The organism is Streptomyces bikiniensis, assembly GCF_000716625.1.
Lineage (GTDB): Bacteria > Actinomycetota > Actinomycetes > Streptomycetales > Streptomycetaceae > Streptomyces > Streptomyces bikiniensis.
Map to the genome: position 1 here is coordinate 1 of NZ_JNXJ01000045.1, position 48,680 is coordinate 48,680.

Genomic DNA, 48,680 nt, shown 5'->3' on the forward strand with positions numbered 1-48,680 from the left:
ACGACCCCGCCACCGTGGGCGTGGACGGGATCACCCTGCGAATCGGTGAACTGGACGGCGTTGGTGACGGTGACGGCCGCCGCATGAGCGGTGCCCACGGCGCCGAACAGGGACAGGAGGACGGCGCAGAGTGCGGTGAGCACGGTGGCCGTCCCCGAGGTGGTGCGTCGCATGATCGCGTACCTCGTGGTCTGGGGGGAGGGGATGGGCTGATGTGGCGGGTGGGGCGAACGAAGGCGTGGCTTCCGCTGGGAAGCCGTGCACCGGGGAAACACGCTCTTAGCTCGCCGCCGACGTCGGGTGATGTCGGGGCCCGGGAACGCCGACGACACGTGACCGCCCCGTTACGGGGAGGTGTCGACTTGTTATGTTCGCGTTAACACGAGCGCTTGGGAGGAGAGTTTGGGAGGGGCGACAGTGGCTGTCAAGGATTCGGACACGATCCACCGCAGACTTACCGGCTGGTATGTTTGCGCCAACACGCCGCGGGCCCCGCGGACGCGCGGACACTCGCGACGGAAGGTCATCGATGGCGACGGACAACAGGACGAGGTCGCCCCGCTCACGCGCGACGCGCCAGTGGCCGTCCATGGCGGACGTGGCCGCCCTGGCCGGCGTCTCCTCCCAGACGGTGTCCCGAGTGGCGAACAACCGGCAGAACGTCGACTCCGTGACCCGCGAGAAGGTGCTCTCCGCCATGCAGACGCTCGGCTACCGCCCCAACACGGCGGCCCGCGCGCTGGTCACCGGCCGTTTCGGGGCCCTGGGCGTGGTCAGCTTCGACGTGAGCGCCCACGGCAACGCCCGCACGCTCGGCGCGATCGCCGACGCCGCCCGCGAGGCCGACTTCTCGGTGAACTTCATGGGAGTGCGGGCCCAGACCGAGGCCGCCGTACGCCATGCCTTCCAGCATCTGATGCTGCAGTCCGTCGACGGCATCGTGCTGGTCGAGTCGCAGATGCTCGACACCCCGTCGCTGCGCCTGCCGCCGTCCATGCCGGTGGTCGTCGCCGACGGCGACACCGGCCACGAGTACCCCCACGTCGACTTCGACCAGGCGCACGGCTCCCGCAGCGTGGTGTCCCACCTCCTCGGTCTCGGCCACCGCACGGTCTGGCACCTCGCGGGCCCGGCCGACTCGTTCGCCGCGCGACGCCGCGCCGAGTCCTGGCGGCGGACCCTCGTGGACGCGGGCGCGCCCGTACCGCCCGTGGTGCACGGGGACTGGTCGGCGCGGTCCGGCTACCGGGCCGGGCTCGACCTCGCCCGCCGGCCGGAGGTCACGGCCGTCTTCGCCGCGAACGACCAGATGGCGATGGGCCTGATGCGCGCCCTCCACGAAGCGGGCAGGAGCGTGCCCGGCCACGTCAGCGTGGCCGGTTTCGACGACATCGCCGAGGCCGCCTACCTCGTGCCGCCCCTGACGACCGTGCACCAGGACTTCGAAGTGGTCGGCAAGCACTGTGTGGCGCTGCTGCTCGACCAGGTCGAGGGCCGTACGGACGGGGCGCGGCGCCGGGCGGTGGAACCCGTCCTCGTGGTGCGCTCGAGCACGGCTCCGCCACGGCCGGGCGCCCTGGCCTGAGGTCGCCGCCCGGCGCCCCCACCCGAGATCGCGGCCGGACACCGCGGGCCCGGCCGCCCCCCGCACGGCCACGAGCGTGCGGGGTCAGCCCTTCCGTCCGCGCGCGGCGGGGGACGCCGTGCTGTGCCGTTCCACCAGGGTGGTCGGCACGAGGCGCACCCCCGTGACCGTCTCGCCCGCCAGCTCCCGCAGGACCGCCTCGACGCACCACTCGCCGACCTGCGCGAAGTCCTGGTGGACCGTGGTCAGGGGCGGGATGAAGGACGCCGCCTCGGGGATGTCGTCGAAGCCGACGACGCTGACGTCCTCGGGGACGCGCACGCCGCGGTCGTGAAAGGCCCGCAGCAGGCCCAGGGCCATCTGGTCGTTGGCCACGAAGACCGCCGTGCACCCCGGCTCACCGGCGAGCCCCAGACCGGCCTCGTATCCCGATTCGGGGGTCCAGTCCCCGCGCAGAGCGGGCGGCACCGCGCGCCCCTCGGCACGCAGCACCTCCTCCCACGCCTCGGCCCGGCGGCCGGCGGCGAAGGACTCCTCGGGTCCCGCGACGTGCCAGACCGTGTCGTGGCCGAGGTCGAGCAGATGCCGCACGGCGGCGCGGGCGCCCTGCCGCTGGTCCGTGTCCACCACGGGGAAGTCGGTGGCGTCGGAGTCGACCACGACCACCTTGACGTGCGGCGGCAGGGTGAGGGCGGCGGTGTCGAGCAGGTGCACCTCCATGATCAGCACGACGGCGTCGACCGCCAGTTCGTCGAGGCGGGTGAACGCCCCCTTGACGTTCTCCTGGGTGGGTGCGTCCAGGGGGATCAGCGTGACCGCGTAGCCCGCGCGGGACGCCGATCCCGCTATGGCGTCCAGGGTCCTGACGTTTCCCGTGCTGGTGAGCCCCATCGTGATGACGCCGATGGCCCGGAAGTCGCCCCGCTTGAGAGCGCGCGCCGCGCTGTTGGGACGGTATCCCAGCTCCTTCATCGCGTCGAGGACCCGCTTCCGGGTGGCCTCGACGACGGCCGCGTCACCGTTGGAGACGCGCGAAACCGTCTGTGAGGAGACGCCCGCCAGCCGGGCGACGTCCGCCATGGAAACCCTGCGCTGTCCGGTACGCACCCCCCGCCCGTCGCTCTTCGTGACCACCGCCGGCCGGCCGGTCGCGTTCTGCTCGGTCACCCGATTCCCTCTCATTCGCTGCCACTTCGTGCTTGACGCCCCCCGGTGGGAATGTCACCATCACGCTACCGATGATTACGTAAACATTTCTCGTCGGTCAGCCTTCCCGTAGGGCCGATTTCCGGCCATAGCCGCCCTGAACCTCAGGCGGCCCCCCGCTTCAGGCCCCATACCTTCGCTCCCGTCCTCCGGACCGACCGGACACCGACGCTAGGAACACGCCATGACGCTTCTGTCGACGCGCGCTACGGCAGCACCACCGCACCGCCCACGAGCCCGCTTCCGTCTCCGCAAGGAGGCACTCGTGGGCTGGGGGTTCGCCGGCCCGTTCGTCGCGGTCTTCGGCCTCGTCTTCCTCGCGCCGATCGGATACGCCGGGTACCTGAGCCTCTTCCAGGACCGACTCATCGGCGGGACCTCGTTCGTCGGGCTCGACAACTACGGCGAGGCACTGACGGACCCCCGCTTCTGGGACGGCCTGATGCGCGTCGGCCTCTTCCTGCTGGTCCAGGTGCCGGTCATGCTGGGCATCGCGCTCCTCGCGGCCCTGGCGATCGACAGCGGCCGGCTCTACGGCAAGACCTTCTTCCGCGTCTCGATCTTCCTCCCGTACGCCGTGCCCGCCGTCGTCGCCAGCCTCATCTGGGGCTTCATGTACGGCAATCAATTCGGCCTGGTCGGCAACATCAACGACGCGTTCGGCGTCACCCTCCCCGACCCGCTCTCCCCCTCCCTGGTCCTCGCCTCGATCGGCAACATCGTCACCTGGGAGTTCGTCGGATACAACATGCTGATCTTCTACTCCGCCCTCAAGGTCGTCCCCCGCTCGCTCTACGAGGCGGCGGCGATCGACGGCGCCGGAGAGTGGCGGATCGTCACCTCGGTCAAGCTGCCGGCCATCCGCAGCGCCCTGGTCATCGCCACGATCTTCTCCATCATCGGCAGCTTCCAGCTCTTCAACGAGCCGAGCATCCTGCAGAAGCTCGCCCCCAACGCCATCACCAACGACCTGACCCCCAACCTCTACACGTACTCGCTGTCCTTCTCGGGCCAGCAGCACAACTACGCGGCGACCGTGGCGATCGTGATGGGCGTGATCACCGCGATCATCGCCTACGCGGTCCAGCTGCGCGGCATGCGGAAGGGCTGAGCCATGACCACCTCCATGACCACCGCGGCCGCCGAGTCCACCCCGGACCCCCACGAGCCGCGAGCCGCAGGCACCCCGGCCGCCCCGCACCGCGCCCGCCCCGCCGCGACCCGCGACCGCAAGCGGCTCCCGCACACGCCGCTCAACCCCCGGCGCAGCGTCCCACTGACGCTCCTCACCGGCCTGGTCCTCGTCTACACCCTGCTCCCGCTCGCCTGGCTGGTCATCAACGCCACCAAGAGCCAGCGGGGACTGCTCGACTCCTTCGGGCTGTGGTTCGCCGACGACTTCAACCTGTGGGACAACATCACCCGCACGCTCACCTACGACGACGGGGTCTTCGTCCGCTGGCTGCTCAACACGCTGCTGTACGTCGCCGCCGGCGCGGGCGGCGCCACGGTCCTCGCCGTCCTCGGCGGCTACGCCCTCGCGAAGTACGACTTCCCCGGCCGCAAGGCGGTCTTCGCGGTCGTCATCGGAGCCGTGGCCGTCCCCGGCACCGCCCTCGCGGTGCCCACCTTCCTGATGTTCAGCAACATGGGCCTGACGAACACCCCCTGGGCCGTCATCATCCCCTCCCTGATCTCACCCTTCGGGCTCTACCTCATGTGGGTCTTCGCCGCCGAGGCCGTCCCCACCGAGCTGCTGGAGGCCGCGCGCATCGACGGCTCCGGCGAGCTGCGCACCTTCTTCACGATCGCGCTGCCGCTCCTCGTGCCGGGCACCGTCACCGTGCTGCTGTTCTCCATGGTCGCGACCTGGAACAACTACTTCCTGCCGCTGATCATGATCAAGGACCCCGACTGGTACCCGCTGACCCTCGGCCTCAACGCCTGGAACGCCCAGGCCCAGACGGCCGGCGGCGAGGCCGTCTTCGACCTGATCGTCACCGGTTCCCTGCTGACGATCGTCCCGATCGTGGCCGTCTTCCTGCTGCTCCAGCGGTACTGGCAGTCCGGCCTGGCCGCCGGAAGCGTCAAGGAATGACCGCCCGCCCCTCCGTTCCCCCCTCCGAACCGCCTCCCCCTCCGGAAGCCCCTCCCCGCCCGCACCACCGACCAGGAGCACCTCCCATGCGCACCCACTCCTCCCGCAGACTCCTCGGCGCCCTCGCCGTGCTCGCCACGCTCTCGCTGACCGCCACGGCCTGTGGCTCCGACGGGTCCAACGCCGGCACCGGCGGCGCCCCGAAGGACGTCGCCGCCGCGCTGGAGAAGGGCGGCAAGGTCACGGTGTGGGCCTGGGAGCCCACCCTGAAGAAGGTCGCCGCCGACTTCGAGAAGAAGTACCCCAACGTCGACGTCGAACTCGTCAACGCCGGCACCGGCGACAAGCAGTACACCGCCCTGCAGAACGCCATCGCCGCCGGCTCCGGCGCACCCGACGTCGCCCAGATCGAGTACTACGCCCTCGGCCAGTTCGCCATCGGCAAGACCGTCGAGGACCTCTCCCCCTACGGTGCCGCGAAGTACGGCACGAGCTTCACGCCCGGCCCGTGGAACGCGGTCACCGAGGGCGAGGCGATCTTCGCGCTGCCGATGGACTCGGGCCCGATGGCGTTCTTCTACAACAAGAAGGTCTTCGACAAGCACGGCGTCAAGGTCCCGACCACCTGGGACGAGTACGTCGAGGCGGCGCGGACCCTGCACAAGGCCGACCCGAAGATCTTCATCACCAACGACACCGGCGACGCCGGCGCCACCACCAGCCTCATCTGGCAGGCCGGAGGCCGCCCGTACAAGACCGACGGCACGAACGTCACCGTGGACTTCGGCGACGAGGGCACGAGGAAGTACACCGCGACCTGGCAGAAGCTCCTCGACGAGAAGCTCGTCGCACCCATCAGCTCCTGGAGCGACGCCTGGTACAAGGGACTGGCCGACGGCTCCCTCGCCACCCTCTCCATCGGTGCCTGGATGCCCGCCAACCTCTCCTCCGGCGTCGCCTCCGCCTCCGGCGACTGGCGCGTCGCCCCCCTCCCCCAGTGGACCAAGGGCGACAAGGCCAGCGCCGAGAACGGCGGCAGCTCCCTCGCCGTCCCCAAGGCAGCCAAGAACAAGGAACTCGCCTACGCCTTCACCGAGTTCGCCACCACCGGCACCGGCGCCACCAGCCGGGTCACCGAAGGCGCCTTCCCCGCCACCCGCGCCGACCTCGAATCCAAGGCCTTCCTCGACAAGCCCTTCCCCTACTTCGGCGGCCAGCAGGCCAACCGCGTCTTCGCCGAATCCGCCCGCAACGTCGGCGAGGACTGGTCCTACCTGCCCTTCCAGGTCTACGCCAACTCGATCTTCAACGACACCGTCGGCAAGGCGTACGTCTCCCCGACGAAGCTCGACGACGGGCTCAAGAACTGGCAGGACGCCAGCGTGAAGTACGGCAACGACCAGGGCTTCACCGTCAACGAGTAGGACCCGCCACTCCGGGGCGGAGCCCAGGCGCTCCGCCCCGCGAGCCCCCGGAGGGGCTTGCCACGCCCGCCATGTTTGCGTAAACATAACGGGTGCCGCCTCGACCTCAGCACGCCTTCACGTACAGGAGCAAGCAGCGCATGCCCGTTCTCCAGACCGACCAGACCGGATTCCTGCTCGACGGAAAGCCCTTCCGTTTCCTGTCCGGCGGGCTGCACTACTTCCGGGTCCACCCCGAGCAGTGGCAGGACCGGCTCCGCAAGGCCCGGCTCATGGGCCTCAACACCGTCGAGACCTACGTCCCCTGGAACCTCCACCAGCCGCGCCCCGACCGCTTCGTGCTCGACGGCGGGCTCGACCTCCCCCGCTTCCTCGACCTGGCCGCCGCCGAGGGACTGCACGTCCTGCTGCGCCCGGGCCCGTACATCTGCGCGGAGTGGGAGGGCGGCGGCCTGCCCTCGTGGCTGCTCACCGAACCCGACATGCGGCTGCGCTCCCGCGACCCCCGCTTCCTGGCGGCCGTGGACGACTTCTTCCGCCGGCTCCTCACCCCGCTCCAGCCGTACCTCGCTTCGCGGGGCGGACCCGTCCTGGCCGTACAGGTGGAGAACGAGTACGGAGCCTACGGCGACGACACCGCCTACATGGAGCACATCGCCGGCTCGCTGCGCGCCTGCGGCGTCGACGTCCCCCTCTTCACCTGCGACCAGCCGGTCGACCTGGAGCGCGGCGCCCTGCCCGGCGTCCTCGCCACCGCCAACTTCGGCAGCCGCTCGGCCCACCACCTGGCCGCCCTGCGCGCGCAGCGCCCCGAAGGACCGCTGATGACCACCGAGTTCTGGATCGGCTGGTTCGACCGCTGGGGCGCCCACCACGTGGTCCGTGACCCCGACGACGCCGCCCGCGAGCTCGACGAGGTCCTGGCCGCCGGCGCCTCGGTGAACTTCTACATGTTCCACGGCGGCACCAACTTCGGCTTCACCAACGGCGCCAACGACAAGCACACCTACCGCCCCACCGTCACCTCCTACGACTACGACGCCCCGCTCGACGAGGCCGGCGACCCGACGGAGAAGTACACGGCCTTCCGTGACGTGATCGCCAAGTACGCGCCTGTGCCGGACGCTCCCGTGCCCGCCCCGGGCGCCAAACTGGCCGTCCCCGCCGTCGCGTTGACCCAGAGCGCCGAGCTGCTGCCGAGCGCGGACGGGCTAGCCTCGCGGATCGACTCCCGCAGGCCGCTGACCATGGAGGAGCTGGAGCAGGACTTCGGCTTCGTCCTGTACGAGACCACCGTGCCCGTGCGCGGCCCCGCCCTGCTGGAGATCGAGCACGTCCGCGACCGCGCCCAGGTGTTCGTCGACGGACAGCCCGTGGGCGTCCTGGAGCGCGAGAACCACGAGCACTCCCTGGCCTTCACGGCCCCGCGGGCCGGCAGCGTGCTCTCGATCCTGGTGGAGAACCAGGGGCGGGTGAACTACGGCCAGGGCATCCACGACCGCAAGGGCCTGCTCGGCCCGGTCCTCCTCGACGGCGTCGAGCCGTCGGCGTGGACCAACCGCCCGCTGCCGCTCGCCACCCTGGAGGGCGTCCCCTTCGCGGTCGGCACGACCACCCCCGTGGGCCCGGCGTTCCACCGGGGCACCTTCGAGGTCACCGAGCCGGCCGACACCTATCTGCACCTCGACGGCTGGACCAAGGGCAACGCCTGGGTGAACGGCTTCCCGCTGGGCCGGTACTGGTCCCGCGGCCCGCAGAAGTCGCTGTACGTCCCCGCCCCCGTCCTGCGCGCCGGCACGAACGAGATCGTCGTCCTGGAGCTCCACGCCGGCCCCCGGGGCCGTACCGTCGACTTCCGCGCGACGCCCGACCTCGGCCCGACCGAGGAGTAGGACCATCCGGCGACGCCGGGCTCGGGCCCGTCCCCCGCGTGCCCGAGCCCGGCCCTCTCCGCCTCGGCCCTCCCGGCTTCCGGGAGGGCTTCGCCGTTCCCCCGGCGGGCGGGGACGCCGGCACCGGGCACACGCGTACGGCGGGCGGCCGCGCCTCGGTGTCCTGGAGGGGATGCTCCTCCGCCGAGGCGTCCCTCCGTGGCGGGGCGCGTCGACGGGACCGCGTCCGACGGCCTTCCGCGCTCCCGCCCCACCGGTGGGGGACGCCGACCGGACGAACCGGCGCACAGGGCACCGCCGTCGGCGTCCGCCCCTGGTCACCCCGGTACGCCACGAGGCCCGCCCCCTTCCGCGGGGGCGGGCTCACCCGTGTGGTGGTTCGTGCCGCTCAGTGCGGGAGTCCGACCGCCCGTTCTCCGTTGCGGCGCTGCTGGATGACCACGGCGGCCACGAGCAGGGCGCCCTGGGCGACGTTCTGCCAGAAGGTGTTGATGCCCTCGACCGTCAGGCCGTTCTCCAGGGCCCCCAGGAGGGCGACGGCGAGCAGGGTGCCGCCGACCCCTCCCTTGCCGCCCTTGAGCGCGCAGCCGCCGAGGGCGGCGGCGGTGATGGCCTTGAGTTCGAGGCCCTCGCTGCCGGAGACGGGCTGGCCGGAGCCGGTGCGAGCGGTGAGCAGGATGCCCGCGACGGCGGCGACGACGCCGATGAGGGCGTAGACGGCGACGAGGTACTTGTTGATGTTGATGCCGGCCAGACGCGCTGCGGTGTCGTTGCCGCCGATCGCGTAGAGGTTGCGGCCGATGTCGGTGTACTTGAGCATCACGTGCACGGCGATCGCCACGACGACGAGGATCCAGACCATGACGGGCAGTCCGGCGATCCTGCCGCGGCCGAGGAAGACGAAGACCGGGTCGTTGAGGACGTAGCCCTGGGCCCGGCCGTCGGACAGGAGCTGGGCGAGGCCCTTGTAGGCGGCGAGTCCGGCGAGGGTGGCGATGGTCGGGTTGACGCGGCCGTAGACGATGACGAGGCCGTTGAGGACGCCCACCAGGACGCCGACGCCGACCGCGGCGAGCATGCCGACGAACGCGCTGGAGCCGGTGCTGGTGAAGACCATGGCACTGACGACCGAGGCGACGCCGACCTGGGAGCCGACGGAGATGTCGAGGCCGCCGCAGATGATGACCACGGTCTGCACGATGGCGAGAAGGCCGGTGATGGTCGCGGCCTCGGCTATCACCTGGAGGTTGGAGAGGGCGAGGTAGTTCTCGTTGAGGGCCCCGAACAGGCCGAGGACGACGACGAGCGCACCGATCAGACTGAGGTTCTGCCCGCCGAGGGCGGCCGGCGCGTAGCGCTTGCGCGCCGTCGGCGTGGCTCCCTCGGTCTCGGTCGGGGAGGTGGTGGCGGTGGTCATCGGGGGCCTCCATGGGCGGAGTCGGTACGGGGCCGCGCGGCGGCCGGGGTGGGGGCTGTGTCGAGAGGTGCGAGGTCGTCGGCCATGGCGAGGTTGAGGATCGCTTCCTCGGTGGCCTCGGCCCGGCCGAGTTCGCCGGTCACGCGGCCGCCCTGCATCACCACGATCCGGTCGGCGAGTCCGAGTACCTCGGGGAGTTCGGAGGAGATCACGAGCAGGGCGACGCCGTCCTGGGCGAGGTCGGCGATGATCCGGTAGATCTCCGCCTTGGCGCCGATGTCGATGCCGCGGGTGGGCTCGTCGAGGATCAGGACCTTCGGCCGGCGCAGAAGCCACCGGGCGAGGACGACCTTCTGCTGGTTGCCGCCGGACAGTTTGCGCACCTCGTGCTCGATGGACGGGGCGCGCACCCTCAGCCGGTCGGAGAAGTCCTGGGCGACGGTCTTCTCCTGGCTGCGGCGGACGAAGCGCATCCGGCGCAGGCGTTCGAGGCTGACCAGGGAGGTGTTGTCGCGGATGGACCGGTGCAGGAAAAGGGCCTGGGCCTTGCGCTCCTCCGGAGCCAGGCCGATGCCGGCCCGGATGGCGTCCTTCGGGCTGCGCAGCCGCAGCGGCCGGCCGTTCAGGGTGATCCGGCCGGAACGCAGGGGGCGGTCGCCGGCGAGGGCGAGCCCCAGCTCCGAGCGGCCTGCGCCCATCAGACCGGCGAGGGCGACCACTTCGCCCGCCCTGACCTCGAGGCTGATGTCGGTGACGTCGTCGGTCGTGACGCCGTCCAGTCGCAGGACGACGTCGTCCCGTGCGACGTCCTGTCGTACGAAGAGGGAGGAGAGGTCGCGGCCGACCATCATCCGCACGACCTCGCCCTCGGTGGTCGCGGCGGCGTCGAGGACGCCGGCGGAGGCGCCGTCGCGGAGCACGGCGATGCGGTCGGCGAGCCGGAAGATCTCCTTCATGCGGTGGGAGACGTAGATGATCGCGATGCCCCGGGCGCGCAGCCGGCCGATGAGGGCGAACAGCGCCTCGGCCTCGTTCTCCGCGAGCGAGGAGGTCGGCTCGTCGAAGGCGATGACCTTGGCGTCGCCGGTGAGGGCGCGCAGGATCTCCACCAACTGCCTCTGCGCGGGTGTCAGTTCGGACCCGAGCTGTTCCGGGTCGATGACCTTCTCGAAGCCGAGCCGTGCCAGGTCCGAGGTGATCCTGCGGCTCAGCTCGGCGCGGTCGAGGCGTCGGCCGGCCTTGCGGGGCAGGGATCCGGCGTAGACGTTCTCCGCCACGGAGACGTGCGGGATGATCTCCGGTTCCTGCGGGATGATGCGGATCCCGGCCCGGCGGGCGTCGTGCGGCGAGGCGAAGGAGACCGGCGCGCCGGAGAGGAGGACGCGGCCTTCGGTGGGCTGGTGGTCGCCGGTGAGGATCTTCAGCAGCGTGGACTTGCCGGCGCCGTTCTCGCCCATGAGCGCGGTGACCTGCCCGGGCGGAAAGGTCAGGGTGACGCCGCTGAGGGCTTGGACGGCGCCGAAGCGCTTGGTGACGTTCTCGACGGCGACACCGACACCGGGGGTCGCCTGGGTGGGGGGTGGGGTGCCGGGTGTGGTCATGCTGGCCTCACGTGCTGGAGGGACGGGAAGGGGCGGGGCCGCGCGCCGGCGGAAGTGGGCCGGCGCGGCGGGCAAGGCCGGCGGTGGAGGGGAGGGCCGGTGCGGTGGGAGAACCGGGGGTTCGAGGAGGGGGCCGGTGCGGCGGACGGGGGGCGGTACGCCGCACCGGCGTCGAGGGGCGGCACTCAGCCGCAGGTGACTCCGGCCGACTTCCAGGTGCCGGCGTCGACCATGGTGGTCGGAGCGAAGGCCTCCTTCGGGAACGCCTTGCCGTTCTTGAGCTTGTCGTACATGGTCTGCACGGCCAGGGCCCCGACGTCCTCGCCGTTGATGAACAGCGCGGCCTTCATGCCGGACGGCTTGCCCGAGCTCCAGTTCTTGCAGGCGAGGTAGGCGCCGAGGCCCACGCCGATGACGTCGTCGGCCTTGAAGCCGGCGTTCTCCAGCGCGGTCACCCCGCCCTGGACGTTCTCGTCGTTGCAGCCCCAGACCACCCAGTGCTTGACGTCCGGGTTCGCCGTGACGGTGGCCGCGATCTTGTCCTGTGCGCCGGTGGGGCTGTTGTCCGTGGGGACGTCGATGTTCTGCACCTTGGCGCCGGCCGCGGCGGCGAAGGCGTCCTTGGCCGCCTCGACGCGGTCGGTGCAGACGGTCACGTCCTGCTTCCAGGCGGAGATGGTGCGGGTCTCCGCGGCGTTCCAGCCGGCCTTCTTGAACTCGGCGGCGGCGCGCTTGCCGACCTCACCGCCCATCTGGGCTCCGCTGAAGCCGATCCGGGGCACGAGAGCGTCGGGGGGACACGAGGACGGGTCCGGTCCGGTCGTGCAGATCTGGTCGTCGGAGGTGAGCAGGGCGACCTTGGCGTCCTTGGCGATCTGGGCGACCTGAGGGCCCACGGCCGGGTCGGGGACGACGACGATCAGGCCGTTGCTCTTCTGCGAGATCGCCGACTGCGCCTCGCTGATGGTCTTGTTGGCGTCGGTGCCGAGGTTGACGACCTTCAGGTCGATGCCGAGTTCGTCCGCCTTGGCCTTGGCGCCGGCCGCTTCCCCGACGAAGTACTCCTGGTCGCCCTGCTTCTGGAGGTACGTCAGGGAGATCTTGCCCTCGACCTTGGCGGCCTCCCCGCCGCCTTCCGGGCCCGCCGCCTGCTGGCCACTGGAGCAGGAGGCGAGTACGAGGACGGTGGCCAGTCCCAGTGCGGCCGCCGCCATCGGACGCCGGTGGTGTTCCGTGAACATGTCATTCCCCTTGCCTGGCGGCCGCGCGCGGCCGACCGATGCGGCGTGGATCAGGTGGTGTCGCGGAGGTCGCCGCGAGGAGAGGGGAACGACGGTTCCGGTCCGGGCGGACGACCATGCGAGGTGAGCGGCTGGGGCACTTCAGTAGCGTCGAAGTCACCGCAGCACACCATTAATCAACTAGACACACCACAGAAAAGCGCTGGCCCCACCAAAAGTCAACATCCGAGTCCAGGCCCCGAGGATCGATACTGCTCCGTTATCGGTGTCGACACGGGCGACAGCGGCCTCCTGCCGCCCGCTTGCTCACCAGCGGGGCATGCCGACCTTCACCGTCAAGATGTTGAACTTTGTTTGTTCTGCCCCGCGGTCCGGGGAACGCGGCCTCAGCGAGAGTGACCGGGAAGCCGCCTGTCATCGCGTCCCTCGGCACGAGCCCTGGCCGCACGGGTGCGGCTCACCGGGCCGAAGACCTCGCGGTCGTTGAGGAAACCCTCGAACGCCAGGGCGGCCGCGCCCCGGCTCACCGCGTCGTGCGGCAGCGAACTGAGCCTGAGCGTGACGGCGCGGAGGGGCGGGGCGAGGGTGTGGCCGGCCAGAGCCGCCCTCGTCTCGGCGAGGAGACGTTCGCCGAGGTGCGCGGCGACCTGGTCGCCGAGGACGAGCGTCTCGGGGTTGAGGATGTTCACCAGGTTGCCGAGCGCCGCCCCCAGATAGGCGGCGGTCCGCCCGATCACCGCGACGGCGACCGGATCGTCCTTCGCCGCCCGGGCGGCGAGGCCGGTGAGCAGCGACGCCGCGATGTCGTCGGCTTCGGCGAGCAAGGGGTCGTCAGGGGCGAGCGAGCGGAGGGTCTCGGCGATGCCGGCGGTCCCCACGTACGCCTCGACGCAGCCGAGGTTGCCGCAGCGGCACCGTCGGCCCTCGAAGACCAGGCAACTGTGCCCCCACTCCCCCGCACTGTTCGTGGCACCGCGGTAGAGCGTGCCGTCCAGGGCGAGACCGGCCCCGACGCCGGAGCGGAGCATCACGACGACGAGGTTGTCGACGTCCCGCCCGGCGCCGAACCACATCTCGGCGAGGGCACTGGCCTTGAGCGGGTTGTCCAGGTGGACCGGGAGCCCGAGGCGGTCGGCCAGGCGGTCCCGCATCGGCACGTCCCGCCAGGCCCAGTAGGGGGAGTAGGCCGAGACTCCCCGCTCCCGCTCGACGAGCCCGGGGAGGCTGATGCCGACCCCCAGGACACGGGAGCGGGGGGACTCCGCGGCGGCGAGGACGGCGTCCGCGCCCGCCCCGATCAGATCGGCGATCTGATCGGGGGTCACGTCCCCCGGGGTGACGGGCCTTTCGTCGACGGCCATCTTTCCGAGCGCCAGGTCGAACAGCTCGGTGCGGACGGAGGTCTCGCCGACGTCCACGCCGACGAGGGTGCCCCGGTCCGCGTTGAGGGCGAGCAACGCACGCGGGCGGCCACCGCCGGACTCCGCGTGTCCCGCCTCGACCAGTACGCCCTCGTCGATCAGTTCGGAGGTGAGATTGGAGACGGTCGCGAACGAGAGCGCCGTTTCGGAGGCGAGGTCCTGCCGCGTCCGGGGCCCGGCGGAGGCGTGGAACCGGCGCAGCACCTCGAACCGGTTGAGGCGCCTGATGTCCTGAGCACTGCGGTTCGCCACGGTCCGCCTCCCTGGGGCCCACGCCCTCGTGGGCTTCCTCCAACGGTTGAACAATGTACTCCATCCACTATTTACAACAGTTAGAGGAACCGTTAGCTTTCACCGCGGAAGGGACTCTCACATGCACCGAATAACAGCCCTGCCCTGCGCACCCGCCCCCGGAAGGCTTTCCGAGGGCCCGGTCTGGGATCACCGCTCACAAGAACTCCTCTGGGTCGACATCACCGCCGGGCTCGTCCACCGCGGGGTCCTCACGCAGCGGGGCGACGGCAGCGGTCTGCCCGACATCGCCGTGCGCGAGTCCCTCGACCTCGGCGTGACCGTAGGCGCCGTCCTTCCCGCCTGGAGCGGTGCGCTGCTCGCCGCGGCCGGCACCTCGATCCTGGGCCTGGGGCCGGAGAGGACCGCGACGATCGCCACGCTGCCGGAGCGCACCGACCACGTCCGGCGGCGGTTCAACGACGCCGCCTGCGACCCCTTCGGCCGGCTCTTCGCCGGAACCATGGCCCTGGGCGCCGACCCCGGCGCGGGGACGCTCTACCGCCTCGACCGGACCGGCCTCACTCCCGTCGTCGACCCGGTCACGATCTCCAACGGTCTGGGGTGGAGCCCCGACGGCCGGCTCCTCTACTACGCCGACAGCCCCACCCGCCGGGTGGACGTGTACGACTACGACCTCGTCACGGGTACCCCCTCGAACCGCCGGCCCTTCGTACGTCTCGACCGCGGTGTGCCCGACGGGCTGACCGTCGACGCCCGCGGAAACGTCTGGGTGGCGGTCTGGGGTGCCGGTGAGGTCCGCGCCTTCGCCCCGGACGGGGCCCTCCTCACGGTGGTCGAGGTCCCCACCTCGCACGTCTCCAGCTGCGCCTTCGCCGGACCCGCGCTGGACATCCTGGTGATCACCACCGCGCGGGAGGAACTCGCTCCGGACCGACTGCGCACGCAGCGGGACGCCGGACGCCTCTTCGTCTGCCGGCCCGGTGCCGTCGGCCAGACCCCGCACCTGTACGAAGACCTCACGACGGAGCACACCCCATGACCTCGCTCACGACCGCCCTCGCCACGACTCCCGTGGTGGCGATCCTCCGATCCGGTTCCGCCGCCCGCTTCCCTGAAGTCGCCGAAGTCCTGTGCGCACAAGGCGTGCGGGCCGTGGAGTTCACCCTCACGACCCCGGGCGTCCTGGACGTGTTGAGCGAGTTCTCCCAGGCCCTCCCCGATGGCCTCGCCCTGGGGGCGGGCACGGTCACCACGCCCCGGCAGGCCGAACAGGCCGTCGCCGCCGGCGCCCGCTACCTCATCACCCCCGCCGTCTCCGCCGACGTCATCAGGGAGGCCCGCCACCTCGGAGTACCGGTCCTCCCGGGGGCCGTCACCCCGACCGAGATCCTCAGCGCCTGGCAGGAAGGCGCCACGATGGTCAAGCTCTTCCCGGCCTCCTTCACCGGCGGTCCCGCGTACGTCCGCGCGCTGCGGGCTCCTCTGCCCCACGTGCCCCTCGTGCCCACCGGGGGCATATCGGTCGAGGAGGCGCCCGCCTACGTCGCGGCCGGCGCCCAGGCCGTCGGCATGGGCAGCCCCCTCGTGGGAGACGCGTGCGAGGGCGGCGACCTCGACGCCCTGCGTGAGCGCGCCGCTCGCCTCGTCTCGTCCCTCGCGGGAGCCCGGCGATGACCGACCTCGTGACTCTGGGAGAGGCGATGCTCGCCGTCTCCCTCAGCGAAGCGGGTCCCCTCTTTCCCGGAGCGACCGCTCGCCTGTCGTTCGCCGGGGCCGAGGCGACCGTGGCCATCGGAGTCTGCCGTCAGGGCCACCGCGCCACCTGGACCGGCGTCGTCGGCGCGGACGCGGCGGGGACGATGATCCTCACCGCCCTGCGCGCCGAAGGCGTCGACGCCACCCACGTGCGCGTCGACCCTTCCTTGCCCACCGGCCTGATGCTCCGCCAGCGCCGCACCTCCGACCGCATCCTGGCCTCCTACTACCGCAAGGGCCAGGCCGGAGCCGGCCTGAGCCCCGGGGACGTCGACCCGGACCTCGTCGCCGGCGCCCGCATCCTGCACGTCACCGGCATCACGCCGGCGTTGGGGCCCGGCCCGCTGGAAGCGGTCCGCCACGCCGTGGCCGCCGCCCGGACCGCGGGGACCACCGTCTCGCTGGACGTCAACTACCGCAGCATGCTGTGGTCTCCCGCAGAGGCCGCGGCGGTCCTCCGGCCGCTCGTGCGGGAGGCGGACATCGTCTTCGCCGGTCTCGACGAGGCGGGGCTGCTGGTGGAGGCGGCGGGCGCGGCCCCCGCCGCCCGGGCGCTCGCGGAGCTCGGCCCTCGGCAGTGCGTGATCAAGCTCGGTGCCGACGGCGCCCTCGCGCTCGTCGACGACGAGGTCTTCGTCCAGGCACCCGTCCCGGTCACAGCCGTCGACCCCCTCGGAGCGGGCGACTCCTTCGTCGCCGGCTACCTGTCGGGCCTCCTGGACGGCGCCGCCCCGGCCGAGAGGCTGCGTACCGCCGCGATCTGCGGCGCGTTCTCCGTATCCGTGCCGGGCGACTGGGAGGGACTTCCCCGCCGCGCGGAGGGCTCGCTCCTCACGGGAGACGACATCCGGCGCTGACGGTGCCACCCGTCCGCCCCGGTCCAGAACCAGAAGGGACCATCCCATGCAACGCTTCGCTGGCACCACCGCGGTCGTGACCGGCGCCGCCTCCGGCATCGGCGCGGCCAGCGCGCGCCGACTGGCCTCCGAGGGCGCCACGGTCGTCCTGGCCGACATCGCCGACGACGCCGGAGAAAGAGTCGCCGACGGCATCCGCCGGTCCGGCGGCTCCGCCCTCTACGTCCACTGCGACGTCTCCTCGGAGACGGACTGGCTCCGGCTGCGCGAGCGGACCCGGGCCGTCCCCGGCCCGGTCGGCATCCTGCACAGCAACGCCTTCATGCACCGTGACGCCGCCGCACAGGATCTGGACGGCTACGGGTGGGACCGCGAACTCGCCGTCAACCTGAAGGCGCTGTTCCTCGCCGCCCGCACCTTCCTGGAAGACCTGCGCGAGACGAACGGCGCGTTCGTCGCCACCTCCAGCGTGCACGCCCACTTCGGCCTGCCCGGGTACCCCGCGTACGCGGCGTCCAAGGGCGGGGCGTGCGCGCTGATGCGCCAGCTCGCCGTCGAGTACGGACCCGACGTGCGGTTCAACTCCGTCCTTCCCGGCCCGATCCTCACCGAGGTGTGGGACACCGTGTCCGAGGAGGACCGACGGCTCTCCGCGGACGCCACCGCACTGCGCCGTCTGGGCGCCGCGGACGAGGTCGCCTCCGCGGTGGCCTTCCTCGCGTCGCCGGACGCCGCCTACATCACCGGTACCGAACTCGTCGTCGACGGCGGCTGGTCGGTCAAGAAGGAGTCGAAGTGAAGATCACCTCTCTGCGCACCCATCTCGTCGCCCCCCGCTGGTGCTTCCTGAGGATCGACACCGACGAGGGGATCACCGGCTGGGGCGAGCCCGTCGTCGAGGGCCGCGCCCACACCGTCGCCGCCGCCGTCGACGAGCTGTCCGACTACCTGATCGGCCGGGACCCGATGCGGATCGAGGACCACTGGCAGGTCCTCACCAAAGGCGGCTTCTACCGGGGCGGCCCCGTCCTCTCGAGCGCCGTCGCCGGCATCGACCAGGCCCTGTGGGACATCAAGGGCAAGGCCCTCGGCGTCCCCGTATGGCAGCTCCTCGGCGGCAACGTCCGCGACCGCGTGCGCGTCTACAGCTGGATCGGCGGCGACCGGCCCGAGGACGTCGTGGAGCAGGCGCTCGCCAGGAGGTCGGAGGGCTTCACCGCCGTCAAGATGAACGCCTCGCCGCAACTGGAGTTCATCGACACCCCCGCGGCGGTGCACGGCATCGTCGAACGGGTCGCGAGCATCCGGGAGGCGGTGGGCGACTCCTTCGACATCGCGGTCGACTTCCACGGCCGGCTGACCATCCCCATGGCCCGTCGCGTGCTGCCGCTCCTGGAGCCCTACCTGCCCTTCTTCGTCGAGGAACCGCTGGTCCCCGAACTCAGCGAGCACATCGGCGAGATCGTCCGCTCCACCTCGATCCCCATCGCAACAGGCGAACGCCTGTATTCCCGCTGGGACTTCACCTCCGTACTGGCCTCGGGCATCGCGGTCGCACAGCCCGACCTCTCGCACGCCGGGGGCATCTCCGAGACCCGCAGGATCGCTGCCATGGCCGAGGCGTACGACGTGTCCCTCGCCCCGCACTGCCCGCTCGGACCCATCGCCCTCGCCTCCTGCCTCCAGGTCGGCTTCGCCACGCCCAACCTGCTCATCCAGGAGCAGAGCCTCGGCATCCACTACAACACCGGCTCCGACCTCCTCGACTACCTGGTGGACCCCTCGGTCTTCCGGTACGAGGACGGGCACGTCGCCCTCCTCTCCGCACCCGGTCTCGGCATCGAGGTCGACGAGAAGGCCGTGGAACGCGCCGCCGAGACCGGCCACCGCTGGCGCAACCCGGTCTGGCGCCACAAGGACGGCTCCTTCGCGGAGTGGTGACGGGGCACCGCGGACACCTCGGTCCGTCATCGACAGGACGTTCGCCTCCGGTGACCGCACCGGCGGCGAACGGCGCGGTCGGGACGCCTGTCGACTCGTCAGTGGAGTCGGCAAAAGGTCGGCGTCCAGCTGACCGGACCTGCTCGCACGGGAGCCCAAGCAGAAGCACGCCGCATCGGTTGCGCGACCGGGAGGAGTCGCGAGATCACCCCTCCCGGTGGCGCGCCGAATGCCGGAGCCATGGCCGGGCGAACCTCGTTCGAGGATCGGGCATGACACGAAAAGGCCCAGGTCAACGCAGCCTCCCCCGCGCCTGCAGCTGCGTCGGGGGCACCTCCGGGGCGTCGAGCCGGGCACCGTCGTACCCCTTCACCCCGCCGAAGCGGGAGCCGGTCGCCCAGTCCTCGCGCGCCTGGCGGATCTCCTCGTCGGTGCGGCCGACGGAGTTCCGCCACGGCCCGCGCGGGCATCGCATCACCGCAGGTCGATCCCGCTTGCTTCAGGCAGGGGTCAGCAAAAGGTCGGCATCGGCGCCCGGAGAGTCCGCAGACGTCCGGCCTGTGCGTGAGGGGGTGCGGTCATCCCTCGGTCCCGGCCGGGGAGTTCGGCTGGGCGCGTGTCGATCCGGGCTTGCCGCCGGAGGACGGCCCGGACCCGTAAGCGCTCCGTCCAGCGGGTCAGACACACCTCGGTAACATCGGGCCGGGCCCTGGCCGAGGACGCCCCTGCCGGTGTCGTCCGACGCTATATTGCGAGGGTGGATTCCGGATGGCCGCGGCCGAGCCGACGTACTGCCGAACTGATGCGGGACGTCGCCGAGTCCCTCCTGGCTTCGACGAGCGTGGCGGTCGACGGGGTCGTGGCCGCCGCCCACCGGGAGGCCGAGTACCGCGCCCTGCTGGACGACCCGCAGTTCGCGGCGGCCGACCGTCACATGGGCAGGGCGTATTTCAGGCATTGGCTGTCGGCCATCCTGCAGGACCCCGGCATGCGGGTCGGACCGTGTGTCGACCCCGAGGTTCTGCAGTTCGCACGCGACCTGGTGCGACGCGGCCTGGACACGCACGACCTCGGTTCGTGGCGGGGCGCCCAGCACGGGGCGTGGGAGCTGTGGGTCGACGCCTGCTTCGCCGCGACCACCGTCGTCGACGAGCTCCGTGACGTGATGAAGGTGTCCGAGCGGTCGATGGCGACGTTCGTCGACGACTCGATCGCGGCGCTCGACGAGTACGCCGAGAAGGAACGCGCGGACCTCGCGCGGGGCGCCAGCGCCGAGCGGCACTCCACCGTCCAGCTCTTGCTCGAAGGTGCGCCGATCGGCCGGGCGCTGGCCGAATCGCGGCTCGGGTACGCGCTGGCGGGCAGTCACCTCGCCGCGATCATCTGGAGCGACTCCAGCGACGAGGCCGCGGGGCTCGACGCGGCCGCCGAAGCCGTGATGAGGATGTGCGGAGCCTCGTGCCGGCTCACCCTGAACGCGAGCGCGACCGCGCTGTGGGTGTGGGTCCCGGCGGACACGGTCCCGCCGGCCGAGACGGCGGTGGCCGCCCTGGCCGGCCACCCGGGAACCCATGTCGCGTTCGGACGTTGCGGGCGGGACGTCGATGGTTTCCGCCGGAGTCACCTGGACGCCTCCGCCGCGCAACGGCTCCTGGCGCGCATGGGCTCGGCGCGCCCTGTCGTCCGGTACGAGGACGTCGCGCTGGTGTCGGTGCTCACGGCCGACATGGCGCAGGCCGATCAGTTCGTGGCCGACACGCTGGGCGACCTCGCGACCGCCGACCCGGTGCTGCGGCAGACCGTGCTGACCTATGTCCGGGAGCGGTTCAACGGCTCAGCCGCCGCGGAGCGGATGTTCACGCACCGCAACACCATCGAGCGGCGGCTGGCCCGCGCCGACCAGCTGCTGCCGGTGCCGCTGGCCGACAACGCCGCGAGCGTCGTCGCGGCGCTCATGCTCGTGGAGTTGCGGAACTGAACCCCTCACGTCCGGTGGCGCTCGTGAGGGGCTTGTTCTCCCTCCGGGCCTGTCACAGGGGCAGATCCGGCGAGTCGACCCCGACGACCCGGTCTCCGCAGAACACCCGCACCGACTCCGCGGGCCCGTGGCCGCCGATGCCGGACGGGCCCCAGAAGCTCTGGGCGGAGTCGTCGCCGAGATCGGCGAGCTTGGCGCCGTTGACCCGCACCTCGCCGGACACGATCCGGGCACCGATCGCGATCGCGCGGTCGGTGTCGGTGCCGAACACGTAGGCGTCCAGGCCCGACGGGTGCGCGTTGGCGGTGCGCAGCGCGTCCTCGTCCGAGTCCACACCGTGCAGGGAGACGACGGGCCCGAACAGCTCGGCGGTCGTGCGTTCCGGGTCGGAACCGGTGGCGAGCGTGGGGGACAGGAAGAAGCCCGCCAGGCCGGGCAGCTCCCCCGGCTGGTCGATCTCGGCACCGAGCCCGCGCAGGCCCTCGATGCGCTGGAGCAGGTTCCGGTGGTGCGGTTCGTTGGCGATGGGTCCGATGTCGGACTCCTCGTCGAGCGAGTGCCCGATCCGCAGCCGCGCGATGCGCTCCGCGAGGGCCTCCCGCAGGGGCTGCACCAGCCGGTGCGGTGCCAGGACCTTGCCCGGCCCCTCGCACCACTGGCCGTTCAGGTTGGTCATGCCGGTCAGGATGCCGTCGGCGGTCACGTCGAGGTCGGCGTCGTCGAGCACGAGCACGGGGTTGTTGCCGCCGAGTTCGAGCTGGAGGACCTTGAAGTCCTCGGCGGCGGCGCGGGCGATGGCCCGCCCGGCGCCCGGGCCGCCGGTGAAGGACACCACCTTCACCCGGTGGTCGGCCGTGAGTGCGGCGCCGATGTCGCCCGTGCCGTGGACGAGCTGCAGCGCGCCCTCGGGCAGGCCGGCGTCGACGAAGCACTCGACGATCACCTGCGCGCTGGCGGGGGCGTGCTCGGACGGCTTGAGCAGCACCGGGCAGCCCGAAGCCACCGCGCTGGCGACCTTCGCCGCCGGGATGAAGCCGGGTCCGTTCCACGGTGTGAGGATGGCGGCGGGTCCCCAGGGCACCCGGTGCAGCCGGACGTCGCGCCCGCCGGCGGCGAGCGCGGTGACGCGGGGGATGCCACGGGCCTCGCCGGCGGCCGCCCGGATCCGGGCCGGGAGGAACGCGGCGAGCTTGCGGGTGGCGGTGATCGCCGTGCCGCTCGTGATCGCGTCGGTGCGGGCGATGTCCTCGAGCCGCTCCTCGACGTTCGCCGCGGCCCGTTCGAGCGCCTCGGCCCGCATGAGCCGGAAGTCGTCACCGGCCCAGTCCAGCGCATCGTAGGCGCGCTGCGCGTGCCGCAGCGCCCGCTCCAGGTCGGCGGGCGACGTGGTCACCGTGCGGTGGACCGGCTCGCCCGTGTTCGGGTCGACGTTCCACGCGTCGAGCTCTTGGCATCGCACCCACTCACCGGCGATGTAGCTCACCGGCTGCGCGAGGGACGTTGTCGGTGTCGTGGTCCTCATCGGGTCTCCTCCGCGGCGGGGTTGCCGGAACGGATCGGCATGGCGACGACGATGCGGGTCACCTCGCCGGACTTCATCGCCTCGAAGCCCTCGTTGATCCGGTCGAAGTCGATGACCTCGGTGACCATCTCGTCGAGCAGCAGCCGGCCCTGCTGGTACAGCCGGGCGAACTGGGCGATGTCCTCCCGCGCCTGTCCCGACCCCATGTACGAGCCGATCAGGCGCTTCTCGCCGAAGAAGAAGTCGGACGCGGGCAGGGTGAGCTCGGTGCCTTCGGGAGCGATGCCGACGAGGCAGGCCGTGCCGGTGGCGCGCACCACGTCGAGGGCGGTTGCGGCGGTGCGTGCGGACCCGACGGCCTCGAAGGAGTAGTCGACGCCGTCGCCCAGCAGGGCGCGCACCGCGGCGGCCACGTCGTCGACGCCGCCGTTCAGGGTGTGGGTCGCGCCGTAGCCGCGGGCGGCTCGCAGCCGCTGCTCGTCGACGTCGATCGCGACGATCGCGGACGCGCCCGCGAGCCGCGCGCCCTGGATGACGGCCGAGCCGACGCCTCCGCAGCCGATCACGGCCACGGTGGAGCCGGGCCGCACCCGCGCCCCGCGGAACACCGCGCCGACGCCTGTGACGACGCAGCACGACAGCAGGCAGCCGACCCGGGTGGACACGCCGTCGGGCAGCTTCACGGCGGCGTTCGCGCGCAGCAGCATGTGCTCGGAGAACGCGCCCAGGTCGCCGAGTCGGGCGACCGCTGTCCCGTCGGGCAGGGTGTACGCGGGCCGCGGGCGGCGCCGGATCTCGTCGAGCCGCCGGCACTGTGTCGAACGGGCCGCGTTGCAGTTCGCGCACTGGCCGCACGACGGGGTGAGCGCGCCGGTGACGTGGTCGCCGGGACGCAGGTCCGTGACGGCCGAGCCGACGGATTCGACGACGCCGGCCACCTCGTGACCGACCACCACCGGCAGGTCGGTGGAGACGGTGCCGGTGACGTAGTGCAGGTCGCTGTGGCAGAGCCCGACGTGCGTGACGGCGATCCGCACTTCGTGCGGCTCGGGCTCGTCGACGTGGATGCCGGTCAGGCGCAGGGGTTCGCCCACCTTCGTGAGCACGGCCGCGCGGGTGGTGATCATTCGTTCTCTCCGGTCGTGGTGGCGGGCTTCTTCGCGTTCCAGAAGCCCGCGATGCCCGCGGTCAGCGCGCCGCTGTTCCACGACGCGTCGGCCGCGGCGTCCTCCAGTGCGAAGGCGCGTTCGATCTCCTCGGACGGGGGCCGCAGCAGTGCGAGGTGCAGGGCGGTGTTGTTGCCGCCCTCCGGTGTCCAGGCACGGACGAGGTCGATCGCGCGGTCCAGCAGGTCGTCCTGTCCGACGATCTGGTCGATGAGACCGATCCGCAGTGCTTCTTCGGCGCCGATGCGCTCCGAGCCCAGGACGATCCGCATCGCGTGATTGCGGACGATGCGGGTGAGGAGCACGCTCGACGCGTTGGAGATCGTGAGGCCGCGGGCATTCTCCGGCTGGAAGAACGTGGTCTGCGGGGTGCCCAGCCGCGCGTCGCAGCACAGCGTGATCTCCGAGGCGCCGCCCACCGCGATCCCGTTGATCGCCGCGACCACGGGGACCCGGGTCTCGATCACCGCCCGGGTGACGTCGTGGAAGGTCTCGAAGGTCTCGCGCATCTCGGCGAACGTGGTCGGCGGAGCGCTGAGGTCCTCGCCCGCGCTGAACGCGCGGCCCGTGCCCGTGATCACGATTCCCCGGGCCCGCTCACCGGTGCCGTGTTCGCGGATGAGCGCGGCGAGGCGCTGGCGCATTCCGACGGTGAGCGCGTTGAGCTTCGACGGGCGCCGCAGGGTGATCACGGCGACCTCGCGGATGACGTCGACGAGCACGTGTTCGGCCGCCGTGTCCGACAGGGCCGCGTCCGACGACGCCGCGGGGGTCGACGAGGTCCGGTCGCACAGGTCGAAGGTGGTGCCGGGGGCTTCGGCCGCCCGGGCCCTGAGCGCGGGCTTGGACACCCGCTCCGACGGGGTCCGGGGGAAGTCCGCGACGAATTCGACGTAGCGCGGCACTTTGAACCGCGCGAGCCGTTCCGCGACCCGGGCGATGATGGCCTCGGCCGTCGTCCGGTCGCCGGTGCAGCCCGCCGCGAGCTGGACGAAGACCTTGACCTCCTCCCCGAGCACCTCGTCGGGTTCGGCGACGACCGCGGCCGCGACGACGCGGTCGTCGGTTTCGAGCGCCGCCTCCACCTCGGCGCTGGCCACGTTCTCGCCGCCGCGCCGCACCATGTCCTTGATGCGGCCCACCAGGCGGATCTCGCCCCGGTCGTCGGCGACCGCGAGATCGCCGGTGTGCAGCCATCCGTCCCGTAGCGCCCGCGCGGTCTCCCCGGGCCGGTTCCAGTAGCCGAGCATCATCGGCTTTCCGGACACGGTCAGTTCGCCGGGTGTGCCGGTGGGGACCTCGGCGCCGTCGGCGTCCACGATCCTGACGCGCTTGGTGGGCACGGGCCGCCCGATGCCGCCGCTCCCGACGACCGCGGGATCGGCGAGCGGGCTGATCAGGTCGATCCCGCTCTCGGTCATGCCGTACAGCTCTCGCCACGGTGCGCCCCAGCGGTCCTCCAGCCGGGCGTGCAGCGCCACGGGGATCGCGGAACAGAACACCGCACGCAGGTGGTTGTCCCGGTCGTCGGCGGCGGGCGGCTGCTTGAACAGCAGGGTGGGCATCGCTCCGAGGACGTAGCAGAAGGTCACGCGGTGGCGCCGCACGTCGGCCATGAACCCCGACGCGGAGAACCGCGGCAGCACCACCAGGGGCGCGCCGGCGGTCAGGGCGAGCACCGTGTTCCACTGCGGGTCCATGTACGAGAAGGGCTGTGCCGTGAGCAGCACGTCGTCGTCGCCGAGGCCGGCGGCCGCGGCGCAGTCCCGGGCGATGCGGGTCCAGTAGTCGTGGGTCAGCATGCACGCCTTCGGGAATCCGGTGGTGCCCGAGGTGTACTGCAGGTTGGCCAGCGTGTCCGGGGTGATCGCGACGTCCGGCGCGGTGGCCGGGAGGCCCGTGTCGGGGATGTCGGCGACGTCGACGACGCGGATGCCCGCGAGGGCGTCGTCGTCGGACACCGCCCGGCGCACCAGCGGGAGGTGCTCGGTGTCGGTGACGATCGCTCGCGCGCCGGAGTCGCGGAGCACGAACGCCAGGTCGGCCGCTCGGTACGCCGCGTTGACGGGCACGGTGACGGCACCGGCCTTGAGCACCGCGAACCAGGTGAGCGGCCACTGCGGGACGTTCGGCAGCATGATCGCGACGCGGTCGCCCGGCGCCACGCCGTCGACCTCGACGAGGCGGTGCGCCAGCCGCGACGACGATGCGTCGGCCTGCTCGTAGGTCCACGAGGCGTCGCCGAACCGCAGCAGTTCGGCGCCGGGAGTGCGGGCGGCACCGTCCGCCAGCAGGCCGGTGACGGTACGCACCCGGGGCGTCTCCCCCGTCCGGTCGAGGGCGACGGCGGGACGCCCCGGTGTTCCGTCCCCGGGCGTGGTCGCGGTCATCGGGTCAGCCGGCATGCTCCGGCCTCCTGTCGTTGTCTCGATTCGTCGACGATCCAGGCCATGGCCGGGTCGTCCCGTTCCATCCACTCGGGGTGCCACTGCACCCCGAGGATCGGCGCGCCGGGCGCCTCCACGGCCTCCGCCACCCCGTCGGGCGTGCGGCCCGTGACGACGAGCCCCGCGCCGCACCGGTCGACGGCCTGGTGGTGCCACGAGTTGGTGACGGCGCTGTCGCCGAAGAGCCGCGCGGCCGTCGAGCCGGGCTCGAAGGTCACGACGTGCTCGGCGTCGCCGTCGGTGGGCGCGGCCAGCGGCGACAAGTGCGGCACGGGGCCGGGCGGCAGGTCCGCGACGAGCGTTCCGCCCAGCGCCACGTTGAGCAGCTGCATCCCGCGGCACACCCCCAGCACGGGGATGCCGCGGTCCACGGCGGCGCGGGTCAGGGTGAACTCGTAGTCGTCGCGTTCCGGATCGTGCGCATGGGGATCGAGCCGAGGGTCGACATCGCGGACCACGGAGGTGTCGCCGCCCCACCGGGCCGGGTGCACGTCCTGCCCGCCGGTGATCACCACCCCGGACACCCACGCGCAGACGTCCAGCGGATCGGCGTCGTAGGACAGGAGCACGGGCACCCCGCCGGCCTGCGCCACCCGCGTCGCGAACGCGGACATGTACGAGTCCACGCACGCCGTGGCGTAACGGTCGTCCGTTCCGGCGATCAGGCCCAGCCGGAACCGGCGGCCGGTGATACCGACCAGTGGCTTGCCGCTCACGGGAACTCGAAGTAGCGACGGGTCTCCCACGCGGAGAGCTCGGCGTACGGGTCACCGCCCTTGGTGTGGAACTCCATCCATTCCCACCGGCGCGACGCCACCCAGAAGTCGACGAACTCCTCGCCCAGGTACTCGCGGAGTATCTCGTCGCCTTCCAGCGCGGCGATGGCCTTCGTGATCGTGTCCGGGATCCGCTCGACCCCGCTGTCGTACGGCAGGCTCCACGCCATGTCGTCGACCTGCGGCGGTGCCTGCATCCGCCGTTCGATGCCGGCCACGACCCCGGCCAGCACGCCGGCCAGCGCGTAGTACGGGTTGACGTCCGAACCGGGTAGCCGGTACTCGAGCCGCGCGTACTTGGGGTGCCCGACGATGGCCCGCACCGCCGCGGTCTTGTTGTTGACGCCCCAGCTGATGGTGGTCGGTGGGCCGCTGATGTCGACCAGGCGCCGGTACGAGGTGATCTGCGGCAGCGCCAGAAGGGTGTTTCCCGCCATCGTGGCCATCAGCCCGCCGACGGCCTGCAGCATCACCTCGGACGGTCCTCCGGGTGCGAAGAACTGGTTCTCGCCGTCCCGGTGCAGCGAGAGGTTGATGTGCGCGCCCTGCCCGAATCCGGCGGTCGGCTTGGCCATGAAGGTCACCGACCGGTCCTGCTCGAACGCGACTTCGCGCATCACCTGCTTGGTGCGCACCCAGGAGTCCCCGAGCGACACCGGATCACTGGGCGCGAGGTTCAACTCGGTCTGGCCGGGGGCGGCCTCGTCGGTCCACGCCTCCCAGGTGATGCCGAGCTCGTCGAGCCGGTCGGTGACCGCGTCCATGTAGTCGACCCAGTCCTTCGACCTCGCCAGGTGGTAGGTGGCGCCGGTGTCTCCGCCGAGCGGGGTGAGATCGCGGTACCCGCGGGCCCGCGCCTCCTGGACGGACTCCGCGAACAGCGTCGTTTCGATCTCCACCGCGACCTTGGCGGTGTAGCCGAGGGCCTGGAGGCGCTCGACCAGTCTGCGCACCATGTTCCGCGGACAGATCGGCACCGGCCGCCCGTCCCGTAGCCAGTAGTCACCGATGACTGCTTCGAGGCCGGGCTTCCACTGCACCAGCGTGGCCATGTCGGGGATCATCGAGATGTCGTAGAGGTTGCCGCGCCAGTCCGGGAACGCGTCGCCGTACACGAACGCGTTGCCCAGGTCGATCGCGAACAGGATGTCGGCGAAGGCGAAGCCCGACTCCTTACCGGACGCGAACTTCGCCGGCGTGACGGTCTTCCCCAGGAAGCTCCCGTCGTGGCCGGTGGCCTCCAAGCGGACGGCTCTCGTGGGTGCTGTCCGAGCGGACCTGGTGGATGCCGGCCGGGTGAGTTCAGACATCGAAGCGAACCTTCCACGAGGCAGCCGTCATGACCGACAGCTGCGAGAGCGTCCCCTGGACCCGCAGGCCGGACTCCAGGGAGGTGAGCAGGTAGTCGGCGCCGGTGAACACGCCCGCCAGCGCCTCGGGCGTGCCGACCATGCGGTACGTGCTGGGGCCCGCACCGAATCTGGCCTCCTGGGGGCCCTCCGGCTCCCTCGCCACCGCGACGAGGACGTCGGGGACGCCGCGGATGCCGCGGGTCACGTCCCAGAAGTGCTCGGCGGCCTCGCGCCATGGAGGCAACGGGGGCCGGAGGGCGCGGAGCATCCCGCCGGCCAGTTCCGCGTCACCGTCCGGATCCCGCGTGGGCGCGAAACGGGATTCGAGGTCGACGACCAGCGTGGCGTCGGCCGGCGCGAAGACGCCGCCGGTCACGGTGACGGCGCCGCCGTGCAGCGTGACGGTGGCGGCCTGCGGGGTGACGTGCGAGCGGACGGCGACCGTCCCCGTGCCCCGGCCGAGCACCTCGGGGGCGTGACCGGTCCGGACCGCGTCGCGCAGGGTCCGGCCGAGCAGCCGGACGACGGGCGTGGCATCGTCGTCGATCTCTATCCGGACCGGCGCACGCTGAGCGACGGGACTCTTCGGAATCGCAGCGGTTTCTGTCACTCTCATGCCTTTCGATGGCGAATGTGGCGCTACTGGGCTGTGAGCGCGGCGGTCATTCCAGGGCGGCGTAGACGTCCGGTCGGCGCCGGCGCAGCAGCGCCGCCCACACGAGGCCGCCGGCGAACGCCGCGACGACGACCGCGAGGAAGACGTTCGCTCCGGTGCGCGACCCGATCAGGAGCTCGAAGTTGCCGATGACGAGCACGAGGATCGTTCCGAGCGCGCCGAGCGCCAGGCCGGGGGCGACGGTGCCCGTCCATGCGGCCGCCGTGCGGACCCTGCGGAAGTGCACGACGATCGCCGCGGACGTCAGAGCCAGCAGCACGATGAGCCCGAGGGTCCCGGCACCGCCGAACCAGGCGTAGACCTCGACGACCGGATCGAGGCCGGCGATCGCCGTGGCCGCGAGCAGGGGGCCGATCAGCCCGGAGGTCAGCAGCGAGGCCACGTGCGGCGACCGGTGCGCGGGGTGCACCGAGCCGAGCGAGACCGGGAGCACGCCCTGGCGGCCGAGGGCGAAGAGGTAGCGGGCCACCACGTTGTGCGCGGTGAGGACGCAGGCGAAGAAGCTGGTGACGAGGAGAACCTGCATGACGTCGTGGGCGGCTTGGGACAGATAGCGGGTGGCGAGTCCGGGCGCGAGTCCTTCGGGGTCATGCGCCGCGAGATCGACGGCACGCGCGATGCCGAGGCCGTTGATCATGGCCCAGGACGAGAAGGCGTAGATCACGGCGATCAGGACGACCGCGATGTAGGTGGCCCTCGGGACGGTCCGGTCGGGGTCCTCGGCCTCGGACCGGAAGACGGCCGTGGCCTCGAAACCGACGAACCCGAAGACGGCGAACATGATCCCGGTGCCGGTGGCGCCGCTGGTGAACGCGTCCCAGGTGAGCGGGGCCGCGGAGAGACCTTGGTCGCCGCCGCGCAGCACGATGGCGAGGTCGACGAGGGCGACGATCCCGACCTCCGCGATGAGCAGCGCGCCGAGTACTCGCGCGCTGACCTCGACGTTGCGGTGCCCCAGGTACCCGATGGCCGCGAGTCCGGCGCCCGCGAGGCCCCACCACGGCACCGGGACGCCGAAGAAGGTCTCGATCACGTTGCGCGCGGCGGCCCCGAGGTACGCCGAGACGGCGACGATGAGGAGTGCGTACGTGACCAGGGCGAGCGCGGCGGCGCCCAACCCGGCGCCGCTGCCGAGGCCGCGCTGGACGTAGGAGGAGAAGGCACCCGCGTTGCGCACCTCAGGGGTCATCGCCGAGTACCCGATCGTGAACAGTACGAGCACGACTCCGACGATCGCGAAGTCGACCGGCGTTCCGATCCCGTTCCCCGAACCGAGCATCAACGGGATGAGTCCGGCGAACACCGTCAGCGGCGCGGCCATCGCCACGACCATGAAGACGATCTGCGGGACGCCCAGGGTCCGGTCCAGGCCGGTGGTGAGCTCTTGCGTCCGCGCTTCGCGCTGCTGGCTCATGACGGCTGCTCCCTTCAGTGGTGCTCTCCGTGCCGGCGTCTCCGACGCGGCAGCTTCCGACGGCGAGATCTCGCGCCCTCGCGCCGAGGAGTCCCGGTGACACCGAGATCGTCGGTCGGCGCGGCGGTTGCGCCGCGCACTGGCGCACCCCCTACGGAACGGGGGGACGAGCAACGTTCGCGTCGCGAACCGGCGCGACCGACACCGATCGCGCTTTGGGCGCAGCGGCGGAATGAGGCCGCCGTACCGCTTCGAGCGGCCGCGCCGGTGGATAGGTCGGCTTGCCAGCGACGTGGGTCCCGAAGGTTCCGAGCGCGTCTAGAAGCGCGAGGACCCCGTCCTGGCCCGGTCCGACCCCCTGTCCGCCGCCTTCGGTGATCACGCCGTCGGCGACGTCAGGTCCATCGTGCGGCCGCCGACACGGTCACCGGCTTCGATCACCACGACCGGCCGGTCGGCCGGCCCGCGCCGGCCGTCGTGCCGCGGCCACCACGGAGAGGCCGGCGCCGATGACGACGTCCGTGGTGCGCGGCGCGGTCATCCCGATGCCTTTTCGAGGTGTCCGACGACGTGGTCGGCGACCAGGGGCGCGAGCGCGTCGGGCAGGTGGTGCCCCATTCCGGGAATCACCACGTGCCGCGCGTCCGGGATCGCGGCCGCGGTGGCGTCGCCCCCGGACGGCGCGACGATGAGGTCGCGATCGCCGTTGAGCACCAGGGTGGGGGCCGTGATGCGGGCGATCTCCGCCGTCCGGTCGCCCGAGGCATGGATGGCCTGGACCTGCCGGGCGGTCCCCGCCGCACCGTCGCCGGCCGTGCGGTTCCACGTCCGAACGGCGTGGCGTGTTTCTTCGGCCTCGTCGATCGGGAAGCCGGTGCCCGCGAGGTGCGCCGTCATGCGAAGGTGCGCACGCACGGCCTGCACCCGGTTCCGCGGCGGCGGGGCGGCGAGCAGCACCATGGTGGACGCGGCCGGCCGGCCGACCTTCGGATCACCCGTGGTGGAGTACAAAGAGGTCAGCGACCTGGTGAGTTCGGGGTACCGCGCCGCGACGGTCTGCGCGATCATCCCGCCCATCGAGCGCCCGACGAGGTGCACCGGCCCCAGACCGACGTGCTCGATCAGCTGCGCGGCATCGGCCGCCATGTCGGCCAGCGTGTACGCGTCGCGGCGGGGCCGGCCGAGTAGTTGCCGGAGCGTGCTGGGTGGTGGAGTGGTCGCGTAGGTGGAGCGCCCGCAGTCGCGGTTGTCCATGCGGATCACCCGACGACCGGTGTCGGCGAGCGCGGAGACGAACCGCTCGGACCACATCGTCAAGTCCTCGGCGAGGCCGGCGATGAGCAGGATCGGCGGGGTGCCGGACTCGCCGTCGATTCGGTAGCAGACCCGCGTGCCGCCCGGAAGGGTGACGAAGCGGTCCTCGGTGGAGTCAGGCACGGATCGCCTTCCGTGCTGTCGAGTTCGAGCTTTCGTCGGTGGTGGATCCGAACTGCAGCGTGTCGTCCAGCAGGGGACCGCGCAGCAACTTGGCGTCCTGCGGGTACGACATCGACATCTGCCACATGCCCGTGCCCTGCTTCGGGGTGGTCTCACGGGCCCGTTGCGCGTAACCCGCGCTGAGGTCCATGACCGGCCGCGTCTCCATGGCGGGATCGGCCTCGACGACGACGCTGTCGTAGCCGAAGGCGTCCATGTGCTCGACCAGTTGACAGAAGTAGCGACACAGGATGCCGATCTTCAGCGTCCACGACGAGGTCGTGTAGCCGATGGCGATGGCGAGGTTGGGGATCCCCGAGAGCAGGGTGCCGCGGTAGACGACGCGGTCGGCGAGGTTCACCGGCACACCGTCGACCGCCAGGTCGATGCCGCCGAGCAGGCGCACGTTGAGGCCGGTCGCGGTGACGATCACGTCGGCGTCGAGGTGGCCGCCCGACTCGAGTCGGATCCCCGACTCGGTGAAACGCGTGATCCGGTCGGTGACGATCGAGGCGTTGCCGTCGCGCAGGACGGCGAAGAAGTCGCCGTCGGGGGAAAGGCACAGGCGCTGGTCCCACGGGTCGTAGGGCGGGTTGAAGTGGGTGTCCACGTCGTAGCCCTCGGGCAGCAGCTTCTTGTTGATGCGCCGGATGAGCGCGCGGCCCAGCCGCGGGAAGGTGCGGAGGGACTTGACCACGCCCCGATCGATCCAGATGTTGTTGAACCGGGTCAGCGCGTAGCCGCGGCGTTCGCCGAAGAGCCGGGTGAGGAGGAGGGCGAGGGAATCGACCTTCGGCCAGGGCATCACGTAGGTGGGGGTGCGCTGGAGCATGGTCACGTGGGCGGCGGCGCCCTCGCCGGTCAGCATGGACGGAATCAGCGTCACGGCGGTCGCACCGCTTCCGATCACGACGACCTTCTTGCCCGCGTAGTCGTAGCCCTCGGGCCAGTGTTGCGGGTGAATGATGTCGCCGGCGAAGTCCTCCCGGCCCTCGAAATACGGGGTGTAGCCCTCGTCGTAGTTGTAGTACCCGGTGCCTGCGAAGATCCAGTTGGCGGTGACACGCTTGTCGCCGTCGGCAGTGTGCACGTCGATCGTCCAGCGCGCGTCGACGCTCGACCATTCCGCGCGGCGCACGCTGTGCCCGAGGCGGATGAGCCCGCCCAGATCGTTCTCCTCGATCGTCTCCCGCAGGTAGTTCAGGATCTTGGGGGCTTCCGCGATGGCGGCGTGGTCCCTCCAGGGCTTGAACTCGTAGCCGAAGGTGTGGAGGTCGGAATCGGACCGGATGCCGGGATACTTGAAAAGGTCCCAGGTGCCGCCGATGTCATCACGCCCTTCGAACACGACGACGCGCTTGTCGGGGAACGCCTCGACGAAGTACCGCGCGGCGCCGATGCCGGAGATGCCGGCACCGATGACGACGATGTCGAATTCCTCGGGCTGGTGCTTCGATGTGTTCATCGCGCCGCCTTTCCGTCTTTGCGTGCTGATCACGTCGGTGTGTGATTCCACGGTGCCCGCCATGGCAGCCGCGGCTCTACAACGCAATGCCCCGACCTGCGGGACGGCGTGGTGCACAGTGCACCTCCCCAACCATTGCGCTACCGCCCGTATGGCGTCGTCGTGGTGCAGTGTGTTGCGGCGGTCGCGACACCTGGTTGCACATCGACGTAGCGGGCGTCCTCGCGGACACGCCACTGTGGAAGCAGCCGCACCGGATCACGGTCACGCTCAAGGAGGCGCTGCCATGCGCGACGTACTGTTCGCCGCGTCGGACATCTGGATGATCGCCGTCGGATTCGTCTGCGGCGTGAAGTTCATCAGAGGCCATCACAACTATCTGCTCGGCCTCGAGTGGATCGTCATGGGCGTATCCGGGACCAATTTCCTGATCTATGGAGTGACCAAGGCCGGCCCCGATTCACCGATGTACCGCATCGCCTTCTTCCTGGACGCGTTCTCGCGCTCGATCGGGTTCACGCTGATCCTGGTCCTCGGGTTGCTGGCCGTCACCCACAGGTACAAGCCCTCAGCCCGAGTCGAGGTGGGCGCCTTCGCCCTGGCCGCGGTCCTCGGGTTCCTCCTCTCCGAGTTCGCCGAGGAGATCGGCACGCCGGGCAAGGTGTTCTTCCTCGTCACCGCGCTCGCGACTTCCGGCTTCCTCTGCTACTTCGCGTGGCGCCTCTGGAAGTTCGGCGAGCGCACGCACGCCGCTTGGACGGTCGGCGCCACAGCGCTGAACCTGGTCGTCGCATCGATCTACGACTTCTGGCGCATCCCCGGCGACGACGCCGACCACACCCGGTTCTACATTCTCGCGCTGTTCACCTGGGGCCTCACGATGCTCGTCATCTACCGGGCGTACGCGGCCCTCGCCGCCCACGACGAGAGGGGCGACGCACACCCCGCCCCGGCCGCCGTCTCCAACCCCGCCGGCAGACGGAACGGGCCGGTCTGAACGCCTTCGGTACATCCGCAATGACTGAAGGAGCGCGCGGAATGAGGGAACTGATCTTCCTGCTGGCCGATACCTGGATGATCTTCACCGGGTTCTTCTACGGGTGGAGGTTCATCCGGCGCCACGGCAATTACCTGCTGGGGCTGGAATGGATGGTCGTCGGCACGTCCGGAACGAACTTCCTGCTTCTGGGCTCTGCTCGGGGGCGACGAGGACAGCCCCCTGTACTTCCTCGCGTACTTCTTCGACGCGTTCTCGCGCTCGGTGGGCATCACCCTGATCGTGGTGATGGGCCTCCTGCGCGTGACGCACCGTTACAAGCCGTCCCTGACGGTCGACATCGGCGTGTTCGCCTTGGCCGCTGCGGCAGGTATCCACCTCCAGCAGTTCCATCAGGAGTTCCACGCGGGCGCGGCGTCCTTCTATGTCGTCGTGAACGCCCTCACGGCGGTCTTCCTCGCGTACTTCGTGTGACGCCTCCGGGAGATCGGCGCCAAGCGCTGGGCCTTGGCCGCCGCGGCGGCCGTCGCGGCCGGCCTGGTCGTCACCGTCACGTACGACTTCTTCCCGATTCCGTACGACGACGCACAGCGCACGGCCTTCTACACCCTGGCCCTCGCCACATGGGGCCCGGACGTGCGTGTTTTTCCACGCGTACCGCGCTCTCCATGACCACAACGCAGCTGCAGGAATCGGGCTCGTTCCGCACGAGCACAGCGTCGCTCGGCCCTGAAAAATCGGCCCTGAAAAATCGGGCAGACCGAAAATCCGATACAGAAAAGAGAAGCGCATCATGAAGACTGACCACGTCGAGTACAGCTCGTTCAGCGGCTGGATCGATCCACCGGCTGATGTCCTTCCGCCGCTCGCCGAGGACCTCACCTGTGAGGTCGCGGTCATCGGAGGCGGTCTGGGAGGCATGGCGACCGCACTGCGCCTGGCCGAGCGCGGCCAGGACGTCGTGCTGCTCGAGGCCGAGTTCTGTGGTCACGGTTCGAGCTCCCGCAACGCCGGCCAGTTGGCCAGTGCGCCCGGTGGGGACATCCAGCTGCTGAACCTGCTGTTCCACAAGAAGATGCCCGCCCTGGCACGCTTCACCGGACACGCCACGCAGTACGTCGAGGACCTGATCACAAGGTTCGACATCGACTGCGACTACGAGGCCACCGGCAACGCCTTCGCCGCCGTGTCGCGGTGGCAGATGGGTCGCGTACGACGCGCCGCCAAGATCCTGCGCAGGGCCGGCACCAAGGTCAAGCTCGGCACGAGCGAGGAACTCGGCATTCCCCGGGGGTTCGTCGGCGGCATGCGCGAGGTCGAGGGCGGGATCCTGAACCCGGGCGCGTTCACGCGAGGAGTGCGCCAGGGCGTCCTGGCCTCGTCCGCCCGGGTCTTCGAGCAGACCAAGGTGACCGACGTCAGCCGCTCCGAAGGCCGGGTCGTCATCACGACCCCGCAGGGACGGGTGAGCGCGGACAAGGCGGTGCTCGCAACCAATGCCTTCTCGGGGGAATGGGGCATCACGCCCAAGCACCTCGCGGTGCCTCTCTGGGTGATCGAGGTGGAGACCGAGCCGATCGCTCCCGAGCGCTTGAGGGCCCTGGGATGGACCAGCCGGTCCGGACTGATCACCCAGCACAACATCATGGAGAACTACCGTCTGACCTCGCGCAACACCATCGTGTTCGGGGTCCGCCGGATCGAGCGGGGCACCGGATTCCCCCTCCCGACGTCGGAGAAGACCCCGGACCCGGCGCTCGTCGAGGAGCTCGCGGGTGCGTTCGCGACGCGCTTTCCGAGCCTGGCCGACGTGGCCGTGGCACGGGCCTGGGGAGGATGGATCGCGATCACGTCGTCGTGGCTGCCGATCGCCGGGCAGGTCGGCGGCAACGTGTTCTACTCGATCGCGTGCAACGGCCACGGTCTGGCCCAGGCACCCTACGTCGGAACCCTCATCGCCGACCTGATCGTCGACGGGAAGCGACCTGAGGACCTCGACTTCCTGTGGGCGGAGAAGCCCGAGTTCCCCCGCCCCGTGATGATGAACCGGCTAGGACTGCGCACGGTCTGGACCGTCGATCGCTTCAGCGACCTGATCAACGGAAGCCGGCGGAACGCCCGCAAAGGCGCGTCACCAGTGGCCTGACTCCATTTCCTCACGCGTGCAGGCGGACATTACGTGGAGACGAGGTCGCCCAGGGCCTGGGTCGGCTGATCACCCGCGAGAACGATTCGAGTTCGATCAAGGCCCTCGGCCCGCCAGGCCGTCAGCGCCTCGGAAGCCGCCGTGCAGACACGGCGCCGCAAGAACGGAGAGGGCCCTGGCCGGCCCCACTCATGATTTCGACTCCCTTCACCGACCTCTTCGGGGTGGACCATCCGATCGTCTGCGGCGGCATGACGGGGGTGGGCACCGCCGAACTCATCGCCGCGGTGGCCGAAGCGGGCGCCCTCGGGTTCCTGACCGCGCTCACCCAGCCCACCCCGGAGGCGCTGGCCCGGGAGATCGCCCGGTGCAGGGAGATGACCGACAGGCCGTTCGGCGTCAACCTGACCATCCTGCCCACCCTCAAGCCGGTGCCCTACGCGGAATACCGCGCGGCCGTCATCGAGAGCGGGGTGACGGTGGTCGAAACGGCCGGCAGCAACCCGGCGGAGCACGTGGCCGCGTTCAAGAGCGCGGGCGTCAGGGTGATCCACAAGGCGGTCGCCGTGCGCCACGCGCTGAAGGCGCAGCGCCTCGGTGTGGACGCGGTCAGCATCGACGGCTTCGAGTGCGCGGGGCACCCGGGCGAGGAGGACATCCCCGGCCTCGTCCTCGTGCCCGCCGCCGTGCGCCGGCTGGACGTCCCGGTCATCGCCAGCGGCGGCTTCGCGACCGGCAGCGGCCTCGCCGCCGCCCTCGCCCTGGGGGCCTGCGCGATCAACATGGGCACCCGGTTCGTCGCCAGCGCGGAAGCTCCCGTGCACCCCAACGTCAAGGCGCAGATCGTCGCCAACGACGAGCGCGCCACCCAGCTGGTCTTCCGGGAGTTCGGCAACACCGGCCGGGTCGCTCGCAACGCGATATCCGAGGAGATCGTCACCCGCTCGCGGCGCCCCGGAGCGGTCTTCGAGGACGTGGCCGAGCTGGCCTCGGGCGTCCGCGGCCGGACCCGGGTGCTCCAGGAGGGCCACATGGACGACGGCCTGTGGTGGGCCGGCCAGGCCCAGGGGCTCATCGAGTCCGTCGCCACCTGCGACGAGATCGTCAGCGGCATCGTGGGCGACGCGGAGAAGATCATCGGCCGGCTCGCCGAGCTCCGCGGCTGAGACGGCCCGGGAGACAGAAACCACGGGTCTACGAAACACAGGAGTACGCGACCATGACCTGGACCACCCTCGACCACCACGTCGACGACGGCGTCCTCACCGTCACCCTCGACCGGCCGGACCACCTCAACGCCTTCACCCCGACGATGGCCGGGGAGCTGGAACGGACCTTCACCGAGGTCAACGACAATGACGACATACGGGCGATCATCGTCACCGGCGCGGGCGACAAGGCCTTCTGCGCCGGCATGGACCTCAGCGCGGACGGCAACGTCTTCGGGCTCGACGAGTCGCGCACGCCCACGCTCGCCGACATGGCGGATCTGAGCAGCCCCGACATCAGCCGGGTGCGGGACACGGGAGGCAGGGTCACCCTGGCGATCCGCTCCTGCCGCAAGCCGGTGATCGCGGCGATCAACGGCGTCGCGGTCGGGATCGGCGCGACCATGACGCTGGCCATGGACGCCCGTCTGATGTCCACGAGCGCGCGGTTCGGCCTCGTCTTCGGCCGCCTGGGCATCACGCCCGAGGCTGTCTCGACGTGGTTCCTGCCCCGCCTGGTCGGCATACCCAGGGCGCTGGACCTGCTGTACTCCGCCGAGATCCTCGACGCGGAGGCCGCCGTGGACGCGGGCCTCGCGACGGAGCTCCACGCCCCGGACGAGCTCCTGAAGCGGGCGCGCGAGCTGGCGGACCGCTGGACGCTGGGCCGGTCACCCGTGTCGACCGCGCTCATCCGGCAGATGACGTACCGTCACACGGCCCTGGAGGATCCGGAGGACGCGCACCGGCTCGAATCCCTCGCCATGTTCTACACGAGCATCGACGACGGCGCCGAGGGAGTGACCGCCTTCCGCGAGAAGCGCTCCCCCGACTTCAGCAGCCGGGCCTCGGCCATGCCGCCGTTCTACGACGAATGGACCGCATCCCGCTGACCGTACGCCGGTGAGGGGGCGGGGCCTCGTCCCGCGCGGTTCCGCTCCACGCCTCCCCGAGAGCGCACCGTGTCGACGGAGCGGTCACCGGCGGCGGCTCGCCTCCGACCCGCCGCTCGACGGACGGGCCGCCGCTCGCCCGCGGTCGGGTGCCCCGCCCGCCCCTTCGTCGTTTAGGGGCCCCGGGGGCGGCCTGCTCCGGCCCACCGCGTCGCGTTCTTCGTCCATGCCCTCGGCTAGAATGCGATACGTGTCCCATGTCACCCCGCCCTCCCCCCGTGTCTGAGGCGCGCCGGTCGCGGCGTCGCACTGCCGTCCCCACGACGGAGCAGAGGCCGCTTCATGCGCCGGCCCGGCCGAACGCCCAACTACAGCGGCGAGGGGCCGAAAGGGTCAACGCGATACTCGACGCCGCCGAGCAGATCCTCGTGGCCGACGGCTACGAGGCGGCGACGCTCAAGGCCGCGGGAGAACGTGCCGGCATCCCCGTCGCCTCGGTCTACCACTACTTCTCCGACCGCCATCAGGTCGACGCCGAGCTCATGCGCCGCCACGTCGAGAAGCTCGAGACCCTGCTCTCCGGAGTCTTCGGCGACGACAGCCCGCCGGCCGGGCTGGACAGTGCCGTGGACGCGGTCGTCGATCTCCTGCTGGCCTACTTCCGTGAGCACCCCAGTTGTGTCGAGTTGTGGTTCGCCCGTCGCAGCGATGCCCTCGCCGAGCTGGTGCGGGCGTTCGACGAGGCAATGGCCGAACGGCTCTGGCACTTCGCGCGGGATCGGGGTCTCCTGCGCCCCGACACCCCGCTCCTGGTGATGCAGCTGGCCTTCGAGGCCGGTAATCGGCTCTTCGACGTCGCCTTCCGCGTCGCTCCGGTGACCGGTGACGATGCCGTTCTCGCGGAGCACCGCCGCCTTCTCACCTCCTACCTGCGGACGTACGCGCCGGATCCGTCGGCATGACGGGCCGACGGGCCCGGGCCGGGTCACCGGCCACGAGCTCGTCCCGCCCGCGGGGTGAGTGCCCCGGATCTCCCTCAAGGTCTTCGACGGGCTGACGCCGCAGCACCTGTACTCGCCGCCCGTCCCGCCGCATGCACGCCCAGGGACCCGTCGGCGGCTCCTTGGCCACGGGAATGGGTGGGGTGCGGTCGACGACCGGCTGCCCCGGCACCCGGGCCCCTCGTACGTCCGGGCCAATACGCCCAGGACGTGGACGACACCTGCGACCTCGTGGCCGAGGGTGATGGCGCCGCTCTCGCGCACGGCGTCGACGGGGAAGACCCGGCTGACGCGTCCGTCGATCAGGTGCAGGCCCGACGGGCGACACACCCGCGGCACGGACCTCGCCAGGGCCGGGAACCGGCACGGAGACCTCCTCGACGACGAAGGTGGGGGTGTCCAGGTGAAGCCGAACAGCCAGCACGCTCGTGTTCATGGGATGAACCTCGGTTCGCCGAAGGGCGTCACATCCATTCACACGGCATCGTCACTTGATCATGCCTCTCTGCTGTGCGGGCTGACTGAGTCGACATCGAGCGGGTCGGGCCGGGGCATTCGCGAGCATGAGCGACCCCCGGTGGCCCGCCGGTCGGCCACTCGGCACCGACTGCCGCCGGGAGGGCCCGTCCGGCCGGACCGGAACGCCCGACCCGAGAAGGGGTGACCGGAGCGTATCGTACCTATAAAGTCGAACTCGATTCGATGTTCTTTTGTCGACGCTCGGGCCGCCGAGGGGAGCACGAGGCCGGCAGGGGGCAGCCGTGGCGACCTCGCCAGGTTCGCCCAGGAGACGGACCTGCCAGGAACACGGCACGAGCAGAACGTGCCGGCGGACGCCCACGCACGGGGAGTTCACGCGTCCGACCGTGATCACCGTCGACACGGCGACCCGCACCTTCGATGCCGACTGTCCGCGCGGAGGACGACACGGAAGCCGTCCTGATGACGAAGGGAGGAAGAGAATGACGAACGCGGAACCCGGGCTCGGCACGACGAACGAGGCGCGGCCCGTACGCGAGGAGAGCTGCGAGGTCGTCATCGTCGGAGCGGGAATGGCGGGGCTGATGGCGGCCACCACGCTCGCCGGCAAGACCGATGTCCTCGTACTCGAGGCTGCGGAGCGGGCGGGCGGACGTGTCGAGACCGTCCGGAAAGGCGACTACTGGATCAATGTCGGGACACAGTTCACCGAGGGCACAGGGCCGCTGATCGACGCCCTCCATCGTCACGGCATCGCGATGGGATCACTGTCCGACAAAAGCGCGGCGCTGGTTCTCAACGGCGTACTGGTGGACACGTCCAAACTGTCCGAGCTCATGTTCCGTACGCGGATGAGCCTCCTGGACCGGATCGGCCTCGCGGCGGTCGGCGCCCGTATCGTCTCGTCCGTCCCGTTCATGGAGTCGGACGGAAAGATGGCGAAGAGGGTGCGCGCCAAGCTGGACAGCCGCCTCGCCTCGGATCTCCTTCGGGGCGTCCGATCCGAGTTGGCCCATGACGTCCTCAGGTCATTGACGGGCCAGTGGATGGGATGTGAGCCCGGCGAAACGGCCGCGGGCCAGCTGATCATGTCGGTCGCCATCATGATGACGGACCCGGACAAGGAGTCCAACTTCGCGCTTCCGGTGGGAGGCAACCAGACGCTGACCGACATTCTGGCCACCGACCTCGGCGAACGCCTCCGGCTCGGGGCCGGTGTCCGGTCCGTGCGGCCGGACGGGGCCGGCGTCGTCGTCGACTACGCTGACGCGGGAGGTCCGGTGCGGGTGCGCGCGAAGCGGGCCGTTGTCACGGTCCCCAGCGATGTCGCGCTGCAGATCCTTCCGGGGCTTCCGCAGAGCTACCACAACGCGTTCGCCGACATCCGCTACGGCCGCTACGTGATCGTCGGCTTCTTCACCGACGAGGTAGGACCCCAGCCCTGGGACGACTTCTACGCGGTCTCCACGCCTCAGCTCTCGTTCCAGGCAGTGTTCAACCACGCCGCCGCCATGCGCGGGGAAGGCGCACGGAAGCCCGGCGGTGCGCTGGCCTGCTTTGCCGGAGGCGCACAGGCCGACAACCTGTTCGAGCTTTCCGATGAGGAGATCACCGCTCGGTTCGCGAAGGACCTCCTTTCGGTCTACCCGCAACTCCGGGGGAAGTTCGGAGAGGGCATCGTGCGGCGGCACCGTCGCGTGGTGCCTTTCTGGGCTCCGGGAAGGCGCGTGTCGCTGCCGACGCTGCGGGCCCCTCTCGGGCCGATCCACCTGGCCGGCGACTACCAGCTCCACATGCCTACGCTCGCTGACGCGGCGACGTCGGGCGCGAACGCGGCAAAGGCGGTTCTCGCGAGTCTGGGGCGCTGACTCCGACTCCCGGTCGATCCCCTCAACGGCCTTCAGGCCCTGAACGACCGGTCGCAGACGGGCCATCGCGCGACGGCGGCGGAATCACACAAGGCCGGACCGCGCGGTGGCCCCCGTGCTCACGCAGAAGGGGGGACACCGCACCCGGCCGCTGTGACGACGCCGGTGGGCACCTGCGGGCAGGTAACCGCTTCGATCATGGCCGACCGGCCGTGTGCGGCCTTGCGTGTCAACGTGGTGGTGAAGCCCGGGGGCACGGTGACGGCTTGCCGCTCACCTCGTCAGATGTCGTCCAGGGCGGAGACGAGGCTGGCCACCGTGACGGTGTTGAAGACGAACGCGATGCCCGAGTTGGCCGTCACCGTCCGGCGCATCTCCCGGGACAGCACGGTGACGTCGGTCGTGCCGAACGTCGTCATGACCGAGAAGGCGAAGTAGACGTAGTCGATCCAGAGCGGGCTCTGCTCGCCGGGGAACTCCAGAGCCCCTTCACCTTCCACGAGGTTGTCGGCCTGGAAGGCGACCGCGAAGGACACCACCACGCAGATCCAGGCGACGGCCACCATGGCGAGTGCCACCCCCGCACGACCGGCCGGTTCGAACGCGGAGCCGAGGTGCCCGGGGCGCCACACCACCGCCACCACGAGCGCGGCAGCCGCGATGAAGACCGACACCCCCGGGCCGGGTGCCGTCCCGTACACGTACCGCTGGAGCACCGTGCCCCGCGCCTCTCGACGGGCCCAGTCGCGTACGCGTTCCGGGGACGCGGTCGAGAAGGCGACCACCGTGACCATGAGGTACGGGAAGAGGTAGGCGAGCAGTACCAGCACGCACACGTCCGCCCCCGTGACGCGCGCCCAGCTACCGTCGAGGCCGAGGAGAAGTCCTGCCGTTCCTACGGCGACAAGCGCGCTCACCGTCGAACGGCGTCGTTCGGAGAGCCACTGGTTCCGGCGCCGTCGTGTGGGCGGCTGATTCATGGACGAGCTCCTCGGGCCGTTCGGTCCGTCACGGGCTGAGGCTGTCGTCGACGGTCCACCCAGCCGTGACGTGCGCACCATGGAGGGGGTGGCATCCGCATGTCCTCGCCATCTTCCGGCGCGGACACGGCTTACGCCGATTCCGGCCTCCTTCGGCAAGCCGTACGAAGCACGGTCAAGCAGCCGTGCGCCTCCGCTTCCGGCGGGGGCCTCAGGCGCGTCCCGCCCAGGCTGTCTCCTCGTCTCCGTCGCGTACCTGGCCCTGCGTGACTCGTGCCGCGGCAGGACGCCGACCCGGTCCGGGGCGTCCGCCTGCCGCCTACCGGATCGGGGAGCGTGGGCGGAGCCGGGGGTCGAAGGCCGGCTCCGCAGACTGCGTCCTACCCCTTCGCGTACTCGTGCGCGGTCCGCCGGGAGCCTTGTCCGATCTGCGCCGGTGGCCTCGTGCTGCCGAGCCACCCGAGGAGGAACGCCGCCGGTACGGAAATCAGGCCGGTGGTGTGGAACGGGTACCAGTCGAAGGACGCGTCGGGCCACAGCGCGTACGCGCTCCCGGAGACGGTGGGCGAGAAGATCGTGAGGACGGTGCAGAGGAGCAGTCCCCCGTACACGGACCACAGTAGCCCCCGGCGGTTGAACCCCGGCCAGAAGAAGGAGTAGACCAGCACCGGGAAGACGCAGGTGGCCGCGACGCCGAGCGAGAACGTGACCAGGAACTCGACGGGATAGCTGTGGACGGCGGTGGAGAGCACCAGCCCTCCGAGGCACAGGGCGACGACGGTGGAACGAAGCGCCCAGACCTGTCCGGTGTCGGTGAGAGGACGCCCGGTCCGGGTGAGGACGTCGCGCGTGACGGAGACCGCGGCGGTGAAGGTGATGCTGGACACGGCCGTCAGCACCGCGAGGAAGGCGACGCAGGCGACGAGGGTGATGATCACGACGCGTGTGGTCGATCCGTACCCGAAGAGGCCGGAGGCGAGCAGGATCGGAGCCGCTTGGCCGTTCGCGTCGACCGCACTGATCTGTCCGCTGCCGACCACGGCTGCCGCCGCGAAGCCGGTCGTGATCAGAAGGAGGTAGAAGATCGTTGTCAGGCCCGCGGCGATGCTCGTGGAGCGCCGTGCCGCTCGTCCGCACCGCGAGGCGGCGACGCGGAGGATCAGGTGCGGCATCATCGCCATGCCGAGGATGACGACGATGTGGTCGCTGATCGTGTTCAGCGGGCCGAGGCCCACGGTGTGCGCCCAGAGCCCCCGGCTCAGATAGCCGTCGGGCGCGATGCTCTGCTGCACCGCGGCGTCGAGCAGGCCTCCGGGGCTCCACGAGAACTTCCGCAGGGCGAGCAGGGTGACCACCGCGAGCGCCACCAGCGTGACGGGGACTTTGACAACCTGGACGAAGCTGGTTCCCCTCAGGTCCGCCACCGCGGCGAAGCAGGCGACGAGGCAGCCCATCAGCACCGTGCACGCCACCTGGGCCGTGTCGCTCGACATGCCGATCAGGAGCGCTGCGCTGATGCCGGCGGCCCGCAGCTGGACCATGAGCACGGGAACCGTGATGACGAGCGTCACCACGGCCGCCGCTGTGCGCGCCTCTCGGCCCGGCGCGCGCAGTGAGAAAAGGCCGCCGAGCGTGTACTGGCCGCTGTCGCGGATCCTCTTGGCGAGGAGGAGGAGTACCCCGAGTGCGATGACGCTGTCGACAGCGGAGGTGAACCCGTCGTAGCCGAAGAGGGCGATCGCTCCCGACACGGCGAACAGCGTGACGACGGTGATGTATTCGCCCGCCAGGGCGACGCCGTTGAAGACCGGCGGGAGCGACCTGCCGGCCGTGTGGAGCCTTTCCGGGTGTTCGTCCTGGCTCGCGAGGGTGAAGACCCACAGCAGGCACAGGCCGATGAAGACCAAGAAGGTGGTGATCACGGGGCCCCGGGCGGCCGAGCCGACCGGATCGAGGGCACCCGCACTCAGCAGGAGTGGAGCCGTCACCGTCTCACCACCCGCGCTCTCGGGCGGGAGACGTACCCGCGGTCCCGGTCGGCAGGTCCTCGGGGGCGAAGAAGCGCTCGGCGGGAGTGTCCGGCCGCACGGACCGGGCCTCGTGCCACCACACGCTGACGAGGAAGACGCCGAGCTGCAGGGCGCCCCAGACGACGCCGAGCGTGAGACGCCCGTACACACGGGTTCCCGTCAGCGCGGTGGAGCAGGACAGCACGACACCGATGGCGAGGGGCACCGTGTTGGCGGCCAGGAAGGCGCGCCCGACGCGCCGGTCGATCCCGTCGGGAGAAGCACCGTGTCGCGGCACGGGAGGGCCGCCGGGTGGGGCCGGTGTGGAGGGGAAACGCACGGAGACCTCCATAAAGGGGTGGTCGGACGGGGCATGAGGACGTGCGAGAAGGCCGAGGCGGCCCCTGGGGACCCGTGGCAGGCCCCGGCCGAGGTCATCGGGGGCATCGCCAGAGAGGTGGTGTCGCACGGCTACGGAAGGCGACCGCCCTCACGATCGGCCGATCGGGCCGAGGAACCGCGAGCGGTACGTGTACCGGCGAAGAGTTCGATACAGAATCGAGTTCGTGTTTAAGTGTACGCATGGATGATCGCGCACCGTCAACCGCTGCCGACCCAGGACAGGTCGACCCTCCGCCCGGTGGCAGGCTTCAGACGCCGTACGGACAATTGATCTCATGAAGGACGATGTGGATGTTCTCCTTCGCCGCCTCGCCCGAGAACTCAGACCGAGGACGAACGAGTCGGTCGACGCCCTGCTGCTACGCATGCGAAGAGAACTCCCCGAGCCGTGGCAGCACGAGGACATCACCACTCTCGCCTCCGAAGAAACGACCGGACACCTCACGGCTTTTCTGGACGTGCTCGAGCACGGCCTCGACGCCGCCGAGGTCGAAACGCCTCCCCCGTCCTTCGAGATCGCCCGCAGGTTCGCCCGCGGCGGCGTTCCCATCAGCACGCTCCTGCGCGCCTACCGACTCGGCCACGTCGGCCTGTTCCAGCTGCTCCAGGCAGAGGTCCCCCGGCTCACCGACGATCCGGAACTGGTCAACGCCGTGGCGATGCGACTACTGGCGCAGGGGTTCGCCTATGTGGACCGCAGTTCCGTGCGCGTCGTCGAGGCCTATCAGGAGGAACGCGACCGGCGGTTGCAGCGTCGGCTCCTCCTGACCAACGAGGCGAGCCTGCGGATCGGCACCACCCTGGACATCGGCCGCACCGCCCGGGAACTGGCGGACGTCGGAACCGACGACTTCGCCGATCTCGTCGTCGTCGACCTTCGCACCATCGTCCTCGACGAGGAGGACGCGCTCCCCGCGCCGGGCCCGTCGCCGCTCCGCCGCGTGGCCCACCGGTTCGCGTCCGGCACGCGAAACGCGGAGCCGCGCACGCCGGCGGGCCGGACGCACACCTACCCGGAGGAATCGGAGCCGGCCCGCGCACTGGCCACCGGCCGGGCCGCGCTGCACCGCCTCCCCGGCTCCGCGGCCGGGGGATGGTGGCGGTCGACTCCGGAGAGCGGGGCCGAGGCGTACGGCCCCGACGACTTCCACTCGGTGCTGCTGCTGCCCCTGCCCGCCCGCGGAGAAGTCCTGGGCCTCGTGCAGTTCTTCCGTGCGGAAAGCTCGGCCCCCTTCGACGAGGACGATCTCTTCCTCGCACGGGAGATCGTCGCAAGAGCGGCGGTGTCCATCGACAACGCCCGCCGGTACACCCACGAGCGTTCCACCGCGCTCACCCTCCAGCGCAGCCTGTTGCCACAGCGCACGGTGGAACAGCCGGCCGTCGTCGCGGCCACTCGCTACCTGCCCAGCGGGGCCAGGGCGGGGGTGGGCGGCGACTGGTACGACGTGATCCCCCTGTCCGGGGCGCGAGTCGCCCTCGTCGTGGGCGACGTCGTCGGGCGCGGTCTGGGCGCCGCCGCCACCATGGGCCGCCTCCGGACCGCCGTCCGCGCCTTCGCCGACATCGACCTGATGCCCGACGAGCTGCTCACGCACCTGGACGACGTGGTCATCCGCCTCCAGCACGAGGAGGGGCAGGAGGCGGGCGAGACCAGCGCCACCTGTCTGTACGCGATCTACGACCCCGTCTCCCGCGTCTGCTCCTTCGCCAGCGCGGGGCACGTCCTTCCGGTCGTCGTCACTCCCCCGGACGGCGAGGACGACACTGCGGACTCCCGGCCGGTCGAGCTGCCGGAGGCACCGATCGGCCCCCCGCTGGGCCTGGGCGGTCTCCCCTTCGAAACGACCCGGCTGACACTGCCCGAAGGCAGCCTGCTGGCCCTGTTCACCGACGGCCTCATCCGAAGTCGCACGCGTGATGTGGACGCCGCCCGCGCGTTGCTGGGCGACGTTCTCGCGGGAGGGCCGACACCGCCGAAGGCGGTGGACCGGGCGGAACCAGCGGAATCGCCTGACGAGATCTGCGACCGGATCCTCGCCGCTCTCCTGCCCAGCCGCTCCTCCGACGACGTCGCCCTCCTGGTGGCACGCACGCGGGCACTCGACCCTGGTCACGTCGCTGCGCTGGACCTCCCCTCCGACCCCGCGGTCGTGGCCGACGCCCGCCGCTTCGCGTCCGACGCGCTGACCGCGTGGGGACTGGAGGAGCTGTCCTTCACCACGGAGCTCATGGTCAGCGAACTGGTGACGAACGCGATCCGCTACGGCGGGGTTCCCATCCAGTTGCGGCTCATTCTCCAGTCCACGCTGACGTGTGAGGTCTTCGACGCCAGCAGCACCGCCCCGCACCTGCGTCGTGCCCGGACCTTCGACGAAGGCGGCCGCGGCCTGCTGCTCGTCGCCCAGCTCGCCGAGCGCTGGGGCACGCGGCACGGTCGCGAGGGCAAGGTCATCTGGGCCGAACAGGCCCTCCCTTCAAAGGAGAACGACTGACCCGCGCAACGACGACAGCACGCCCCTGGTACGCCGGGGCGGCCCCGACCGTCCTGGTCTCACGGGTGGGCCCGACCTTTGAAGACACCCCCCCAGAGGGTGGCGGGCCCCGTAGCCCTGGCCGCCGAGCAGAGCCACGGCGGCAGCGAGGACGGCCCCGCCGGCGCTCAACTGCGCGGCGCTGCACCGCGGTGGTCCGGGTCGGCCGCGAAGGGACCACGCCTCTGTCGAACGTGATCCGAGATCGCGTCATCGGCGCTCGCGCCTTCCCCGTGACCACGGGGTTGACAGGCCTTGAGCGCACCCTAAGATCGAATCCGAATCGACATCCATGAACAATCGGTCGCTCGGACGGCCGAAGCATCAGGCAAGCGGTCGTACCCACGTGGCGTGGCACTGCGGCGGAGGGCCGCGATCAGGAGGCAAGACGTTCGGTGACCGGTGCCGACTGCGGAGGCGTCGACGCGGCGCGGGGTCCCTGCATGATGAGCCGCTCGGGGTTCCACTCGACGCATGCGTTCGAGTCGGCGCCACTCGGACGGGCAGGTCCTCGGCGACCAGGCGAACTCGGCGACGCACGCGTGCAACGGCTCCAGCTGCACGTGCGGCACCGGTACCAGCGCCATGGCATCCCGCGCCCGTTTCCTCGCCCGCCCCATGAAGTGGCCCGGCGAAAGCGTGACACCGGCCGGCATGGGTCAACTCGACACGCCCACCAAGGGATTCACGGACGAAGGAGTACCCACCATGACCGCCTCGGGATACGCGGAAAGGCGGTACGCCGGGGTCTCCGTGCTCGTCGGAGCCGAGGGGGGCGCCTACCCGTACGCCAACTCCGTCCTCGTACGCGGCACCTCCGAAACGCTGGTCATAGACCCGTCGCTGTCGCTCGTCGGAGCTGCACCGCCGGCGGACCTGGTCCTGGTGAGCCACGCCCACGAGGACCACGTCGCGGGTCTCGGCGACTACGAGGTGCCCGTCCACGTCCACGAGGGGGACCTCGCCGCGCTGCGCTCCCGCGACGTCATGGCCGCCGGCTACGGCCTCCCGCCGGACGCCACAGCGGACACCGAAGTGATGCTGCGCGACCGATTCCACGTGCGGGACCGACCCGACGCAGCGGGGTTCACCGACGGGACGGTGTTCGACCTCGGCGGCCGCACCGTGACCGTCGTCCACCTCCCCGGTCACACCCCGGGCCACAGCGGCTACCTTGTCGAACCGGACGGCTTCCTG

Annotated in this window: 38 protein-coding genes and 1 pseudogene; 21 read left to right on the forward strand and 18 right to left on the reverse strand. The window is 71.0% G+C overall.

The features are described from left to right. Positions 1-589: 589 nt before the first annotated feature. The gene (locus OO47_RS27655; RefSeq protein ID WP_030220659.1) at positions 590-1,585 is read left to right on the forward strand and encodes a LacI family DNA-binding transcriptional regulator; all 996 of its coding nucleotides are present in this window, start codon (positions 590-592) and stop codon (positions 1,583-1,585) included. Positions 1,586-1,669: 84 nt separating this feature from the next. On the opposite strand, the gene OO47_RS27660 is transcribed toward OO47_RS27655, so the two are convergent. After that, complete coding sequence (locus tag OO47_RS27660; RefSeq protein ID WP_030220663.1) at positions 1,670-2,665, reverse strand: LacI family DNA-binding transcriptional regulator; 996 nt, start codon at positions 2,663-2,665, stop codon at positions 1,670-1,672. A 310-nt stretch (positions 2,666-2,975) separates the two neighbouring features. Here OO47_RS27660 and OO47_RS27665 point away from each other — a divergent pair, with 310 nt between their 5' ends. From OO47_RS27665 to OO47_RS27680, 4 genes are all read left to right on the forward strand, one after another. After that, positions 2,976-3,902: a carbohydrate ABC transporter permease gene (locus OO47_RS27665; protein ID WP_030220665.1), complete on the forward strand. Its 927-nt coding sequence runs from the start codon at positions 2,976-2,978 to the stop codon at positions 3,900-3,902. Positions 3,903-3,905: 3 nt separating this feature from the next. After that, on the forward strand, positions 3,906-4,889 hold the full coding sequence (locus OO47_RS27670; protein WP_030220667.1) for a carbohydrate ABC transporter permease: 984 nt from the start codon (positions 3,906-3,908) through the stop codon (positions 4,887-4,889). 86 nt (positions 4,890-4,975) lie between these two features. Beyond that, positions 4,976-6,313 (forward strand): ABC transporter substrate-binding protein, encoded by a 1,338-nt coding sequence (locus tag OO47_RS27675; protein WP_030220669.1) that lies wholly within the window; start codon positions 4,976-4,978, stop codon positions 6,311-6,313. A gap of 140 nt (positions 6,314-6,453) precedes the next feature. After that, a complete protein-coding gene (locus OO47_RS27680) occupies positions 6,454-8,205 on the forward strand; it encodes a glycoside hydrolase family 35 protein (RefSeq protein ID WP_030220672.1) in 1,752 nt (583 codons plus the stop codon). A gap of 388 nt (positions 8,206-8,593) precedes the next feature. Here the strand turns inward: OO47_RS27680 and OO47_RS27685 are convergent, their stop codons facing one another. The 4 genes from OO47_RS27685 to OO47_RS27700 all read right to left on the reverse strand — a co-directional run bounded on the left by OO47_RS27685 (position 8,594) and on the right by OO47_RS27700 (position 14,137). Beyond that, entirely contained in the window at positions 8,594-9,622 is a 1,029-nt protein-coding gene (locus tag OO47_RS27685) for an ABC transporter permease (RefSeq protein WP_030220675.1), read from the reverse strand. Next, positions 9,619-11,223, reverse strand: a complete 1,605-nt coding sequence (locus OO47_RS27690) for a sugar ABC transporter ATP-binding protein (protein WP_030220678.1) — start codon at positions 11,221-11,223, stop codon at positions 9,619-9,621. The genes OO47_RS27685 and OO47_RS27690 overlap by 4 nt, the downstream gene beginning before the upstream one ends. A 185-nt stretch (positions 11,224-11,408) precedes the next feature. Next, positions 11,409-12,464 carry a substrate-binding domain-containing protein gene (locus OO47_RS27695; RefSeq protein ID WP_106969489.1) on the reverse strand — a complete coding sequence of 352 codons (1,056 nt, stop codon included), beginning with the start codon at positions 12,462-12,464 and terminating at the stop codon, positions 11,409-11,411. 386 nt (positions 12,465-12,850) lie between these two features. Next, positions 12,851-14,137 (reverse strand): ROK family protein, encoded by a 1,287-nt coding sequence (locus OO47_RS27700; protein WP_030220682.1) that lies wholly within the window; start codon positions 14,135-14,137, stop codon positions 12,851-12,853. Between the two features lie 121 nt (positions 14,138-14,258). Here OO47_RS27700 and OO47_RS27705 point away from each other — a divergent pair, with 121 nt between their 5' ends. From OO47_RS27705 to dgoD, 5 genes are read left to right on the forward strand one after another with little or no spacing between them, the layout of a single operon-like run. After that, positions 14,259-15,179 carry an SMP-30/gluconolactonase/LRE family protein gene (locus tag OO47_RS27705; RefSeq protein WP_051736413.1) on the forward strand — a complete coding sequence of 307 codons (921 nt, stop codon included), beginning with the start codon at positions 14,259-14,261 and terminating at the stop codon, positions 15,177-15,179. Further along, positions 15,176-15,814 (forward strand): bifunctional 4-hydroxy-2-oxoglutarate aldolase/2-dehydro-3-deoxy-phosphogluconate aldolase, encoded by a 639-nt coding sequence (locus tag OO47_RS27710; protein ID WP_030220688.1) that lies wholly within the window; start codon positions 15,176-15,178, stop codon positions 15,812-15,814. Before OO47_RS27705 ends, OO47_RS27710 begins: the two co-directional genes overlap by 4 nt. Beyond that, entirely contained in the window at positions 15,811-16,752 is a 942-nt protein-coding gene (locus OO47_RS27715) for a sugar kinase (RefSeq protein WP_030220691.1), read from the forward strand. Before OO47_RS27710 ends, OO47_RS27715 begins: the two co-directional genes overlap by 4 nt. Positions 16,753-16,798: 46 nt before the next feature. Beyond that, a complete protein-coding gene (locus OO47_RS27720) occupies positions 16,799-17,551 on the forward strand; it encodes an SDR family NAD(P)-dependent oxidoreductase (RefSeq protein ID WP_030220694.1) in 753 nt (250 codons plus the stop codon). Continuing rightward, entirely contained in the window at positions 17,548-18,693 is a 1,146-nt protein-coding gene (dgoD, locus tag OO47_RS27725) for a galactonate dehydratase (protein WP_030220697.1), read from the forward strand. Before OO47_RS27720 ends, dgoD begins: the two co-directional genes overlap by 4 nt. A gap of 292 nt (positions 18,694-18,985) precedes the next feature. On the opposite strand, the pseudogene OO47_RS27730 reads toward dgoD, so the two are convergent. Next, a pseudogene (locus OO47_RS27730) lies at positions 18,986-19,141 on the reverse strand (pirin); the annotation flags it as partial. A 354-nt stretch (positions 19,142-19,495) separates the two neighbouring features. On the opposite strand from OO47_RS27730, the gene OO47_RS27735 reads away from it, so the two are divergent. Beyond that, on the forward strand, positions 19,496-20,671 hold the full coding sequence (locus tag OO47_RS27735) for a helix-turn-helix domain-containing protein (protein ID WP_033210519.1): 1,176 nt from the start codon (positions 19,496-19,498) through the stop codon (positions 20,669-20,671). Between the two features lie 52 nt (positions 20,672-20,723). Here the strand turns inward: OO47_RS27735 and OO47_RS27740 are convergent, their stop codons facing one another. The 9 genes from OO47_RS27740 to OO47_RS27780 all read right to left on the reverse strand — a co-directional run bounded on the left by OO47_RS27740 (position 20,724) and on the right by OO47_RS27780 (position 32,965). Continuing rightward, positions 20,724-22,193, reverse strand: a complete 1,470-nt coding sequence (locus tag OO47_RS27740; RefSeq protein ID WP_030220704.1) for an aldehyde dehydrogenase family protein — start codon at positions 22,191-22,193, stop codon at positions 20,724-20,726. Further along, complete coding sequence (locus OO47_RS27745; RefSeq protein ID WP_030220707.1) at positions 22,190-23,320, reverse strand: Zn-dependent alcohol dehydrogenase; 1,131 nt, start codon at positions 23,318-23,320, stop codon at positions 22,190-22,192. Before OO47_RS27745 ends, OO47_RS27740 begins: the two co-directional genes overlap by 4 nt. Then, positions 23,317-25,764: an AMP-binding protein gene (locus OO47_RS27750; RefSeq protein WP_234323317.1), complete on the reverse strand. Its 2,448-nt coding sequence runs from the start codon at positions 25,762-25,764 to the stop codon at positions 23,317-23,319. Before OO47_RS27750 ends, OO47_RS27745 begins: the two co-directional genes overlap by 4 nt. Then, positions 25,746-26,522: a gamma-glutamyl-gamma-aminobutyrate hydrolase family protein gene (locus OO47_RS27755; protein WP_030220715.1), complete on the reverse strand. Its 777-nt coding sequence runs from the start codon at positions 26,520-26,522 to the stop codon at positions 25,746-25,748. Before OO47_RS27755 ends, OO47_RS27750 begins: the two co-directional genes overlap by 19 nt. After that, a complete protein-coding gene (locus OO47_RS27760) occupies positions 26,519-27,826 on the reverse strand; it encodes a glutamine synthetase family protein (RefSeq protein ID WP_199812349.1) in 1,308 nt (435 codons plus the stop codon). Before OO47_RS27760 ends, OO47_RS27755 begins: the two co-directional genes overlap by 4 nt. Before the next feature lie 58 nt (positions 27,827-27,884). Continuing rightward, a complete protein-coding gene (locus OO47_RS27765; protein WP_234323318.1) occupies positions 27,885-28,544 on the reverse strand; it encodes a hypothetical protein in 660 nt (219 codons plus the stop codon). A gap of 52 nt (positions 28,545-28,596) precedes the next feature. Continuing rightward, positions 28,597-30,024: an APC family permease gene (locus OO47_RS27770; RefSeq protein WP_030220723.1), complete on the reverse strand. Its 1,428-nt coding sequence runs from the start codon at positions 30,022-30,024 to the stop codon at positions 28,597-28,599. Positions 30,025-30,561: 537 nt separating this feature from the next. Further along, on the reverse strand, positions 30,562-31,461 hold the full coding sequence (locus OO47_RS27775; RefSeq protein WP_030220726.1) for an alpha/beta fold hydrolase: 900 nt from the start codon (positions 31,459-31,461) through the stop codon (positions 30,562-30,564). Further along, positions 31,454-32,965, reverse strand: a complete 1,512-nt coding sequence (locus OO47_RS27780) for a flavin-containing monooxygenase (protein ID WP_030220728.1) — start codon at positions 32,963-32,965, stop codon at positions 31,454-31,456. The genes OO47_RS27775 and OO47_RS27780 overlap by 8 nt, the downstream gene beginning before the upstream one ends. 286 nt (positions 32,966-33,251) lie before the next feature. Here OO47_RS27780 and OO47_RS27785 point away from each other — a divergent pair, with 286 nt between their 5' ends. The 8 genes from OO47_RS27785 (at position 33,252) to OO47_RS27815 (ending at position 41,558) form a co-directional block, all read left to right on the forward strand. Beyond that, complete coding sequence (locus tag OO47_RS27785) at positions 33,252-33,962, forward strand: hypothetical protein (protein WP_030220730.1); 711 nt, start codon at positions 33,252-33,254, stop codon at positions 33,960-33,962. Positions 33,963-34,226: 264 nt separating this feature from the next. Beyond that, complete coding sequence (locus OO47_RS38155) at positions 34,227-34,436, forward strand: hypothetical protein (RefSeq protein ID WP_234323319.1); 210 nt, start codon at positions 34,227-34,229, stop codon at positions 34,434-34,436. A gap of 33 nt (positions 34,437-34,469) precedes the next feature. Continuing rightward, positions 34,470-34,634 carry a hypothetical protein gene (locus OO47_RS38160; protein ID WP_234323320.1) on the forward strand — a complete coding sequence of 55 codons (165 nt, stop codon included), beginning with the start codon at positions 34,470-34,472 and terminating at the stop codon, positions 34,632-34,634. A 121-nt stretch (positions 34,635-34,755) separates the two neighbouring features. Continuing rightward, complete coding sequence (locus tag OO47_RS27795) at positions 34,756-36,108, forward strand: NAD(P)/FAD-dependent oxidoreductase (protein WP_030220734.1); 1,353 nt, start codon at positions 34,756-34,758, stop codon at positions 36,106-36,108. 191 nt (positions 36,109-36,299) lie between these two features. After that, on the forward strand, positions 36,300-37,274 hold the full coding sequence (locus OO47_RS27800; RefSeq protein ID WP_030220737.1) for an NAD(P)H-dependent flavin oxidoreductase: 975 nt from the start codon (positions 36,300-36,302) through the stop codon (positions 37,272-37,274). A 53-nt stretch (positions 37,275-37,327) separates the two neighbouring features. Then, positions 37,328-38,209 (forward strand): crotonase/enoyl-CoA hydratase family protein, encoded by an 882-nt coding sequence (locus OO47_RS27805; protein ID WP_030220745.1) that lies wholly within the window; start codon positions 37,328-37,330, stop codon positions 38,207-38,209. Positions 38,210-38,487: 278 nt separating this feature from the next. Next, positions 38,488-39,171, forward strand: coding sequence for a TetR/AcrR family transcriptional regulator (locus tag OO47_RS27810; protein ID WP_030220746.1), 684 nt, complete (start codon positions 38,488-38,490; stop codon positions 39,169-39,171). 1,001 nt (positions 39,172-40,172) lie between these two features. Further along, the gene (locus OO47_RS27815; protein ID WP_030220749.1) at positions 40,173-41,558 is read left to right on the forward strand and encodes a flavin monoamine oxidase family protein; all 1,386 of its coding nucleotides are present in this window, start codon (positions 40,173-40,175) and stop codon (positions 41,556-41,558) included. A gap of 281 nt (positions 41,559-41,839) precedes the next feature. Here the strand turns inward: OO47_RS27815 and OO47_RS27820 are convergent, their stop codons facing one another. From OO47_RS27820 to OO47_RS27830, 3 genes are all read right to left on the reverse strand, one after another. After that, entirely contained in the window at positions 41,840-42,538 is a 699-nt protein-coding gene (locus OO47_RS27820) for a DUF1345 domain-containing protein (RefSeq protein ID WP_030220755.1), read from the reverse strand. A gap of 380 nt (positions 42,539-42,918) precedes the next feature. Continuing rightward, positions 42,919-44,526, reverse strand: coding sequence for a sodium/solute symporter (locus OO47_RS27825; RefSeq protein ID WP_030220756.1), 1,608 nt, complete (start codon positions 44,524-44,526; stop codon positions 42,919-42,921). Positions 44,527-44,530: 4 nt separating this feature from the next. Continuing rightward, positions 44,531-44,845 (reverse strand): hypothetical protein, encoded by a 315-nt coding sequence (locus OO47_RS27830; RefSeq protein WP_158708705.1) that lies wholly within the window; start codon positions 44,843-44,845, stop codon positions 44,531-44,533. 379 nt (positions 44,846-45,224) lie between these two features. Between OO47_RS27830 and OO47_RS27835 the strand changes: the two genes are divergently transcribed. Further along, a complete protein-coding gene (locus OO47_RS27835) occupies positions 45,225-47,444 on the forward strand; it encodes an ATP-binding SpoIIE family protein phosphatase (protein ID WP_030220761.1) in 2,220 nt (739 codons plus the stop codon). Positions 47,445-48,191: 747 nt separating this feature from the next. Further along, a partial coding sequence (locus OO47_RS27840) for an MBL fold metallo-hydrolase (RefSeq protein ID WP_033210529.1) occupies positions 48,192-48,680 on the forward strand: 489 nt, incomplete at its 3' end.

What these genes read in the sequence shown, in the direction of transcription:
- OO47_RS27655 (WP_030220659.1), top strand. Translation starts at nt 590, where the DNA reads ATGGCGGACGTGGCCGCCCTGGCCGGCGTCTCCTCCCAGACGGTGTCC.
- OO47_RS27660 (WP_030220663.1), bottom strand. Translation starts at nt 2,665, where the DNA reads ATGGCGGACGTCGCCCGGCTGGCGGGCGTCTCCTCACAGACGGTTTCG.
- OO47_RS27665 (WP_030220665.1), top strand. Translation starts at nt 2,976, where the DNA reads ATGACGCTTCTGTCGACGCGCGCTACGGCAGCACCACCGCACCGCCCA.
- OO47_RS27670 (WP_030220667.1), top strand. Translation starts at nt 3,906, where the DNA reads ATGACCACCTCCATGACCACCGCGGCCGCCGAGTCCACCCCGGACCCC.
- OO47_RS27675 (WP_030220669.1), top strand. Translation starts at nt 4,976, where the DNA reads ATGCGCACCCACTCCTCCCGCAGACTCCTCGGCGCCCTCGCCGTGCTC.
- OO47_RS27680 (WP_030220672.1), top strand. Translation starts at nt 6,454, where the DNA reads ATGCCCGTTCTCCAGACCGACCAGACCGGATTCCTGCTCGACGGAAAG.
- OO47_RS27685 (WP_030220675.1), bottom strand. Translation starts at nt 9,622, where the DNA reads ATGACCACCGCCACCACCTCCCCGACCGAGACCGAGGGAGCCACGCCG.
- OO47_RS27690 (WP_030220678.1), bottom strand. Translation starts at nt 11,223, where the DNA reads ATGACCACACCCGGCACCCCACCCCCCACCCAGGCGACCCCCGGTGTC.
- OO47_RS27695 (WP_106969489.1), bottom strand. Translation starts at nt 12,464, where the DNA reads ATGTTCACGGAACACCACCGGCGTCCGATGGCGGCGGCCGCACTGGGA.
- OO47_RS27705 (WP_051736413.1), top strand. Translation starts at nt 14,259, where the DNA reads ATGCACCGAATAACAGCCCTGCCCTGCGCACCCGCCCCCGGAAGGCTT.
- OO47_RS27710 (WP_030220688.1), top strand. Translation starts at nt 15,176, where the DNA reads ATGACCTCGCTCACGACCGCCCTCGCCACGACTCCCGTGGTGGCGATC.
- OO47_RS27715 (WP_030220691.1), top strand. Translation starts at nt 15,811, where the DNA reads ATGACCGACCTCGTGACTCTGGGAGAGGCGATGCTCGCCGTCTCCCTC.
- OO47_RS27720 (WP_030220694.1), top strand. Translation starts at nt 16,799, where the DNA reads ATGCAACGCTTCGCTGGCACCACCGCGGTCGTGACCGGCGCCGCCTCC.
- OO47_RS27735 (WP_033210519.1), top strand. Translation starts at nt 19,496, where the DNA reads ATGCGGGACGTCGCCGAGTCCCTCCTGGCTTCGACGAGCGTGGCGGTC.
- OO47_RS27740 (WP_030220704.1), bottom strand. Translation starts at nt 22,193, where the DNA reads ATGAGGACCACGACACCGACAACGTCCCTCGCGCAGCCGGTGAGCTAC.
- OO47_RS27745 (WP_030220707.1), bottom strand. Translation starts at nt 23,320, where the DNA reads ATGATCACCACCCGCGCGGCCGTGCTCACGAAGGTGGGCGAACCCCTG.
- OO47_RS27750 (WP_234323317.1), bottom strand. Translation starts at nt 25,764, where the DNA reads ATGCCGGCTGACCCGATGACCGCGACCACGCCCGGGGACGGAACACCG.
- OO47_RS27770 (WP_030220723.1), bottom strand. Translation starts at nt 30,024, where the DNA reads ATGAGCCAGCAGCGCGAAGCGCGGACGCAAGAGCTCACCACCGGCCTG.
- OO47_RS27780 (WP_030220728.1), bottom strand. Translation starts at nt 32,965, where the DNA reads ATGAACACATCGAAGCACCAGCCCGAGGAATTCGACATCGTCGTCATC.
- OO47_RS27785 (WP_030220730.1), top strand. Translation starts at nt 33,252, where the DNA reads ATGCGCGACGTACTGTTCGCCGCGTCGGACATCTGGATGATCGCCGTC.
- OO47_RS27795 (WP_030220734.1), top strand. Translation starts at nt 34,756, where the DNA reads ATGAAGACTGACCACGTCGAGTACAGCTCGTTCAGCGGCTGGATCGAT.
- OO47_RS27800 (WP_030220737.1), top strand. Translation starts at nt 36,300, where the DNA reads ATGATTTCGACTCCCTTCACCGACCTCTTCGGGGTGGACCATCCGATC.
- OO47_RS27805 (WP_030220745.1), top strand. Translation starts at nt 37,328, where the DNA reads ATGACCTGGACCACCCTCGACCACCACGTCGACGACGGCGTCCTCACC.
- OO47_RS27815 (WP_030220749.1), top strand. Translation starts at nt 40,173, where the DNA reads ATGACGAACGCGGAACCCGGGCTCGGCACGACGAACGAGGCGCGGCCC.
- OO47_RS27820 (WP_030220755.1), bottom strand. Translation starts at nt 42,538, where the DNA reads ATGAATCAGCCGCCCACACGACGGCGCCGGAACCAGTGGCTCTCCGAA.
- OO47_RS27835 (WP_030220761.1), top strand. Translation starts at nt 45,225, where the DNA reads ATGAAGGACGATGTGGATGTTCTCCTTCGCCGCCTCGCCCGAGAACTC.